57 protein-coding genes and 1 tRNA gene (2 of these 58 only partly in view) are annotated in these 57,307 nt (G+C 47.0%); 44 read left to right on the top strand and 14 right to left on the bottom strand.

Features of this window, described 5'->3' with window-relative positions; genetic code table 11:
* The 15 genes from gyrA to ACXAH1_RS04950 form a co-directional block, all read left to right on the top strand.
* A protein-coding gene (gyrA, locus tag ACXAH1_RS05020; RefSeq protein ID WP_253045008.1) for a DNA topoisomerase (ATP-hydrolyzing) subunit A crosses the window boundary here: on the top strand, positions 1-1,554 show its 3' portion. The gene continues 1,110 nt to the left of window position 1, outside the view; 1,554 of the gene's 2,664 nt are visible here — the last part of the coding sequence; the start codon falls outside the window, past its left edge; it ends in the stop codon at positions 1,552-1,554.
* Between the two features lie 146 nt (positions 1,555-1,700).
* The gene (gene serC, locus ACXAH1_RS05015; RefSeq protein WP_475194402.1) at positions 1,701-2,783 is read left to right on the top strand and encodes a 3-phosphoserine/phosphohydroxythreonine transaminase; all 1,083 of its coding nucleotides are present in this window, start codon (positions 1,701-1,703) and stop codon (positions 2,781-2,783) included.
* Positions 2,783-4,060 (top strand): 3-phosphoshikimate 1-carboxyvinyltransferase, encoded by a 1,278-nt coding sequence (aroA, locus tag ACXAH1_RS05010; RefSeq protein ID WP_475194401.1) that lies wholly within the window; start codon positions 2,783-2,785, stop codon positions 4,058-4,060. The genes serC and aroA overlap by 1 nt, the downstream gene beginning before the upstream one ends.
* A gap of 219 nt (positions 4,061-4,279) precedes the next feature.
* The gene (gene cmk / locus ACXAH1_RS05005) at positions 4,280-4,987 is read left to right on the top strand and encodes a (d)CMP kinase (protein ID WP_475194398.1); all 708 of its coding nucleotides are present in this window, start codon (positions 4,280-4,282) and stop codon (positions 4,985-4,987) included.
* 95 nt (positions 4,988-5,082) lie between these two features.
* On the top strand, positions 5,083-6,750 hold the full coding sequence (gene rpsA, locus ACXAH1_RS05000; RefSeq protein WP_010384522.1) for a 30S ribosomal protein S1: 1,668 nt from the start codon (positions 5,083-5,085) through the stop codon (positions 6,748-6,750).
* Positions 6,751-6,808: 58 nt separating this feature from the next.
* Positions 6,809-7,099, top strand: a complete 291-nt coding sequence (ihfB, locus tag ACXAH1_RS04995; protein WP_046004371.1) for an integration host factor subunit beta — start codon at positions 6,809-6,811, stop codon at positions 7,097-7,099.
* A gap of 15 nt (positions 7,100-7,114) precedes the next feature.
* Positions 7,115-7,378 (top strand): lipopolysaccharide assembly protein LapA domain-containing protein, encoded by a 264-nt coding sequence (locus ACXAH1_RS04990; RefSeq protein ID WP_253045012.1) that lies wholly within the window; start codon positions 7,115-7,117, stop codon positions 7,376-7,378.
* Positions 7,375-8,526: a lipopolysaccharide assembly protein LapB gene (lapB, locus tag ACXAH1_RS04985; protein WP_475194397.1), complete on the top strand. Its 1,152-nt coding sequence runs from the start codon at positions 7,375-7,377 to the stop codon at positions 8,524-8,526. Before ACXAH1_RS04990 ends, lapB begins: the two co-directional genes overlap by 4 nt.
* A gap of 34 nt (positions 8,527-8,560) precedes the next feature.
* A complete protein-coding gene (pyrF, locus tag ACXAH1_RS04980) occupies positions 8,561-9,271 on the top strand; it encodes an orotidine-5'-phosphate decarboxylase (RefSeq protein WP_475194396.1) in 711 nt (236 codons plus the stop codon).
* A 349-nt stretch (positions 9,272-9,620) separates the two neighbouring features.
* Complete coding sequence (locus tag ACXAH1_RS04975) at positions 9,621-10,034, top strand: UBA domain-containing protein (protein WP_253045015.1); 414 nt, start codon at positions 9,621-9,623, stop codon at positions 10,032-10,034.
* Positions 10,035-10,172: 138 nt separating this feature from the next.
* Positions 10,173-10,610, top strand: coding sequence for a nucleoside deaminase (locus ACXAH1_RS04970; protein WP_475194393.1), 438 nt, complete (start codon positions 10,173-10,175; stop codon positions 10,608-10,610).
* Positions 10,611-10,786: 176 nt separating this feature from the next.
* Positions 10,787-11,158, top strand: a complete 372-nt coding sequence (locus ACXAH1_RS04965) for a hypothetical protein (protein ID WP_475194392.1) — start codon at positions 10,787-10,789, stop codon at positions 11,156-11,158.
* Positions 11,159-11,279: 121 nt separating this feature from the next.
* A tRNA-Ser gene (locus tag ACXAH1_RS04960) sits at positions 11,280-11,370 on the top strand.
* Between the two features lie 51 nt (positions 11,371-11,421).
* Entirely contained in the window at positions 11,422-11,787 is a 366-nt protein-coding gene (locus ACXAH1_RS04955) for a hypothetical protein (RefSeq protein ID WP_475194389.1), read from the top strand.
* A gap of 152 nt (positions 11,788-11,939) precedes the next feature.
* Positions 11,940-12,557, top strand: a complete 618-nt coding sequence (locus tag ACXAH1_RS04950; protein WP_054015030.1) for an FKBP-type peptidyl-prolyl cis-trans isomerase — start codon at positions 11,940-11,942, stop codon at positions 12,555-12,557.
* Between the two features lie 64 nt (positions 12,558-12,621).
* On the opposite strand, the gene ACXAH1_RS04945 is transcribed toward ACXAH1_RS04950, so the two are convergent.
* Entirely contained in the window at positions 12,622-15,042 is a 2,421-nt protein-coding gene (locus ACXAH1_RS04945) for a methyl-accepting chemotaxis protein (protein ID WP_475194387.1), read from the bottom strand.
* Positions 15,043-15,212: 170 nt separating this feature from the next.
* Here ACXAH1_RS04945 and ACXAH1_RS04940 point away from each other — a divergent pair, with 170 nt between their 5' ends.
* The 4 genes from ACXAH1_RS04940 to ACXAH1_RS04925 all read left to right on the top strand — a co-directional run bounded on the left by ACXAH1_RS04940 (position 15,213) and on the right by ACXAH1_RS04925 (position 18,775).
* Positions 15,213-16,205, top strand: coding sequence for a cytochrome-c peroxidase (locus tag ACXAH1_RS04940; RefSeq protein ID WP_475194386.1), 993 nt, complete (start codon positions 15,213-15,215; stop codon positions 16,203-16,205).
* 10 nt (positions 16,206-16,215) lie between these two features.
* Complete coding sequence (locus ACXAH1_RS04935; RefSeq protein WP_475194385.1) at positions 16,216-16,824, top strand: cupredoxin domain-containing protein; 609 nt, start codon at positions 16,216-16,218, stop codon at positions 16,822-16,824.
* Positions 16,825-16,834: 10 nt separating this feature from the next.
* Positions 16,835-17,416 (top strand): cytochrome P460 family protein, encoded by a 582-nt coding sequence (locus ACXAH1_RS04930; protein ID WP_475194383.1) that lies wholly within the window; start codon positions 16,835-16,837, stop codon positions 17,414-17,416.
* A gap of 141 nt (positions 17,417-17,557) precedes the next feature.
* Complete coding sequence (locus ACXAH1_RS04925) at positions 17,558-18,775, top strand: glycoside hydrolase family 18 protein (RefSeq protein ID WP_475194380.1); 1,218 nt, start codon at positions 17,558-17,560, stop codon at positions 18,773-18,775.
* A 57-nt stretch (positions 18,776-18,832) separates the two neighbouring features.
* Here ACXAH1_RS04925 and asnS read toward each other — a convergent pair whose 3' ends face one another.
* The gene (gene asnS, locus ACXAH1_RS04920; RefSeq protein WP_475194378.1) at positions 18,833-20,230 is read right to left on the bottom strand and encodes an asparagine--tRNA ligase; all 1,398 of its coding nucleotides are present in this window, start codon (positions 20,228-20,230) and stop codon (positions 18,833-18,835) included.
* A 363-nt stretch (positions 20,231-20,593) separates the two neighbouring features.
* On the opposite strand from asnS, the gene ACXAH1_RS04915 reads away from it, so the two are divergent.
* The gene (locus tag ACXAH1_RS04915; RefSeq protein WP_475194375.1) at positions 20,594-21,028 is read left to right on the top strand and encodes an AAA family ATPase; all 435 of its coding nucleotides are present in this window, start codon (positions 20,594-20,596) and stop codon (positions 21,026-21,028) included.
* Between the two features lie 68 nt (positions 21,029-21,096).
* Here the strand turns inward: ACXAH1_RS04915 and ACXAH1_RS04910 are convergent, their stop codons facing one another.
* Positions 21,097-22,434: a KamA family radical SAM protein gene (locus ACXAH1_RS04910; RefSeq protein WP_054015033.1), complete on the bottom strand. Its 1,338-nt coding sequence runs from the start codon at positions 22,432-22,434 to the stop codon at positions 21,097-21,099.
* A 174-nt stretch (positions 22,435-22,608) separates the two neighbouring features.
* Complete coding sequence (gene bioA / locus ACXAH1_RS04905; protein WP_475194374.1) at positions 22,609-23,898, bottom strand: adenosylmethionine--8-amino-7-oxononanoate transaminase; 1,290 nt, start codon at positions 23,896-23,898, stop codon at positions 22,609-22,611.
* A 114-nt stretch (positions 23,899-24,012) separates the two neighbouring features.
* Between bioA and bioB the strand changes: the two genes are divergently transcribed.
* The 14 genes from bioB to ACXAH1_RS04835 all read left to right on the top strand — a co-directional run bounded on the left by bioB (position 24,013) and on the right by ACXAH1_RS04835 (position 34,855).
* Positions 24,013-25,056: a biotin synthase BioB gene (bioB, locus tag ACXAH1_RS04900; RefSeq protein WP_046004389.1), complete on the top strand. Its 1,044-nt coding sequence runs from the start codon at positions 24,013-24,015 to the stop codon at positions 25,054-25,056.
* Positions 25,057-26,190, top strand: a complete 1,134-nt coding sequence (locus ACXAH1_RS04895; protein ID WP_475194372.1) for an aminotransferase class I/II-fold pyridoxal phosphate-dependent enzyme — start codon at positions 25,057-25,059, stop codon at positions 26,188-26,190.
* Positions 26,187-26,942, top strand: a complete 756-nt coding sequence (locus ACXAH1_RS04890; RefSeq protein WP_475194371.1) for a methyltransferase domain-containing protein — start codon at positions 26,187-26,189, stop codon at positions 26,940-26,942. Before ACXAH1_RS04895 ends, ACXAH1_RS04890 begins: the two co-directional genes overlap by 4 nt.
* Positions 26,939-27,634, top strand: coding sequence for a dethiobiotin synthase (gene bioD, locus ACXAH1_RS04885; RefSeq protein ID WP_475194370.1), 696 nt, complete (start codon positions 26,939-26,941; stop codon positions 27,632-27,634). Before ACXAH1_RS04890 ends, bioD begins: the two co-directional genes overlap by 4 nt.
* Positions 27,635-27,639: 5 nt before the next feature.
* Positions 27,640-28,065: a hypothetical protein gene (locus ACXAH1_RS04880; protein ID WP_475194368.1), complete on the top strand. Its 426-nt coding sequence runs from the start codon at positions 27,640-27,642 to the stop codon at positions 28,063-28,065.
* Between the two features lie 4 nt (positions 28,066-28,069).
* The gene (locus tag ACXAH1_RS04875) at positions 28,070-28,315 is read left to right on the top strand and encodes a Rho-binding antiterminator (protein ID WP_475194367.1); all 246 of its coding nucleotides are present in this window, start codon (positions 28,070-28,072) and stop codon (positions 28,313-28,315) included.
* Positions 28,316-28,385: 70 nt separating this feature from the next.
* Complete coding sequence (locus ACXAH1_RS04870) at positions 28,386-28,604, top strand: DUF7661 family protein (RefSeq protein ID WP_046004394.1); 219 nt, start codon at positions 28,386-28,388, stop codon at positions 28,602-28,604.
* Between the two features lie 175 nt (positions 28,605-28,779).
* The gene (locus tag ACXAH1_RS04865; protein WP_475194365.1) at positions 28,780-30,768 is read left to right on the top strand and encodes a methyl-accepting chemotaxis protein; all 1,989 of its coding nucleotides are present in this window, start codon (positions 28,780-28,782) and stop codon (positions 30,766-30,768) included.
* Positions 30,769-30,820: 52 nt separating this feature from the next.
* Complete coding sequence (locus ACXAH1_RS04860; RefSeq protein ID WP_475194362.1) at positions 30,821-31,168, top strand: 2OG-Fe(II) oxygenase; 348 nt, start codon at positions 30,821-30,823, stop codon at positions 31,166-31,168.
* Between the two features lie 121 nt (positions 31,169-31,289).
* Entirely contained in the window at positions 31,290-32,624 is a 1,335-nt protein-coding gene (locus ACXAH1_RS04855; protein WP_475194360.1) for a hypothetical protein, read from the top strand.
* An 80-nt stretch (positions 32,625-32,704) separates the two neighbouring features.
* The gene (locus ACXAH1_RS04850; protein WP_475194357.1) at positions 32,705-33,109 is read left to right on the top strand and encodes a DUF3574 domain-containing protein; all 405 of its coding nucleotides are present in this window, start codon (positions 32,705-32,707) and stop codon (positions 33,107-33,109) included.
* A gap of 22 nt (positions 33,110-33,131) precedes the next feature.
* Positions 33,132-33,707, top strand: coding sequence for a hypothetical protein (locus ACXAH1_RS04845; protein WP_475194356.1), 576 nt, complete (start codon positions 33,132-33,134; stop codon positions 33,705-33,707).
* A gap of 358 nt (positions 33,708-34,065) precedes the next feature.
* Positions 34,066-34,503, top strand: a complete 438-nt coding sequence (locus tag ACXAH1_RS04840; protein WP_475194354.1) for a hypothetical protein — start codon at positions 34,066-34,068, stop codon at positions 34,501-34,503.
* Entirely contained in the window at positions 34,496-34,855 is a 360-nt protein-coding gene (locus ACXAH1_RS04835) for a hypothetical protein (protein ID WP_475194352.1), read from the top strand. The genes ACXAH1_RS04840 and ACXAH1_RS04835 overlap by 8 nt, the downstream gene beginning before the upstream one ends.
* Before the next feature lie 62 nt (positions 34,856-34,917).
* On the opposite strand, the gene ACXAH1_RS04830 is transcribed toward ACXAH1_RS04835, so the two are convergent.
* Complete coding sequence (locus ACXAH1_RS04830) at positions 34,918-35,121, bottom strand: hypothetical protein (RefSeq protein WP_054015048.1); 204 nt, start codon at positions 35,119-35,121, stop codon at positions 34,918-34,920.
* 100 nt (positions 35,122-35,221) lie between these two features.
* Here ACXAH1_RS04830 and ACXAH1_RS04825 point away from each other — a divergent pair, with 100 nt between their 5' ends.
* The 3 genes from ACXAH1_RS04825 (at position 35,222) to ACXAH1_RS04815 (ending at position 38,481) form a co-directional block, all read left to right on the top strand.
* A complete protein-coding gene (locus tag ACXAH1_RS04825; protein ID WP_475194350.1) occupies positions 35,222-35,755 on the top strand; it encodes a GNAT family N-acetyltransferase in 534 nt (177 codons plus the stop codon).
* Positions 35,756-35,857: 102 nt separating this feature from the next.
* Complete coding sequence (locus ACXAH1_RS04820) at positions 35,858-36,283, top strand: hypothetical protein (RefSeq protein ID WP_475194349.1); 426 nt, start codon at positions 35,858-35,860, stop codon at positions 36,281-36,283.
* Positions 36,284-36,285: 2 nt separating this feature from the next.
* On the top strand, positions 36,286-38,481 hold the full coding sequence (locus ACXAH1_RS04815) for a tetratricopeptide repeat protein (protein ID WP_475194452.1): 2,196 nt from the start codon (positions 36,286-36,288) through the stop codon (positions 38,479-38,481).
* A 56-nt stretch (positions 38,482-38,537) separates the two neighbouring features.
* On the opposite strand, the gene ACXAH1_RS04810 is transcribed toward ACXAH1_RS04815, so the two are convergent.
* From ACXAH1_RS04810 to ACXAH1_RS04780, 7 genes are all read right to left on the bottom strand, one after another.
* A complete protein-coding gene (locus ACXAH1_RS04810; protein ID WP_475194346.1) occupies positions 38,538-38,786 on the bottom strand; it encodes a DUF3862 domain-containing protein in 249 nt (82 codons plus the stop codon).
* An 11-nt stretch (positions 38,787-38,797) separates the two neighbouring features.
* A complete protein-coding gene (locus ACXAH1_RS04805; RefSeq protein ID WP_475194345.1) occupies positions 38,798-39,622 on the bottom strand; it encodes a CsiV family protein in 825 nt (274 codons plus the stop codon).
* 17 nt (positions 39,623-39,639) lie between these two features.
* Positions 39,640-43,113: a transcription-repair coupling factor gene (mfd, locus tag ACXAH1_RS04800; RefSeq protein WP_475194342.1), complete on the bottom strand. Its 3,474-nt coding sequence runs from the start codon at positions 43,111-43,113 to the stop codon at positions 39,640-39,642.
* A 130-nt stretch (positions 43,114-43,243) separates the two neighbouring features.
* A complete protein-coding gene (locus tag ACXAH1_RS04795; protein WP_475194341.1) occupies positions 43,244-44,134 on the bottom strand; it encodes a carbon-nitrogen hydrolase in 891 nt (296 codons plus the stop codon).
* A 6-nt stretch (positions 44,135-44,140) separates the two neighbouring features.
* Complete coding sequence (locus tag ACXAH1_RS04790) at positions 44,141-45,184, bottom strand: agmatine deiminase family protein (protein ID WP_475194339.1); 1,044 nt, start codon at positions 45,182-45,184, stop codon at positions 44,141-44,143.
* A 54-nt stretch (positions 45,185-45,238) separates the two neighbouring features.
* Positions 45,239-45,832 carry a PilZ domain-containing protein gene (locus ACXAH1_RS04785; RefSeq protein WP_475194336.1) on the bottom strand — a complete coding sequence of 198 codons (594 nt, stop codon included), beginning with the start codon at positions 45,830-45,832 and terminating at the stop codon, positions 45,239-45,241.
* 84 nt (positions 45,833-45,916) lie between these two features.
* On the bottom strand, positions 45,917-47,791 hold the full coding sequence (locus ACXAH1_RS04780; protein ID WP_475194334.1) for a methyl-accepting chemotaxis protein: 1,875 nt from the start codon (positions 47,789-47,791) through the stop codon (positions 45,917-45,919).
* A 174-nt stretch (positions 47,792-47,965) separates the two neighbouring features.
* On the opposite strand from ACXAH1_RS04780, the gene ACXAH1_RS04775 reads away from it, so the two are divergent.
* Positions 47,966-48,925, top strand: coding sequence for a DUF4382 domain-containing protein (locus ACXAH1_RS04775; RefSeq protein ID WP_475194331.1), 960 nt, complete (start codon positions 47,966-47,968; stop codon positions 48,923-48,925).
* 53 nt (positions 48,926-48,978) lie between these two features.
* Here ACXAH1_RS04775 and ACXAH1_RS04770 read toward each other — a convergent pair whose 3' ends face one another.
* Both ACXAH1_RS04770 and ald read right to left on the bottom strand, forming a co-directional pair.
* On the bottom strand, positions 48,979-49,806 hold the full coding sequence (locus tag ACXAH1_RS04770) for an HDOD domain-containing protein (RefSeq protein ID WP_475194328.1): 828 nt from the start codon (positions 49,804-49,806) through the stop codon (positions 48,979-48,981).
* A 136-nt stretch (positions 49,807-49,942) separates the two neighbouring features.
* On the bottom strand, positions 49,943-51,064 hold the full coding sequence (ald, locus tag ACXAH1_RS04765) for an alanine dehydrogenase (RefSeq protein ID WP_046004416.1): 1,122 nt from the start codon (positions 51,062-51,064) through the stop codon (positions 49,943-49,945).
* A 139-nt stretch (positions 51,065-51,203) separates the two neighbouring features.
* Between ald and lrp the strand changes: the two genes are divergently transcribed.
* The 6 genes from lrp to serS form a co-directional block, all read left to right on the top strand.
* Positions 51,204-51,683, top strand: a complete 480-nt coding sequence (gene lrp / locus ACXAH1_RS04760) for a leucine-responsive transcriptional regulator Lrp (protein ID WP_046004417.1) — start codon at positions 51,204-51,206, stop codon at positions 51,681-51,683.
* A gap of 68 nt (positions 51,684-51,751) precedes the next feature.
* Positions 51,752-54,391: a DNA translocase FtsK gene (locus ACXAH1_RS04755; RefSeq protein ID WP_475194325.1), complete on the top strand. Its 2,640-nt coding sequence runs from the start codon at positions 51,752-51,754 to the stop codon at positions 54,389-54,391.
* Positions 54,391-55,044 carry an outer membrane lipoprotein periplasmic chaperone LolA gene (gene lolA, locus ACXAH1_RS04750; protein WP_475194324.1) on the top strand — a complete coding sequence of 218 codons (654 nt, stop codon included), beginning with the start codon at positions 54,391-54,393 and terminating at the stop codon, positions 55,042-55,044. The genes ACXAH1_RS04755 and lolA overlap by 1 nt, the downstream gene beginning before the upstream one ends.
* The gene (locus tag ACXAH1_RS04745) at positions 55,037-56,389 is read left to right on the top strand and encodes a replication-associated recombination protein A (protein WP_475194321.1); all 1,353 of its coding nucleotides are present in this window, start codon (positions 55,037-55,039) and stop codon (positions 56,387-56,389) included. The genes lolA and ACXAH1_RS04745 overlap by 8 nt, the downstream gene beginning before the upstream one ends.
* A complete protein-coding gene (gene crcB / locus ACXAH1_RS04740; protein ID WP_475194320.1) occupies positions 56,389-56,775 on the top strand; it encodes a fluoride efflux transporter CrcB in 387 nt (128 codons plus the stop codon). The genes ACXAH1_RS04745 and crcB overlap by 1 nt, the downstream gene beginning before the upstream one ends.
* Before the next feature lie 11 nt (positions 56,776-56,786).
* Positions 56,787-57,307, top strand: the start of a protein-coding gene (gene serS / locus ACXAH1_RS04735) for a serine--tRNA ligase (RefSeq protein ID WP_475194317.1). The gene runs 769 nt beyond the window's last position; the window shows 521 of its 1,290 coding nt (coding positions 1-521); its start codon is at positions 56,787-56,789; its stop codon lies off the right edge, out of view.

Genomic DNA, 57,307 nt, shown 5'->3' with positions numbered 1-57,307 from the left:
CGTAAAGCACGTGATCGTGCGCACACGCTTGAAGGTTTGGCGATTGCGCTGGCGAACATCGACCCTATTATTGAGCTTATCCGTAAGTCGCCTACGCCGGCAGAAGCCAAGGCTGCACTGACCGCTCGTCCATGGGAGTTAGGTTCTGTACGCTCTATGCTGGAGCGTGCTGGCGAAGAAAACGTGGCACGTCCAGATTGGCTTGATGCTGAGCTTGGGATCCGTGATGGTCAGTACTATCTGTCAGAGCAACAAGCTCAGGCTATCCTTGATTTACGCTTACACAAGCTAACAGGCCTTGAGCATGAAAAGATCTTGGGCGAATACCAGGAGCTACTGGACTTAATTGCAGAGCTATTACTGATTTTGTCATCACCAGATCGTCTGATGGAAGTGATCCGTGACGAGCTGGCAGAAATTAAAGAAAACTATGGCGATGATCGCCGTACTGAAATTTCTGCAGCAGCGCACGACATTAGCCTGGAAGATCTGATCAACGAAGAAGATGTGGTCGTGACCCTGTCTCACGAAGGCTATGTGAAATATCAGCCGCTATCTGATTACGAAGCGCAGCGTCGTGGTGGTAAAGGTAAAGCCGCAACTAAGATGAAAGATGAGGACTTCATTGAACGCCTGCTGGTTGCCAATACCCACGATACTATTTTGTGCTTCTCCACGTCAGGGCGCCTGTATTGGCTTAAAGTGTACCAGTTGCCACTGGCATCACGAGCTGCACGTGGTAAGCCAATCGTTAATTTACTGCCGCTGGAAGCCGATGAGCGTATCACCACGATATTGCCGGTTAAACAATATGAAGACGATAAATTTGTCTTGATGGCCACGGCCAATGGTGTGGTGAAGAAGACTCCACTCACTGCCTATAGCCGTCAACGTGCAAGCGGGATTATCGCTATTAACCTGAATGACGGAGATAACCTGATTGGTGCAGATATCACTGATGGCACAAACGACATCATGCTATTCACTGACCATGGTAAAGTCGTTCGCTTCAACGAGAAGCTGCGCGATTCAGAAACCGGTGAAGTGAAGATTGATCCTGAAACAGGTGAAGAAATGATGGCACTGCGTCCTATGGGTCGTACTGCGACAGGTGTTCGCGGTATTAAGATGCCTGATGACGTGAAAGTGGTTTCACTGATTGTACCTAAAAATGACGGCGCCATTCTGACCGTGACTGAAAACGGTTATGGTAAGCGTACGCCACTTGAGGAGTACCCAGCGAAAAGCCGTGCAACCCAGGGGGTTGTGTCAATTAAGGTGACTGAGCGTAACGGTCGTGTGGTTGGGGCCGTACAAGTTCAGGACAATGACGAAATCATGCTGATCTCTAACCGTGGTACCCTGGTACGTACCCGAGTCAATGAGGTATCTACCGTTGGACGTAATACTCAGGGTGTTATCCTGATAAGAACGGTTGACGACGAGCAGGTAGTTGGTTTACAACGTATCGAAGAGATTGAAATCGACGATACCCTGGAAGGGGAAGCTGAGCTTGTTGAAACGCCTGACACTGAAGAGCAGGCACCAGAGTAATCTGGGTGAAGATAAAAAAGCGGCTTAGGCCGCTTTTTTATTATTTCGACAGACATAATGTGAGCGCACAACATCACGTTCTGTGCGTTCACAAAAATAATTAAGTACACTGCCTGGTGCAGTATAAAAACTGGAATGAGGAAATTATGAGCGTTTATAACTTTTGTGCAGGTCCGGCGATGTTACCTCCTGCTGTTATGAAAAAAGCCCAACAAGAATTTATTAACTGGCAGAACCTTGGCGTCTCAGTCATGGAGATCAGTCACCGTTCAGTGCCATTTCTGGAGCTGGCCCGTGAATGTGAAGCAAGTTTGCGCCGTCTGATGAATATTTCAGATGAATTTGAGGTGCTATTTATGCACGGCGGTGGTCGCGGCCACTTTGCGGCAGTGCCTCTTAACTTGCACCAGGACGATGCGCCCGGTGTTTACATTGAAAATGGTATCTGGTCCTGTGGTGCGACCAAAGAAGGTCAGAAATTCACGCAGGTTGAGGCGATTGATATTCGTCGTGATCAGGAGGGGGTTTTTGATGTGCTGCCTGTGTCACAGTGGGATTTGCCTGAAAATGCGGCATATATTCACTATTGTCCTAACGAAACCATTGATGGCATAGAGCTATTTGATGTACCAAAGCATCCAACCGCGCCGATTGTTGCAGATATGTCTTCAAATATTCTGTCGCGTGAAATGAACGTGGACGACTTTGATTTGATTTATGCCGGTGCACAGAAAAATATTGGCCCATCAGGGCTTAGTATTGCAATTGTGCGCAAAACGCTGCTTGAGCGCAAAGGTTTACCGAGACCTGCTATTTTAGATTACGCAATCGAAGCGCAACAGCAAAGCATGTACAACACGCCACCGACGTTTGCCTGGTATCTGGCCGCCGAGGTGTTCAAATACCTTGAGTCCATTGGTGGCGTTAAGGCGATGGAAGCACACAACAGAGAAAAGGCTGCGCTTCTGTACGATTACATCGACAGCTCTTCTTTCTACCTGAACAAGGTTGCCAAACACTGTCGCTCTCTGATGAATGTACCATTCTGGTTGCACGATGAATCGTTGAATGAAAAATTTCTGTCACAGGCGCAGGAAAACGGCCTGATTGCATTGGAAGGCCACCGTTTTGTGGGCGGGATGCGAGCCAGTATCTACAATGCGATGCCCGTTGAAGGGATCAAGGCGTTGATCGCATTTATGGAAAAATTCGCCCGGGAGAACAGCTGATGGAGCAACTCAGACTAAACGCGATTAACAAGGTGAGCGGCAGGGTTACTTTGCCTGGCTCTAAGAGCCTGTCAAATCGGGTTTTATTATTGGCAGCCTTGTGTGATGGTGTTACACAAGTAAACAACCTGCTCGACAGTGATGATATTCGCCATATGCTGTTAGCGCTTGCAGAGATGGGCGTAAACGTTGAGTTAAACGCGGATAAAACGTCTGCGCGAGTTTATGGCCAGGGCGGACGTTTCAAAACACCGTCTGAAGCGTTATTTTTGGGTAACGCGGGAACCGCATTCAGGCCTCTGACTGCCGTGCTGGCGGCATCTCAGGGCCAGTTTACCCTGATCGGTGAACCTCGAATGGAAGAGCGTCCTATTGGTCATCTTGTTGATGCATTACATACTTTAGGCGCTGACATAAAATATTTGAAAAATAAAGACTACCCTCCGTTACAGGTCAACGGGGATGCCATTGAGGGGGGAGACGTTGAAATTGACGGTAGCATTTCAAGTCAGTTTCTTACGGCTCTGCTTATGGCGGCACCACTGTTTGTCAAGGACACCACCATCCGTATCAAAGGTGAGCTGGTTTCAAAACCCTACATAGACATAACGCTGGGTGTGATGGCGCAGTTTGGCGTTACGGTTGAGCATGACAACTATCAGGTATTTCATGTTAAAGGCCAGCAGGGTTATGTTTCTCCAGGTAGCATCATGGTTGAAGGTGACGCATCGTCGGCATCTTACTTTATTGCCGCAGCTGCCATTGCCGGCGGTGAAATCGAAATCAATGGTGTGGGACGTAAGAGTGTTCAGGGAGATATCGGCTTTGCTTCTGTGATGGAGCAAGTAGGTGCGGTGATTGACTGGCATGACGAAAAGTTGGTGGTACGTAAAGGTGAGCTCAACGGGGTTGATATTGACGCCAACGCGATTCCTGATGCTGCAATGACATTGGCGACCGTCGCTTTGTTTGCAAAAGGTAAAACAGCAATTCGCAACATCTATAACTGGCGTGTCAAAGAAACAGATCGTTTGTACGCGATGGCAACGGAGCTTAAAAAGGTTGGTGCTGAGGTGATTGAAGGGCACGATTTCATCGAAATCACACCGCCTGAGGCTTTTCACCTGGCAGAGATCGATACTTATAATGACCACCGTATTGCCATGTGCTTCTCTATGTTGGCCGTAGGTGGGGTGGATGTCATCATTAACGACCCCGGCTGTACAGCGAAAACCTTCCCAACTTACTTTGACGTTTTGTCTTCGGTTAGTCAGTAACATCGAATCGGCTGTCTAGTCGAGTTAGAGAACTGAAATATAGCCGCTCTCAGGCAACTTGTTGCTTATGAACAGGTTGCCTGTCGTACCATCTCACCCCTTATTCTTTGTACAGTAAATTTAAAATCAAACAAAAAGTTACATGTCAATAAGGATCTATTCAGCAAACTTGCGTATAATACTGCCGTTAATTTTTGGTGTGCATTTCGGGAGGTTTAAATGCAGGCTGTAATGCCAGTAATCACCGTAGACGGTCCAAGCGGCTCAGGTAAAGGAACGGTTTGTCGTTTGCTTGCCGAAAAGCTCGATTGGGACGTGTTGGATAGTGGCGCTATTTATCGCGTTTTATCTTTGGCCGCTATTCATCATCATATTGCACTCGATAACGAAGAGGCTTTAGTGCCTCTGGCCGCGAATCTGGATGTTCAGTTTCCAATCGATGGTGTTACGAAAAAAATTAAAGTGATACTTGAAGGTGAGGACGTAACACATACCATTCGTAATGAGGAAGTAGGCGCAGCGGCGTCAAAAATAGCCGCATTACCCCGGGTTCGTGAAGCGCTACTGCGTCGCCAAAGAGCCTTTCGCAGTGAAAGTGGTCTGATTGCCGATGGCAGAGATATGGGCACTATCGTTTTCCCAAAAGCTGAATTGAAAATTTATTTAACAGCCAGTGCACAAGAGCGTGCAAAGCGTCGTTATCTGGAGTTGAAGGATAAAGGCCTGGATGTTACACTAGATGGTCTTTTAAGCGAGATTGAAGCTCGTGATGACCGTGATATGAATCGCAAAGTCGCACCTTTGGTGCCTGCGGATGACGCTATCGTGGTTGATACAACTGAATTAGATGCAGAACAAGTGTTTGCGAAAGTCGCCACTTTGGTTCAAGAGGCGATTGCCGCTGGTAAATTGCCCGCATCGGTCTAGATTTTTTACCGCGTTGGCAGGAAGCCGACGTTATATTAACCACCCCATGCAGCATGGTTGCTAATTGGAATGTTTATTTATGAGACGTATTTAGTATGTCAGAAAATTTTGCGCAGTTATTTGAAGAAAGCCTAAAGGGTTTTGAAGCAGAGCAAGGCTCTATCGTTAAAGGTACAGTTATTTCAATCGAGAACAACATTGTTCTTGTTGATGCTGGCCTTAAGTCTGAAAGTGCAATCCCTGCAGAGCAATTCAAAAATGCTGCTGGTGAACTAGAAGTTGCTGTTGGCGACGAAGTAGATGTTGCACTAGACGCAATCGAAGATGGTTTCGGTGAAACTATCCTTTCTCGTGAGAAAGCGAAGCGTCACGAAGCTTGGATCCGCCTTGAGAAAGCTTGTGAAGAACAAGAAACTGTTGTTGGTATCATCAACGGTAAAGTTAAAGGTGGTTTCACAGTTGAAGTTGATTCAATCCGTGCATTCCTACCTGGTTCACTTGTTGACGTTCGTCCAGTACGTGACACAACACACCTTGAAGGTAAAGAGCTTGAGTTCAAAGTAATCAAGCTTGACCAGAAGCGTAACAACGTAGTTGTTTCTCGTCGTGCTGTTATTGAGTCTGAAAACTCACAAGAGCGTGAAGAGCTGCTGGCTAACCTTGTTGAAGGTCAAGAAGTTAAAGGTATCGTTAAGAACCTGACAGACTACGGTGCGTTCGTAGATCTGGGCGGTGTTGACGGCCTACTTCACATCACTGACATGGCTTGGAAGCGCGTTAAGCACCCAAGTGAGATCGTAAATGTTGGTGACGAGATCGCTGTTAAAGTACTTAAGTTCGACAAAGAGAAAACGCGTGTTTCTCTAGGTCTTAAGCAACTTGGCGAAGATCCATGGGCAGCTATCGCTGGTCGTTACCCAGAAGGCGCTAAGCTAACTGGTCGTGTTACTAACCTGACTGACTACGGTTGTTTCGTTGAAATCGAAGAAGGCGTTGAAGGTCTGGTACACGTATCTGAAATGGACTGGACTAACAAGAACATCCACCCTTCAAAAGTTGTATCACTAGGTGACACAGTTGAAGTGATGGTTCTTGAAATCGACGAAGAGCGTCGTCGTATTTCTCTAGGTCTTAAGCAGTGTAAAGCTAACCCTTGGCAAGAATTTGCTCGTCTACAGAACAAAGGCGACCAAGTTACTGGTAAGATCAAGTCTATCACTGACTTCGGTATCTTCATCGGTCTTGACGGTGGTATCGACGGTCTTGTACACCTGTCTGACATTTCTTGGAACACGCCTGGCGAAGAAGCTGTACGTGAATACAAGAAAGGCGATGAGATTTCTGCAATCGTTCTTCAGGTTGACCCAGAGCGTGAGCGTATCTCACTAGGCGTTAAGCAAATCGAAGCTGATCCTTTCAATAACTACCTAGACGCAAACAAAAAAGGTGCTATTGTTAAAGGTAAAGTGACAGACGTTGACGCGAAAGGCGCAACTGTTGAGCTTATCGAAGGCGTTGAAGGCTACATCCGTGTTGCTGACATCGCACAAGAGCGCATCGAAGACGCAACTAGCGTTGTTTCTGCAGGCGACGAAATTGAAGCTAAATTTGTAGGTGTTGATCGTAAGAACCGTACTATCAGCCTATCTGTTAAAGCTATCTTCGAAGCTGAAGAGAAAGAAGCGCTTGAGAAGCTGAAGAAAGAAGAGCCTGCATTCGAAAATGCAATGGCTGCAGCTTTCAAAAACGCTCAAAAAGACTAATACTCAGTCTTGAATAGAAGGGCACTTTTGCCCTTCTTTTTTATCTAAAGGAAACGCTATGACAAAGTCAGAACTAATCGAAAAACTTGCTGAGCAACATATTCACGTTCCAGTCAAAGACGTTGAAAATGCGGTAAAAGAGATTTTAGAGCAGATGGCAGGTTCGCTTTCAAGCTCGGATCGTATCGAAATCCGCGGCTTTGGTAGCTTTTCACTCCACTATCGTTCACCTCGTACGGGCCGTAACCCTAAAACTGGTGAAACTGTAGAGCTGGATGGAAAGTACGTACCTCACTTTAAACCAGGTAAAGAACTTCGCGACCGCGTAAACGCCAGTCTTGAAAGCTGAATAAAGAGGTAACGCTTGATCCAGGTTGTAAGAAAAGGATTATTTTTGGTACTGGTGATAATCGCTTTTGTACTGGGGACACAAAACCCAGCTTTGGTCAGAGTGGATTATATCATCGCCAGTTCAGAAGTACCGTTGGCCAGTTTAATGAGCCTTTGCGTGGTATTCGGTTTGGTATTAGGGCTGTTGCTGGGCGTTGGCAAAATAACGCAGTTAAAAAGGCAAATTCGCCAACAGCAGAGAGTCAATCATTCGACGCAAGCGCAAAGTAATAAATGATAGAGTTACTTTTCCTATTGCTTCCGGTAGCAGCTGCTTATGGCTACGTTATGGGGAAAAACAGCGCTAAGAATCAAGCTCATGAACAAAACCGAAAAATTACTTCGGAGTACAGCAAAGGATTAAAGTTTCTTTTAGATAGAGAAGAAGATCAGGGCCTTGAACACCTGATAAAATTATTAGAGGTCAGTGCTGACTCAGTGGAGCACTACCTCATACTTGCCACCTTATTCCGCAAAAGGGGTGAGCTCGATCGAGCCATCCGTATTCATGAGCTTTTACTTAAGCAACCCAGTTTGGACAAACAGATTATCCAATCTTGCAAACTCGCCCTTGCTGAAGACTACATCATGGCCGGTTTATTAGACAGTGCTGAAGAGCACTTAGTCGAGTTGGTTAAAGCGGATTATGAAGAAGCATTGACGCCCATTATTCAGCTTTACTCGCAAACGCGAGAATGGCAAAAGGGTGTCAATATGTATGAAAGCCATTCAGACCTGTTTACAGAACAAGTTTATTGTGCCGCAATTGCCAATTTTTATTGCGAAGCTGCACTTGATAGCCAAGGTCAGCAGCAGTGTGAAACAGAGTATTTTGAGCGAGCGCTCAAGTTGCCAAAGATCACAATCAGACCGCTTTTTGAACTAGGTCACGATGCTCTGGGCAAAGAGGATAATGTTAAAGCCATTTATTACTGGCGCAAGTTGGTATCGCAATTCCCCTGTGCCATTCCGCTTGTATTGCAAGACCTACAAACTTGCTACCAACGCCTTAATATTGAGCATGAGTTTTATACGTTGGTGAATGATTTGCTCAATGCCAGCGGCGTGCTGGTAAAAATAAAGCACTGTGAAGGCCTCATGGAATCAGGCCACACAGAGCAGGCGGTTGAATATCTCACAGACACGTTAAAGCGTGAACCATCAATTCGTGGTTTCAGTTTTTTGCTTAAATTACTCGCGCGAAGACAAGATAAGTTTCAATCTGTATTAAATGAAGTAGACAACCTGGTGTCTGCCTATGTAGCTACAAAACCAGACTACCAGTGTCGCAACTGTGGTTTCACCAGCCACACACTCTATTGGTTATGTCCTTCCTGTAAGTCTTGGGAGTCAATACTGCCAAGTCAGGGCGTGGACGGGTATTAAAAATCGACATGTTAAAAGGTGAAATAGGTCAACTATGTCAAACACTGAAATGAAAAAGGTGCTTATTGCACTGGATTACGACAATGAAGCTGCTGCGCTGGCGTTTGTATCTCAGCTTTCTCCGAGTGAATGTCGACTAAAAGTTGGAAAAGAAATGTTTACCTACTTCGGTCCTCAGTTTGTTTCAAAGCTGATTGATAAAGGGTTTGATGTATTTCTGGATTTGAAGTTCCATGATATCCCAAATACTGTCGCTAAAGCTGTAACTGCTGCAGCCGAGCTGGGTGTTTGGATGGTCAACGTGCATGCCAGTGGTGGCACCGAGATGATGAGCAAAGCCAAACAAGCACTCGAAGCTTATGGAGACAAAGCTCCCTTGCTGATTGCAGTAACAGTGCTGACCAGCATGGACCAGGCACAGCTCAGCAAACTGGGCGTAGACAAAACGCCTCAAGAGCAGGTGCTTTACTTAGCAAAACTGGCAAAAGAATCAGGGCTCGATGGTGTTGTGTGCTCAGCTCAGGAAGCGCAATCCCTTAAAGCTGAGTTAGGTAATGATTTTTGTCTGGTCACACCGGGGATCCGCCCTGCAGGGAGTGATGCCGGAGATCAGAAACGTATTATGACACCAGAGCTGGCAATAAAATCGGGCAGTGATTATCTTGTGGTTGGCAGACCTATCACTCAGGCTACCGATCCGGTTCAGGCCCTGAGCGCCATCAACGAGTCAATTAAGGGTCTTTAAACCAAACTGGATACCACTTTCAGACCAGCTAACTTCAGGTAGCTGGTCTTGTTGCGCTAACTCAATGGACTAGGGCGACTATCGCATTTCCTATTACACCAATTTCACTTGATATCTGTTCAATCTATATGTCGATGCCTGTGCGGTAGTATGACGCGTGAGCGATGTTATTTACCATATTTTATCGCCTTTAAAGCGTAAGCTGAATAGGCAAATCGCTATCACCGCGTGCCCATATTAAGTTGGTTACTCAATTAAGATTAGAAAAAACGACCCTATATCTATTAGCCTGCTACACTAATATTGTTACAGGAAGTTTATATAATGTTATCACTATCAAGGAGCTGATATGGACCAGCAACAAGTGGCCAGCATAGTGCATGGCCTGGCTAATGGCATTGATCCCATCACAGGAGAGATCCTGCCTGCACAATCGCCTTATAACCACCCAGACGTGATTAGGGCGCTTTTCCAGTCTTTACAGTGGCAGCCAAAGGCCAGAAAGGTAAAGAGAACCTTGGCTCAAAAGCAGCAGGAAAACCTTGAGAAAGGACTACCGAAAAATTACGGTTTACCCTGGTCAGAAAAAGATATAGCGCAGGTGCTTGAACAATATAAAGGGAATGTGGAGATCGACAGGATTGCAGTTAATTTGGCCAGAAAGCCTGGCTCAATCATTGCGGTACTGAACAAACAAGGTGTAGTTGACGATGTCCGTGCTCAACAGCTCAATCAGCAATACAGGTATCAGGCGCAGCGTTAAAGCGTTAATCTGCTTTTATAACACCGCAACATCCAATTAGGCTATTCTTATTTTGTCCTCAATTACATGCTAGCTTGGATGAAGTTGAGGACGATCCGTCTTCATATTCGAATTAGTAAAAACATCAGGAGTGCAGCGATGGATAAGTTTTTAGCGGCGGCGATTGAAGAAGCGAAAAAGGGCCTTGATGAAGGAGGGATCCCGATTGGTTCTGTTCTGGTCCATAAAGGCCAAATAATTGGGCGTGGGCATAATCAGAGAGTCCAGAAGGGGAGTACGGTGCTACATGGCGAAATGGATGCATTGGAAAATGCCGGCCGTTTGAGCGCTGCGATATATAAAGAGTGTACTTTATATACCACTTTGTCGCCTTGCCCAATGTGCTCAGGAACCGTCATGCTTTACGGTATACCGAAAGTAGTGATAGGAGAAAACAAAAACTTTATGGGCAACGAAGCGTTACTTCGTGAAAATGGTGTAGAGCTGGATGTCCGTCAGGATCCTGAGTGCATCACTATGATGGACGAGTTTATCAAAGCCCGCCCGGATCTATGGAATGAAGACATAGGTGAATGACCTTATCGAAAGTGACTAGCTTATCCAGACAGCTGGCAGGTCTTTGAGACTGTGATGTGCGTCATTAAAAAAGGAACTTAGTCCACTAATTCTTCTTCTTGCGGTTGTTTTGTGACCTGAATGTTTGTTAGGCTAAAGCGTAGCAGTCTCAGAACACAATTATAAGAAGAATAGTAATGGGCAATCTTTTTTTAAAAGAACGGGAGAATTGGTGGACTTGGATTGTCTGGGGTATTTTAGGGTGTGTTTCTACTGGTATCTTACTGCCGCACATCAGTGAGGTGTGGTTAGCATTATTGTCACCAGCTTGCTTTCTGCTCATATTAACAAGTTGGATGAACTATAGTCGACGCTTTGACTTTAGTCGTGCATTTAAGGTACTCAGTTGTGTGACCGTCATGTCCGTCATTCCTATTTTTATTGAACATCTGTTTCCGGTAATTGATCCAACACAGGGCATCGTCGATATGGCGTTTGTGATACTCATATGCGTTGGGGTGAGCGTAATCGGCGCGCTGTTTGCGAGAAGACCAAAGCAGTATTATTAGCCGGCAACGCCGAAAAGTGGGTAAAATGCATAAAAGGTAACCACCTAATCATTGCTTTTGCAAAATATTGAATTAAGACTTTACATTTACGCCGCAGCACAATAGAATGCGCGCCAACAACGGAGAGATGGCTGAGTGGTTGAAAGCACCGGTCTTGAAAACCGGCATACGTTAATAGCGTATCTAGGGTTCAAATCCCTATCTCTCCGCCACCTCATTCCCAAAACCGCCTATACGGCGGTTTTTTTCGTTAGGAGGCAGTGATGACTAAGCAAGTTGTTATTCATAGTTCGTTATGGGTGATTTTCAGTTTCTTCTATTTAAGTGGTCTGCAGGCTGCGTTGGTATTGGCAATTGATGGTCAGGAGTATCCCAGTATCTGGATAACTTTGTTGTATACATTTGCCTTCAACCTGTTGGTGGGTCACATCATCACCAAGTATGAAAAATTATTCCCTATGATTGCTGGTGTGGTTATTTCGGTTTTCGGTGTAGTTGGCTTTGGTTGTTATTTCACCGAGCGATTGGTGGGTTACAGCAACGAGTTGATCATAGGTTTGACACTTAGTTTACCGTTTGCCACTTTCATGGTCAGAGAGTTCAAACTCAAAAACCAAAGCAAAACGTAACTAAGGCAGAACCTTCTTATTTTGGCAGGCAGCCAGGCTGCTTGCAGCGCTTTCCTGCGCTGTTTCTATAAAGTTATCTACCTCCCTGTTAGTCATCTATGCGCTGTGATACACTGCCGCTTCTTTTAAACTGATAAATAAGTGGATCTAATATGTCAGATTTATTCAACACAGATGCTGAAAAGGCAAGTTATGGTATTGGTTTGCAAATGGGTGAGCAACTTAAGTCTAACCCATTTGAAGGTTTGAACCTGAATTCGGTATTCGAAGGTATGAAAGATGCCTACGCCGGTGAAGCATTCCGTGTCGAGATCCCTGAGATCCAGGCTGCATTCGAAAAAATCAATGCAGAAATTCAACAGCGTCGTGAAGAAGAAGCCAAAGTACTGGCTGCTGAAGGCACTGCATTCCTGGAAGAAAATGCCAAGCGCGCTGAAATCACAGTAACTGAGTCTGGTCTGCAGTACGAAGTAATCGAAACAGGTGAAGGCGACAAGCCTGCAGCTGATTCAACTGTTCGTGTGCATTATCACGGTACTCTGATCAACGGTAACGTATTCGACAGCTCTTACGAGCGTGGTCAGCCTGCTGAGTTCCCAGTAAATGGCGTAATCAAAGGCTGGACTGAAGCACTACAGCTAATGCCTGTTGGTTCTAAGTGGCGTCTATACGTACCACATGACCTTGCTTATGGCGAGCGTGGTGCAGGTGCATCAATCGCACCATTCTCAACTCTGATCTTTGATGTTGAGTTGTTAGAAGTGCTATAAGCCAATAGCAAAGGCCGTTTATTGCAAACGGCCTTACCATTTCTTGTCACCTCAACCTTGCAAACTATTCATCAAAAAATGCATATAACTGGTTCAGTACTCGCTCTTGTTCTCTGTTGCTAATGGTAAATTCCAACCCGTAGTAGGCATGCTCGTCTGAACGATCTTCTTTACGAATGACTCTGGCGGCCAGCTCAAGTGGAGTCTGTTGCATGTACTCAGAGTAATTTTTCTTAGGCCTGAATAAAGTCAGAGTAACCGTGCTGTTAATGTCTAGCTCCTGATTCAATTGCTGACTTAGAATCACGCCACAGCCGACACAACTGAGTTCTCTGGTGATGGTAGAATAGATCTGATCACCTGTATCTATGTTCATCTTTATTTTTGCTTCTACTCGGTCAGAGCGCCTTTGTTCATGCTGTTGTTGAATGTATGTGTCTTTGTCTTCATCGAAGAAAAAGCCGTCCATCAGATTGTTCACAAGCTCTGAGGTCTGATATAAGTCGCCTCCAATCATAGAGACCATTTGTGCCTTTTCTGCATTTTGTTGAAGAGAAGCAAATAAGTGCTGGAGTTTAAGCTGCATTTCTACCATCTGATCGCTTTGTCGACTTGAGCGCTCAGCGATTTGTTCATTGGCAGATACTATTCGATCGATGGTATTGGTCATGGCTTTTAGCGCCTGACCGCTCTCTTCAGAGCGCGTTTTACTGACATTGACCTGATCGATGATGTCACTCATAAAGCTGATAACATCAGTGACCTTAGTGAGTAACTGTGTGATAACTTGCCTTATCTCGTCGGTGGAAGCTGCTGTGCGTTTTGCTAGACTCCTGACTTCATCGGCAACCACAGCGAATCCTCTGCCTTGTTCACCCGCCCTAGCTGCCTCTATGGCAGCGTTAAGTGCGATCAGAGCCGTTTGATCTGCGACCGTAGATATCGCGTCTGTTACGGTTTCGATTTGTTCACTTGCGGCTTGCAATTCCTCGACTTCTTTAGAGGCCACTTCAACAACTTCAACGGTTCTGTTCATTTCCTCCAGGTTACTATTTACGGCAGCGATACCTGAATCTGCTTCCAGTCTGGCCTGGTCAAGAATGCCTTTACTCTGTTCAATTGCACCACTAGACTCGTGTAGCAATTCCATGAAGCAATCAATAACCTGCATGACTTCGTTGTAACTGTCATTTTCACTTTTTGCGACGGAACTGATTTCAGTTGCAATGGCTGCCACCTGGTGCGCAGAGTGGCCGACTTGCCGAGATTGTCTTCTTACCGTAGAGATGGTCGAAGATAAAGACAGTGTCATATGGTTGAAGCTTTCTGACAGTTGATTAAGCTCGTCTTTGTGACGCATCGAGAAGTAACTTTCTTTGGTTTGAAAATTACCAACGGAAATATTTTGCGCACGCTCCAACAACAGTTGAACACGCTGTTTGAGTTTGTTGCTGAAAAGCAGGCTGATTGAGCTGGCTATAATCACCGTGATCAGAGAGGCGATTATGATGACGATAAACATATCGCTAAGTGAATTTTCCACCATTGAAATCCCATCAGCAGAAACTTGCGCAACATGCACATTTAACTCACTGAGTAGACTAAAGATTTGTTTGGTCAATGGTGAAATAACTTCCCGCAGATGTTTGGTGGCGAAATTCGCATCCGGACTTGCTTGTTTTTCAAAGGCTAAGATCGTCAGAGGCGCTATTTTCTCCCGCTCTTCACTATATGACGCCCATAGTGTCATTTGCTCATCGCTGAACAGTTCCTCGTAATCATCCAAGATGGCAACAAAGGCATCACTATTAGCAAACCAGGCTTGGTCAAAGCCATCGATGTTCTTTTGCTCTCTCGTCAACAAGTATGCGCGTAGTTCCGAAATTGCTGTTGCAAAACTCATCTTTGAATCTACCAGCAACTTGAACAACTCTATACGCTCTTCATCCGGTTCCTGTTCGAGTTCTGCGTTTATGAGTTCTGACAAAAGTCTGACCATAGACTCGGCTAACGGAATAGCCTGAGTTACAAGTATTTTCACGGCTGGTTCGTTATCAACCGTATTACTGATGTCAGACACCAACTGTTGCTCGGTCTTTAATTGATCTAAGTTTTGTTCAATGGTATTCAAAGTGCGATTATCAAAGCCAGTTTGTTGAGCCAGCTGTTGCAGCTGGGTAAAGTGTGTGTTGATGTCATCCCAGGCCGCTTGCCTGGCGGAGATGGAGTTGCGTCTTTCTTGCGGGTTGTTTCCTGTAATGATTTGTTCTTTTAAAGATATTTGGGTCTCAAGTATGGCCATTCTTAAGTCAGAGTTTGCTTTCACCAGCGGTAAGGAAACAGATGAGTATTGGGTGAAGCTTTGCCCAATAGAACCTGTATTTAGGTAGATAAAAAAATTACTGAAGATACCAAGAAAAGTAATGATACCAAAAGCAATTAACATTTGTATGGCGATACTTGGAACGATGCGTGATATATCCATCTGTTCTCACTTAATAAACTAGCACGAAAGAATCACCTCACAAGGTGAGGTAGCATTTATTTAACAAACGGTGTGTCAACGTGATTTATTTTTTGCATTATCGAAAAATATAGTCAATCCTTGCTGTAGTTCAAAAAATGTTCTGAACTTAGGCGTTGAAAGGGGGTGTAATGAAGGTAACGTGGTTGATGGCGTTTGCAGCATTTTGTGTGGTGAGTATGCCGATAATGGCCACTACCGTGAGTGACTTTGGGAACTTAGGTACGCCTGATGTAGACGATATCGAATATCCTGATGATGAGGAACCAAGTGAAAGAGAATTAAACCTTGGTAAAATCTTGTTCTTTGATACACGCCTTTCAAGACACCAAAATCAGTCATGTGCCACTTGCCACAATCCGGAGCTTGGGTTTAGTGACGGGCTAGCCAAAGGCATTGGTAGTGGCGGGGCTATCTTAGGCCGAAATGCGCCCCATCTGTATAATCTGGCCTGGTCAGTAACTTTTTTCTGGGATGGCCGAGCTGGCTCACTGGAAGAACAAGCTTTAGGGCCGTTAGTCTCTGAATTAGAAATGCAGATGACACCTAAGGATGTGGTTAAACGGTTGGAAGAAGTCAAATTCTATCGAGATGAGTTTGCTCATATATACGGCGAAGTTTCATTCGAAAATGTAGGCAAGGCCATCGCAGCTTTTGAAAGAACACTTGTCAGCGACAACTCTGCATTTGACCAGTATATTGCGGGCAATAAATCTGCTATGTCACCGTCAGCAATACGCGGCTTAAACGTGTTTGTTGGCAAAGGGAGATGCACAAAATGCCACGATGGTGCAAACTTTACAGATGATAGTTTTCACAATATTGGCATTGATAATCAGGATGATGGCCGATTCGAGTTTGATAAAAGTGTACAGTTTAAAGGTGCTTTCAAAACACCTGGATTGAGAAACATCATTATGAGTGCGCCTTATATGCACGATGGCTCACTTGGCACACTTGAAGAGGTGGTAGAGCACTACAACCAGGGCGCTGTCGGTGTTAAAAATGTAAGTCCGCTGATTGTCCCGCTTAATTTATCAATTCAGGAAAAGGCTGATTTGGTTGCCTTCATGGCAGCCCTGACTGACCCCGTTGTTGTTCAACGGCCCAGCATGCCAAAATAGAGGTAATACCATGATTAAACGCACGCTACTCACGTTCGGCCTTTGCATGGTTTTCGATGCACAAGCCGCAACACTAACGGGGGAATTATCCTTCGTGAAAAAGCCCCCCTTTGTCGGTATTCTTTATGCAAAAGGAGGTGAAGGGCCTAAAGCCGCGGAACTAGACCAGGCGAATAAAGTCTTCGATAAAAAAGTGGTTATTGTTGGTCAGAATGGCGAAATTACGTTTAAGAATTCTGATGAATTTCAGCATAATATCTTCGCCAACGACCCGAACTCAGGCGTTAAGTTTGATGTAGGTTTGATGAATCAGGGGCAGACAACGAAAGTAACGGCTAATTGGTCTGAAAATACGCTGACCCGCATTGGGTGCAAAATTCACCCAAAAATGCGCAGCTATATTGCCAATGTAAATTCTGACACCTATCAGGTTTTGCCTTTTACGAAAAAACAAAAAACTTATTCGATCGAACTAGATGCAGGGTCTGCCACCACATTTGTTCTACAAATCCCTAAGTACGATCCCGTCGAAGTAACGCTTTCACCCGGAGAGGCAAAGTCAGTGGAGGTATTGTATAAGGGGAAGCTAAGAGCAAATTTATCTTTGACTCTAAAATAAGGCACAGCGTATGAAACGGGTATTGCTATCGATGGCGGGAAGCCTGATCGCTATTTCGAGCCAAGTTTCAGCAGATCCATTTGGGGTATATCCATTTAAAATCCCAGAGCAGTATCGGGCAGAGCTGAATGGGTATCGCACACAATGGAAACGTGTAACAGGATTTGAACACTCTGGGTTACATTGGCAACAATTTATCGTTGTATTTCTTAATAAGGACGCAAGAATATACGAAAGTAACTATCTGGAGTATTTGCGGCTCTATCAGGATTATGATGAGGATGAAGACGAAGAAGAGCCTGTACCTAATTTTAGGCCATACTCTGAGGGCACGATTGTGCTGAAGGAAAACTTTTCTGCGAAGTCTGGTTCTCCTCACGAGGCCCTGACCATCACTATGATGATTAAGCGCCAGCCAGGTTATTCACCCGCACATGGTGATTGGGAATACGTGCAGTTTGATAAGCAAGGGAAAGTGATACTGGCAGGTAAGGGCTCAGACGGTGCAATCCAAAAAGTCTGTGCCAGCTGTCACGAAAGTATCAAAGAGCGCGATTACATTTTTGCTAATTTCTATTCAAAAAGTAAATAAATATTCGACTCCCATATTTTGGGGCATAAAAAAGAGTGTGCATAACAGGCGGTATGCGACACTATTATAAATCTTCAATTTTAAATTTTTTGTTAACGTGATATTTGTTGTGTTTAATATTTATACAACATGGAGCGCGTTATGTTTAAGAAAACCTGTCTAACTTTGGCGGTGGCTATATCTGGTCTGTCAATGCAGTCGGCCTGGGCACAAGATGCTTTCTGTCCAAGGGTGGAAGGCTTTTACTCTACCTGGGATTACCCGGCGGGCGGTCAGCTGGATGTTCAGGATCTGGCCACTGATAAACTCACCCATATTATAGTGGCATTTGCCTATCCCAATGCCGATGGCACGCTGAATACACTTGAGGCTGATCGCTATATCGACGACATTGTGGCACATGCTCATGCTAACAACACAGGCGTCATGATCTCAGTGGGCGGTGCTGGCGTCGACTTTTTGTCAATGGATGAGCAGGCCCGGACCAACCTGGTAAAAAACCTGGTTGCTTATGCTGAGCTACACAAATTAGACGGTATTGATGTCGACTGGGAAGACTGGAGTACATACAACCAGCCAAACCCAGTGGAAAGTGGTTATCTGCTGGAGCTGGTAAAAGATTTGAGAGCAGCTTTACCTGCGGACCTAGAGGTGAGTGTTGATGTTCAGGCCGGTGGTTGGTCGGGGATTAACTTCCATCCGGACTTAGACGAGTATGCGGATTACATACGCTTCATGGCCTATGACTATACCGGCGGCTGGGGTGGCTCACCGAAAAACCATCATGCTGCCTGGTCTTATATTCACGATGGCTTGGTTAATCCTGCCCAATGGAGCCAGAGCATGATCACTAAGTATGACGTGAGCAAAACCAGCTTAGGTATTCCTTTTTACAATAAGTCCTTCCCGGACGGGGTGAGTGGCCCTGTGATGACTTATACGGCGCGAGACATTGTCGAAACCTTTGTTGACGGACTTGGCGTAGATTACAACGCGGGCTTTTATGAGCTGGATAACTACCTGCATTTTTGGGAGACACCGGAGCTGGTGCGTACCAAGTCACAGTTTGTTGCCGACAATGGCTATCCGGGCATTTTTATCTGGGAGCTTCATCAGGATGCGCGCGGTGAGAATAAGCTCCTGGATGCCATTGGGGAGGTGCTACCTAAATGCCAGCCTTGTGCCGAGTCCTGGCAAGCTTACCCGAGTGTGTATCACACAGGGGACGTCGTGAGCTTTGCAGGAAAAAACTGGCGGGTTAATGGGGGGCCTTTGCATGGGGTTGCACCTATGACTGAAGGGCATGCGCACAGGTACACCGAATTGGGTGCGTGCCAGAACTATGTTGCAGCGCAATAAATAAGTCTAACAGGCATAAAAAAGCCCCAAAACGGGGCTTTTTAAAACTAAATTAGATTAGTAAGTTGCGCTACCTTTGGTGCGCGGGAAGGCGATAACGTCACGGACGTTGCCCATACCTGTTACATAAGCAACGAGGCGCTCAAAGCCCAGACCGAAGCCTGAGTGCGGCACTGTGCCGTATTTACGCAGGTCGCGGTACCAGCTGTAGTCTTCTTTATCCAAACCCATTTCTTCCAGGCGCTGGTCAAGCACATCCAGACGCTCTTCACGCTGAGAGCCACCGATGATCTCACCGATGCCCGGTGCAACAACGTCCATTGCGGCAACGGTTTTGCCGTCTTCGTTCTGGCGCATGTAGAAAGCTTTAATGTCACGCGGGTAGTTTTTGATAACAACCGGCGCATTAAAGTGCTCTTCTGCCAGGTAACGCTCGTGCTCTGACTGTAAGTCGACGCCCCAGTCAACCGGGAATTCAAACTTCTTACCACAGTTTTTCAGGATCTCGATCGCATCGGTGTAATCAACTTGTGCAAAGTCTTTGTCGATAAAGGACTCTAGACGCGTGATTGCCTGTTTTTCGATGCGTTGTGCGAAGAACTCCATGTCGTCACGGCGCTCTTCTAATACAGCTTTAAAGGCATATTTCAGCATGTCTTCGGCAAGGGCCGCAATGTCGTCCAGATCGGCAAAGGCGACTTCCGGCTCAACCATCCAGAATTCCGCCAGGTGACGCGAGGTATTCGAGTTCTCTGCGCGGAATGTTGGGCCAAACGTATAGATTTTTGACATGGCGCTGGCATACGTTTCGCCGTTCAGCTGACCAGATACGGTCAGGAAAGCTTCTTTACCAAAAAAGTCTTCGCTGTAATCAATGTCGCCCTTGTCTGTGCGCGGCAGGTTTTGCATATCCAGTGTAGAAACACGGAACATTTCGCCCGCACCTTCACAGTCACTCGCTGTGATGATAGGGGTGCTGATCCACATGTAGCCTCTTTCGTGGAAGAAACGGTGGATTGCTTGCGACAAACAGTTACGAACGCGAGTAACCGCGCCAATAACGTTGGTGCGTGGACGCAGGTGTGCATGCTCACGCAGATATTCGATGCTGTGACGCTTTGCTGCCATCGGGTAGGTATCCGGGTTCTCAACCCAGCCCAGTACTTCTACTTTGTTAGCCTGAATTTCAAAAGCCTGGCCCTGACCTTCAGAGGCCACCAGAACACCGGTCACGGCCACAGAGCAGCCAGCGGTAAGACGAGTCACTTCTTCATAATTATTAAGCGAATTAGGGACTACGGCTTGAATAGGATCGAAACAAGAACCGTCATGGACGGCTAGGAATGAAATACCCGCTTTTGAATCGCGTCGTGTACGGATCCAGCCTTTTACAGTAACCTGGCTGTCTACCGCAACGGTGCCTGCTAGTAGCTCCGTTATCGCTGTGTGGCTCATCTTTACTCCAAAATGATTATTTATAATTAGTCTGTTGCGTGTGTTGTTTAACTCACTGCCATGACCACGCTTTTTGCGCAGTCAGCTATGTCGTATCTTACCTGCGATAGACGCATAAAAAAACCATCAAATGCGGGTCTGAGCTAATTTCTTAAGGCTTTTTTATCCTCTTCGGGACGCGCAGGCAAGGTAACGATTAATATTTGCTCATATCAGAGCTGTATATTACGAGAAGTTGGCTGCCGTTTGCTGGTTACCGAGTAAAAACTGCGTGCCATTTGCCTGATGAATTACTTAAATGCAAAATTTATGGCATTATATCTGTCTACTACTAAGAAAAACTGGATATAAGTCGTTCAATAGATGAAACAGGCATTTATATTACGGGGATTACCTGGCTCTGGGAAAACACATTACGCTTACGCACTGGCAGACGAGCTGGTGGCAGGCGATGAAACGCAATTCATCATTTGCTCTACCGATGATTACTTTCATAATGAGCAGGGCGAATATCATTTTGAAAAGTTCAGACTACCGGAATACCATAATCTGAACCTGGCACGCTTTATCAATGCACTGGCTGAGGGGATCCCGCTGGTGATTGCCGACAATACCAATATCAAGCGCTGGGAGTTTGTTGCCTATGTCAGCGCTGCGCAGGCGATGGGGTATCAGGTCAAAGAAGTGATAGTCGGCGAAGTGAAAGATAAATCAATGCAGCATTTATATGCCAAACGTAACACGCATGGTGTGGCACTGAGAACCATCAGTAAAATGGCCTATATGTTTGAGTGGTAGTGGCAATAAGCGACTATCCGAAACGAAAAAGCCGACAAAGTTGTCGGCTTTTTTTAGGGCTAGAAATCTTACATGGCTTCGTATTCGTCCTGCCAGAAGAATTTCTCTTCGCCAAATGCCGGTTTAAGGCCATCAAGCCAGGTCGCTTCTTCATCGTATTTTGCAAAGAAAGGTCTCTGCACCCAGTCCGGGTTACGGGCTTGAATAAAGCGTAATACAAACACTTTCTCGCCGTTAATTTCTGTTACACCAGAGACTTCAACTTTACCCGGGCCTGCACTCATAGAAGGTCCGCGCACCGTGCGGCTCACACCCGATACATCTTTATAGGCATCGCGGAAGATTTCCCAGGTCTTGTAAAGCGGCAATTCAAAGTACCGCTTAGCACCAGTATCACGCTCAATGAACATGTAATAGGGGATCATGCCCATTTGTGTCTGCTCTTTCCACATCTCAGACCACATCTTAGGGTCGGTGTTGAGGTGGTTAAGCAAAGGCGCCTGAGTACGGATCTGTACACCAGTCTTACGTAGCAATTTAATCGCTTCTTTGGCAATGTCAGTGCGTAGCTCTTGCTTGTGATTAACGTGAGCCATAATAGACACGTGCTTACCAGCGTCGACCAGCTCTTTAAGCAGGGCTAACAAGTCTTGTGCGTCCGGATCGGTCACATAACGGAATGGCCAGAAAGTCAGAGACTTAGTACCAATACGAATAGTACGAATATGATCAAAGCGCGGCTCTTTCAGCGCTTCCAGGTATTTACGGAGCTTAACGGTGCGCATTACCATAGGGTCACCGCCTGTCATAAGCAGATCGGTCACTTCTGTGTGCTCTTCCAGATAGCTGTGTAGTAGATCTTCGTCGTTGTTGTTAAAGCGGGTTGCTTTACCAACGAACTGTGCCCAGCGGAAACAGAAAGTACAGTAAGAGTGGCAGTACTGGCCCTGTGCCGGGAAGAACAGCACGGTTTCTTTGTATTTGTGCTGAATACCTTCAACGCGCTCACCGTCAAAGGTGGGGACGTTTTTATCCATCTGACCGGCTGGATGCGGATTAAGCTTTTGTCTTAACTTGGTCGATAGCTCAAAAACTTCTTCTGGTGTGTGCTCACGCTTAAGCAGTGCGGCCATTTCTTCGTACGACTCGTCGTCCAGCATACCACGCTGAGGGAAAGTAAGCTGAAAAACGGGATCGTTAGGTACTTTGTCCCAGTCAATCAGTTCATCAATAACATAGTTGTTCACGCGGAAAGGGAAAACGTTTGCAACCACCTTCATCTGGAAGCGCAGGTGCTCAGGCAGTTTTTCAAGTTGCTCAATTTTATCAATCTGACGGTGTTGATAAACAGTAAAGCGCGGTGGCTGATAAGCTTCAGCTGGCTGCAATTTGACGGTTTGTTGCATAGTTACTCGATTCTCAACTCTATTTCGAAATTCACAATCAAAGTCGCCTAGTCTAACAAAGCCATGAAATGATTTCAGGTACAAACGATGAAATATCTTAAATAATTGCAAAATTGGCAAAAAAAGTGCCAATTTTGCTTTTATTGTCGCACTTTTTAGCTGTGCTGAGGAAAGCTAGTACGCGTTCTGTGCGATGGCGTCATAAATCCCATCAGCCAGCTGCGCGATATCTTCATCCGGTGTGATATACGGAGGCATCAGATAAATCAGCCTGCCAAACGGGCGGATCCACAAGCCTTTTTCAATAAAAAAGCGCTGTATCTTTGCCACATCTATGGTGCGGTTTACTTCAACCACCCCGATAGCCCCCAGCACTCTGACATCCTCCACCGCATCGAGGCTTTTACAGCGCTCGAGCAACGTTAAACTATTCGCCAGCCGTTGGACCTGTTGTTGCCAGGCATTCGTTTGCAACAGGGTCAGGCTTGCATTTGCAGCAGCGCAAGCCAACGGATTACCCATAAAAGTGGGGCCGTGCATTAGTACTTTGGCTTCGCCCTGACTGATCCCAATGGCTATCTCATCTGTGGTGAGCGTTGCCGACAGTGTCATGGTGCCACCGGTCAGGGCTTTACCCAGGCACAGAATATCCGGGCTAATGTCGGCGTGCTCGCAGGCAAATAGTTTTCCGGTACGGCCAAAGCCGGTAGCTATCTCATCGAGGATCAGCAAAACATCATATTGGTCGCATAGTGTGCGGAGCTTTTTCAGGTAATCCGGGTGATAGAAGTTCATCCCGCCGGCATTTTGCACTATGGGCTCAATGATAAACGCGGCAACCTCCTGATGATGGGCTGCAAATGACGCTTCAAGTTGTGCAAGCTCTTCTTCACATGCCTGTTCATGGAAGCGCCCGGAGGGTGCTGGCACAAAAATATGCTCCGGCAGAAAGCCCTGGTACATGCTGTGCATAGAATTCACCGGATCGCACACACTCATGGCGGCAAAGGTGTCGCCATGATAGCCTTTTTGCGCTGTCATCAGTTTAGTTTTGCGTGTGTGGCCCTGGCTTAGCCAGTACTGCAGAGCCATTTTAATCGCCACTTCAACGCTAACCGAGCCACTGTCTGCCAAAAACACTTTATTGAGGGGAGCCGGGGTCATGGCAACCAGCTTTTTACACAACTCAACCGCCGGTGCATGGGTCAGCCCGCCAAACATCACATGGCTCATCTTGCCTGCTTGCTCAGTAATTGCAGTTACGATATCGGGGTGGTTATAGCCATGAATGGCGCTCCACCAGGATGCCATACCATCAATTAATTCTTCGCCTGTTTCCAGGTGGATACGGTTGTCCTGGGTATGGCTAGCCGGGTAAACGGGCAGGGGATCCAGCATGGAGGTGTAGGGGTGCCAGATATGCGCTTTATCAAAGGCTAAATCAATTGTGTTATTATTACTCACTTGTAAACCTTGTTTAAGTGGTCCGTGTTGACAATGGTAAAGCAAGAAGTAGACTAAGCCAATCACCGTCATAACAACTGACTAAAAAATGTCAGTCAAAAGAAGAGAATAATTATGGAATTGGGCACAGTACGTCACGATTGGACGCATAAAGAAGTTAAAGCACTATTTGAAATGCCATTCAATGATCTGTTGTTTCATGCTGCGAGCATCCACAGAAAAAACTTTAATCCCAATGAAGTACAGATCTCTACACTCTTATCGATAAAAACCGGTGCGTGTCCTGAAGACTGCAAGTACTGCCCCCAGTCGGGTCATTATAAAACCGACCTGGAGCGTGAACGCCTGATGGAAGTAGAAAAAGTGGTAGCTCAGGCCAAGGTGGCCAAAGAGAAAGGTGCAACGCGTTTTTGTATGGGCGCTGCCTGGTCTGATCCGAAAGATCGCGACATGCCTTATATCGAGAAAATGGTGCGTGAAGTCAGAGAGCTGGGCCTGGAGACCTGTATGACGCTCGGCAAGCTTGATAATGATAAAGCCCACGCACTCAGAGAAGCAGGCTTAGATTATTACAACCACAACCTGGATACATCGCCTGAGTACTACGAGCAGATCATCACTACGCGTACTTATCAGGATCGTCTCGATACACTCGATCATGTGCGTGATGCGGGTATGAAAGTTTGTTCCGGTGGTATTGTTGGTATGGGTGAGCAAGCTTCTGACCGTTATGGTCTGCTGATGCAGCTGGCTAACTTGCCAAAACAACCGGAAAGTGTGCCAATTAACATGCTGGTTAAAGTCGCGGGTACGCCACTTGAAGACGTAGAAGATCTGGACCACTTTGAGTTTATTCGCACCATTGCTGTTGCACGTATTATGATGCCTTACAGTTATGTGCGCTTGTCAGCGGGCCGTACTGCCATGAACGAGCAAATGCAGTCGATGTGTTTCTTTGCCGGTGCAAACTCGATTTTCTACGGCGACAAGCTATTAACCACAGAAAACCCGGAAGCCGATGCAGACATGAATCTGTTGAGAAAACTTGGTATGCAACCGGAGAAGCGTCAGGATTATTCAGACGAAGCCTATGAAGCGTCTCTGAATTCTGCCATTGCAGACAAAGCCACTTCTGAACTGTTTTACGAAGCCAACTAAATGGCCTTTGAGTTCATCGATGCGGCTCTGAATAGCAGAGCTGCTGCCTCTTTGTTGCGCCATCGTCAGTGCATTGATAAGGTCTCTGCCCGTGAAATTGAAGTTGATGGTAAGCGTTACCTCAACTTCGCCAGTAACGATTACCTGGCACTGGCCGACCAAACACTGAACCTGACAGGCCAACCCGGTAGTCGCAGCTCCGCACTGGTGACTGGGTTTCAGTCAGTGCATGCGGCATTTGAATCGCAGCTGTGTGAAGCCTTTGGTTATGACAAAGCATTGCTGTTTGCAAGTGGCTTTGCTGCCAATACCAGTGTGCTTCAGGCGTTATTTAATGACCCGGCTGTTGGGCGCGAGGCAGAGCTGTTTCAGGATAAACTCAACCACGCAAGCCTGCTCGATGGTGCGCTGCATAGTCAGGCCAAGCTGACCCGATTCAACCACAACGATGTGGGGCATTTGCGTGCCCGGCTAGAAAAATCTAAAGCAAAACATAAACTGATTGTGACGGAAGGCGTGTTCTCGATGGACGGCGACTGTGCGCCTTTAGCTGATATTGCTCAGCTTGCAAAAACCCATAACGCCTGGCTGATGGTCGATGACGCCCACGCGCTGGGCGTGGTAGGCGACAACGGGCTGGGCAGTATTGAACGTGGCGTAAAACCAGAACTTTTGGTGATCACCTTTGGCAAAGCCATGGCCTGTCAGGGGGCCGCAGTGTTATGCAGTGAACGGGTTCAGCAGTATTTATTACAGTTTAGCCGCGAATATATTTACTCAACCTCGATGTCGCCCATGCTGACCGACATCGCAAGCAGCCAGTTTGCTCAGTTACGCAATGCCGTTTCACAAAGAGCAGCATTAAAAAATAACATTGCCTATTTTACGCAAACCGCTGCGCAATTAGGCATTGCAGTGATGCCCTCAGATACAGCTATTCAGCCTATTGTGCTGGGCTCAGCAGACAACGCACTGGCGGCACAACAGCAGCTTAAAGAGCGGGGCATTTGGCTCACTGCCATTCGCCCACCCACTGTGCCACAAAACGCTGCCCGGCTGCGTGTGACGTTGACTGCTGCGCATACAACACAAGATATAAATGCGTTACTTAATGCACTTAAGGAGGCGATATGAGTGCGTCTGTTAAAGCGCAGGTCGCTTCACGTTTTTCTCGCGCGTCTCAGGTTTATGTACAGCATGCCAATGTCCAGCAACAAGCCGCGGAGATCCTGCTCAGGAAAATCACCCAACCCAGTACAACCTTGTTAGACCTGGGCGCCGGTCCTATGCAGCACTATGACGCGCTAAGTACACGCTGCGCTCAGCTGGTGGCGCTGGACCTCAGTGCCGGTATGTTAGAGCAGGGGCCTCAGGATGCTTTTAAAGTCTGTGCGGATATGGACAATTTGCCGCTGGCAGATAACTGTGTAGATGCCATTTTCAGCAACTTTGCTATGCAATGGAGTCAGGATCATCCGGCTTTGTTTAAGGCGCTCAATCGAATATTAAAACCCGGCGGCAAAGCCTATCTGAGTGTTGTTGCCGACGGTTCACTGTGCGAAATACAGCAGGCCTGGCAGAATGTTGATGCGCACTGCCATGTTAATCGGTTTACGTCTTTCGACAGTCTGCTTGCCTATGGCGAAGAGGCTGGGTTTGCGCTCGATGATGCCCAGCTGATGTGCCTTAAAGAAACCTTTGCAACTGCGCAGGCTGCTTTTAAATCTGTGAAAGCCATTGGTGCTAACCAGTTGCAACATGAAGGCCAGCGTCGTGGCTTGCTGGGCAAGACACAATATCGTAAATTACTGGCAGGATATCCACTTACCAATGGCCGTGCCCAGTTAAGTTATCAGGTTGCGTTTATGGAGCTGACTAAATTATGAGTGCATTTTTTATCACTGGCACAGACACCGAAGTGGGCAAGACCCATGTCTCTTCTTTGCTGCTAAAACTATTGGCCCAGCGGGGGAAAAAAGCAGTGGGCTTTAAACCATTGGCGGCAGGTGCCGAAGAAGCCTTTGGCCAGCTGGTTAATGAAGATGCACTAAGCCTGATGGAAGCGGCGTCAGTGCACGGTAAATACGAGCAGATCAATCCGTTTTGCTTTGAACCGCCCATTGCACCACATATCGCTGCCCAGCGTGCAGGTGTGACTATTAGCTGTGAAGCCTTAAGTGAAAGGTATCATGAGCTAAGCAGCTTAGGTGCTGAGTATACGCTGGTGGAAGGCGCCGGTGGCTGGGCGTTGCCGATCAACGATACTCAGTTTTTGTATGACTGGATTAAGCAAGAAGAATTGCCCGTGATCCTGGTGGTGGGTATGAAGCTTGGCTGTCTGAACCATGCATTTTTGACCGAGCAGGCAATAGCCGCCGCAGGGCTAAACTGTGTTGGTTGGGTGGCCAATCAGGTAGACCCCGAGATGCAGGAATACGACGCCAATCTGGAGACCTTAAAACAGCGGTTAAAAGCTCCATTGCTTGCTGTCGCACCATACAGCGAAGGCACACCCAAACTACAGATCCACAGTGCATTGCTTGATTTACTGGGTCTTCAGCACAGCGCCAAAGCGTGACCCGAGTGCGTCGTCAGCACCGTAGCGATAACTCAGTATTGTCTGTACTGAGCTATGCTGGCCTGAGTTTGGCATTCTTGCTATTGCTGTTCGTTACTCCGCGACAGGCGTCAACTCAGGCTCTTTCTGTTGTCAAAGGAAAAGCAATCAACCATTGCGACTATGGTTGTGCCCATGACAGAGCGATTAAAGTAAAATTGCTGGCGAGTGGCCATCTATACTTTATGTATGAGAAGGTCAGTTACCCTCTGAATGAGATCCGCGAGCTCGGTAAACTAGTAGATAAGTTGCGCATCGAAAACTCTACGGAAAGTGTTTGGTTGTACATATCACCAGACGCGTCAGTTGAAGATGTCATTACGGCGTCAAACTTGTTCAGACAGCACTCAGTGCACCAGATAGTCATGGGCACACTTGGAGCAGGAGAGTAAGCGTATGATCAGTTGCAGTGATTATGACTACTTTGAAATTGTTTGTATGTTTCGCTATCCGGTGACTCTGAGTCTGCGAAATGGTGAGCAAGTCTCGGGCATTGCCGCTGATCTCTGTCGTGATATGAACAGGGACGAATGTATTCAACTGACTGTTTCAGGCACAACCAGGCAAGTTCTGCTCACGCATATTACTAAGCTGACGGTGACCGTCGCCAACCCTCATTTTTATGAAAAACAATTTATTTAACCCATAGACTTTCTCGTTAAATTAATGAAAACTGTGTCTGAGCGTACCTACTTTGTTTTAAGGAGCATGCATGACACTCAGGTTCAACGTATTTGGCAAGCGCATGTCTGTGAGCCGTATTGGAGCACAATGGCAGTTGTTTATTGACTCAGATACAGGGATCCGAGCACGCGTGTACGATGTGGTGATCCCGCCTGAGCTTGATGACGGGGAGCTGGCGAAGTATCTGGATGATATTTATCATGAACTGTCTTGTGAACGTTACCCCAGAGTGACACAGGTTGATTAGGAGAACACTCAGGCAAAAGCCTGCCGCTCCCGTGCCTGCCACGCTAAGGCCACCCACCTAAGGTCGCAGTACAGTTATTGTTGATTTTGCAGATTTTTGACTATCTTTAGTATCAATAAGGATGGCCAGTCATGGTGTACAAGATTGGCGTCATTAAGTGATCACCGGAGAAATCATGAATCTGCTTAAGCGCTTTTCCATTATTCAATTATCCATTATCAGCTCTACCGCCTTACTTATTTTCATTTTAATCCTGCTTAGCAAAGTGGTTTACCAATATTGGCAGGATATTGAAGCCACCAAAAATGACATTGCCTACATAGGCTTGCTGGATGCGATGGAAAAAGTGGCACATCATCATGCTGTGGAGCGGGGTTTAACGGCTGGTTTTTTGGGTAATCCAAATGCCCAAACCCGACAAGCGGTTGCTGCACAAAGATTGAAAGCCGATGCTGCGGTTAATGCGCTGGCGGGGTTATACAACGGGGCGTTTAAAGAAGACGATAAAGTACAAAAGTGGCTACCGAACTTGTTTTCTTTGTTACGGGAAAAAGATGCGTTGCGTCGCGAGGTGGATCAGCAACAAGGTAAGAATGCCTTCAATTATTACAGTCACGTAAATCAGCTTGCGTTAAGTACTGCGATGCGCATGCAGGCCTATGTAACTAACCGCGAGTTGGCGTCGAATTTATCCATTGCTTTCTTAATGGCACAGAGCAAGGAGCGAAAAGGTCAGTTGCGAGGGAAAGTGAATGGCGTGCTGGCAAGGAAGTCGGTCAATGAAGCTGTGGCGCGGGATCTCGCTTATTACCAGCTACAGCTATCACTTCTGAAAGAGCAGCTAGAGACTGCGCTGTCTGGCGACGTACTGAATACGTATAAACGGATCATGTCTGACAGCCGTGCAAAAACACTGGATAGCGTTATCACGACGGTTTCGACGGCCGATAACGTCGATTTTTCGCGATTGCCCGATAGCAGCCAGTGGTTTGCCCAGGCAACAGGGCAAATTCAGGATGTAAAAGCATTACTCGACAGTCAGTGGGCACATACACGAGAAATCAGCGAGGCGTATAAAGCGGATCTGGTCAATCAAATGATCTGGCTGTTTGTATTATTTCTGATCTTTATGCTCATCATAATAGTGATCAACACGCATCTGTTTACGTCGTTGCGAGACGAGCTGAACGAATTGACCAGCATATTGACCAAAGTGGCGAATAACGGCGATCTCACTTTAGATGTAAGATTAAAAACCAGTGATGAACTGGGCAAAATATCGGAGTCCATTCACAATACGGTGTATGCCTTTAAAGATCTGTTGGTTGGGTTATCTAAGTCTATTAATGTAGGTACTAAACTGGGTAATCAGATGGAAAAAGCGGCCAGTCATGTCACGGAAGACGCTCAGCGCACGCAGAGCTTGGCAACGAATATTGCCGCGGCGATAGAGCAAATGGCCGCAACCAGTGAAGACATCGCCAAAGCGGCCTCAGATACGCTGACAGCCAGTGATCAGCTTAACGACGAATCTAAAAAGTTGCTGGAAGACAATCAGCGCAATCTGGATGCCATGAATGTGCTATCGCAAAACATGGAGCAGGTAAACGAAATGGCACTTAATATGGAGCAGCAGGTGGAGGAGATTAACACCATACTGGACTCTATTCGCAGCGTAGCTGATCAAACCAACTTGCTTGCCCTGAATGCTGCAATTGAAGCGGCCAGAGCGGGCGAACATGGCCGGGGTTTTGCGGTCGTTGCCGATGAAGTCAGAGGGCTTGCCAACAACAGTAAGGGGTCGTCAGAGCAGATCTCTACATTACTCAGCAATCTGAATGACATCAGTCGCAATGTGGTCAATGCCATTAAGGAAAACACCGGCCTGGCGAGCAGCATTATGAGTGAGGTAGAACAAACTCGCCAGGTTTCTATGCAGGTGAGCGATCACAGTAATCACGTAGAGCAACTGACTACCTCAGTGGCCACGGCGGCGCAGCAGCAGTCTGTGGTTGCACAGGATATCTCCAGTAATACCACCGCGGTATTAGATGCGGCAAATGAAGAACTTAAAACCTCTCAGGCACTGAAAAAACTCTTTGATGACATGAAACTAAACAGTGATACACTGCAACGCACTATGGACAATTTTAAAATCGACTAAAGGCGCAGTTTCAACAAGACGATCTCTGCGCAGGCGTTTAGAGAGTGCAGGTATGTTGAATAAGTTATGGCGCTGGGAAGCGGGAAGGCAAGACTCGGGCTACGATAAAATGCTGTTATGCGGCGCAATCTGGCCCATTAAATTCGACTGCTACCTGATCCACTTCCCGGTGGGCAGTGAAATTAAACAACATGTGGATCAGGTCGACTCTGGCAAACATTACCGGCTCAATATTATCCTCAAACACGCTAAACAAGGTGGAGAATTTATCTGCCAAAATACCCTTGTTAACTGGGCAAGGGTTAAACTATTCAGACCCGACATAGAAGCCCATGCCGTGAGTAAAGTTACGCAAGGTAGCCGCTATGTGTTAAGTGTTGGTTGGGTGAGAGCACATTGATATGGCAATAGTTTATTGGTTATGACTCTAAGCTGGACAAGCTCGATTGAAATTACTTCACCATCAAAGTAATTCATGTTGTGATAATAAGAACTAGGTACAAAATCGAAATTGACTCGAAATGATAAATATATTTAGAACTAAGAAAAGTGCCCAAAAAGAGTGGAAAGTAAAAACACTGGATTTTGCTAAAAAGGTAAATCTGTATGTGGAAAAAGGGTTGAAGTATGGCTGGGAAGAGGCAGGTTCAGTACCTGAGGACAACGGACGGGAAAAGTTAGTTTCCTATTTGCTGAAAGAAATAAGGGAAGCAAATACAAACGGTGATATAACTAAGCTAAGAGAAAATTGGCCTTTGGCTCATAGCCCGATGATCCCCGAGCTGGAATCAAATGGGCAAAGTATTCCTGTTGTTGCCATCCTCGATGACGAACGGGTTGTCGCCAGAATTGGTGCCTTTTATGAAGAAGGGTATGTGGTAGAAATCGATGACTTGTCCGTTAAACCCATAGACGGTATCCGTTATTTCGGTAGGAGTCCGAATAAAAAGCTTTTCGCCTACTGCAAGGATAATGGTGTTTCGGTGACCGAAGGTTGGCTGGGACGGGAAGTGTCATTTTTCTCCTACCCAACGGGTCTTGAAAGTGTACCACCACAGTTTGATGTTAAAGCGTTTGAAACGCCACCAAGGCCTTCACAGTTGATTCCGTTTCCAGACGGTAATAAGGTGTTATTTGTAAGCTCGCAAGGAATTTTTGTTTTAAGTCATAATGAGAATATTCGTTTGTTACCAACAAAAGAAGACTTAGTCCGTCATTTTGAATGGATGCAAACAGAGCTACCAGAACGTGAGTTGACCGTGGACTTGAGCATGGCGCATGGAGCTATTTCTCCAGATGGGAGGTTTATTGCGATAGGTGAGCAATACAGTACGCATAGAATTTTGGATGCAAATTACAACCTCATTGGTGATATTGGAAATCTCAGTGAATACGCGCATTATGCAATTTTTAGTAAACACTCTGACATGATCGCGTTGAACTCTTGTCACTTCTACAATGGCATTACGATTGGTTTCTCAACTAGCCATTTGCCCGATTTTAAAACTGAACCATACGAAGATAATGAAGACACGCCTGTTCTCCAAGATGGAGCAAGAGTATACGCAGGCGTTCACAGGCACAATGAATTTATAATTGGCGATGCTTATGGCTACTTGAGGGCGTTTAGTGAAAACGGTGAACTACATTGGCAGCATTACATCGGTGCTAATATTGGTGACATTGATATATCATCAGACGAATCTAAGCTAGTCTGTTCTACCTGTGCCGGGTATATCTCTATTATTGAGTTGGATACGGGCAAGCGAAAAGAATATGAAATAGGTACTGGCGGGCACACAGAGTGCCGACGCTGGTTGTTCTGGAAAAATGAAGATAAGCCTCTTGCGTGGTAGATATAGTTCTCAAATTAGGACTCTGGAAAATCTATCTCATACATTTACCGAATAAGAATCTACAATCAACGGCGTGAATAATGATGAAAGTGCTTTGTTCCTTTTTTATCTTAATAGTCATTCTTTTTGGCACATTCCCTTCCTATGCAGATGAAGTTTATCGGCTCAGGCTGTTCTTTGGCCTGTCATTGCCAGGTGGCGGTGGTGTTTCTCTGGAGCAATGGCAGGCGTTTCAAAACGATGAGATAGTAAAGACGTTTGACGGTTTTAATGTTGTTGATTCGGTTGGTTATTACAAAGGTAAACCAGAGCGCTCTAAAGTGGTGACCGTGATAGTGGACGAGCAGGGCGTTGAAAAGGCCAAGATGCTGGCGTCTTTATATGCCCGCCGTTTTGGCCAGGAGTCGGTAATGCTGGTAAAAGTACCGGTTGCTGAGTGGGATTTTATCGGGCCAGATTATAAAAGCGCTACGAACGGGCAATAGTTTAGGATATGAGTGAAAAGGAATGAAATATTTACGATCTTGCTTTAAGCGCTTTGTTGCTCTGATGAAGCTTACGATGCTTATTAGTTTTGCCCTCTGGTCCGCTCAGTCATACAGCCAAAGAGAAATCAGTATCGAGGCTTCTTTAACAATAGAGCCAACGTATCTTGAGGAAAGTCTGGTACAGGGGCGAGAGGTTGTTAACCAGATGGTTAAATCGGGCGTTTTCTCACCAGAGCCACAAGGAAGGTTTGAATATCTTAATTTCCACTTTCCTGAAAAAGAAACGCGTGTGTTAGGGTATCAGCTTGTTTATTTTAACTTCGAATATGCCGATAAGTATATAGGGTGCTGTATAAACCCTGGTGCTGCGGTTGTTCTCAGGCTCCCTTCAAATGAAGATGATGCCTATTTGCAAAAATTTGCAAAGCTCAACTACTGCAATATCTCAAGAGGCAATCACATTTATATGCCAAGGGAAATACAAAAGATGATCGTCAAGCTCGGAATCCCTACTGTGAAACTGGTAGAGTTATCTTGCAAAGAGCGCGATAGGCATGAGCTTGAGGAAGAAATTATGGCTCACGAGGTACGATAAGCTATGAAGGTTCCTTTAGCGTTAATTTTTTTATCAATATCATCGGCGTCGTATGCTGAAACTTTGGTTACGGCTAAGTATGAAGCAACAGTAACAAGGTTATGTGAAGAGACCGATGTTATGTGTGACAACGTTGTATTAAACTTAATACATAATCTCAAAGGCGAGAAATTGCGGCTCGGCGGTAAAACATTACACAAAAACTGTCTTATCCCAGGTTCTGAATGCAGATTTGTCGGGTATGAATTTGAAGGGAAGCAGCTAGTCTACACACTCTTAACTGATGGTATGTTTCAAATCACCAATCAAAATGGCGAATTAGTATATTCAGAGAAAGGGAATTGGCTATAGGTTTATTATGATTAGCATGAGTATTGAGAGTGCTACTTTATTGATAAAAATTGGCGGCGTACTCTTTTTAGTAATGCCGTTATTTATTCTGTTTTTTAAAGGAGTGAGGCTAAAACCATTGCAAGTACTGACCAAATACCTCCTTTGTGTTGTATTAATGTATCTGGTTATAGCTGTACCTTTATACAATTTAAATTATCAGCTGGATTTAATAGTTGTACAATTAGACAGAGATAGCGATGGTTCAATCAGTCTTATTGAAGAGTCAACCTGGACTGAAGAGGAAATAAAAGCGAGAAAGATGCGAGTTGCCGATGGCGGCAGAAATGTGGTTGGCTACTTGTTAACGCCTTATCTTGCAGCGGCCTATAGCGCGGTCGTGTTTCTGTTTAGCTACGTTTGCATATGGTTCTTCAGGAAGATCAAAGTGCGATTTTATGCCTAGCACATTAATGCATAAAAAATTCTACCTTCTGGCACTTATGTGTGCGCTCTGTCAATCTACATCGGTAGCAGCAAACCCGTGTAAAAATGTATCTGGTACATTATCGGTTTGGAACGGACACCCTCCGAGTTTAAGGATATCGGATACAGCGGATGGCAATATATATGGTGTTGAAGAAGCGGGAGAAGGGCCAAGCCCAGAGGCGTTACCTACAGGGCTTTATGCACGCATTTTATCGGGCGAAAATCACATCACAGCCACTTTCTGCCTGGACATACTGAAAGAAAATCGTCGCGTTGTATACGAAGGGTTGGAAATCAGATTAATGAGAATTACCAGTTATACAGAATGAAGATATTCGGTATGTAGCGGCGTATCTTTCTTAGTTAATATTGTGCGGGTGAGCTGATGAGCTCACCCTTGCTCTTTCTCTCTTGCCTGATAATTTGGCAGCAGTTCTTCGACAATGGTCTTTGCGGGGATGGTGTAGCGGACGCCACTGAACATTACTGAGGTGTTTTCTTCAATACCGGTTATCCCGGTCAGTGTCCAGCCTTCGCCTTTTTCCGGGCACCATACTTTAGTGGTGGGGGGAATGACAATATACTCTTCGCTCATCTTAACGACTCCTGACGGCTGTTACTTAAGGCCCGATAGTTTATACTAATTTAGCGAAAAAGAGAGGGCTTTATTAAAAGCTTTTGGATGATGGAACCCGATGCAAATTAAAACCCCCAGATTACTGCTAAGGCCCGTGAATTATCGTGATGTACCAGCGCTGGCAGCGCTGCTAAACGACCCCTTGGTAAGCCAATACAATGATTATGGCGATAAGCTGACCCAGCCAGAAGTCAGGGCGATGTTGCAGGCTGATCTTGAAGAGCTCTACGAAGGGCGAGGCGGGCGTTTTGCGATACAATACGAAGGAGAACTCATAGGTACGCTCGGGTTGTACGATTACGACGTCAATACAAAGCACATTCATCTTGGAATTGAGCTCGCTCCCCGATTTTGGCGTCAGGGTCTGGCCTCTGAGGCACTCAGAGCGGCTTTGAATGCTTTGGATAAACTGGTGCCTGATTGCGAGGTTTCCCGGGTTGTTGGCAAGGTTTCAGAGGAAAACACCGGCTGTCAGCGTTTATTGCTGGGGTGTGGATTTAAGCAAATAAGTTGCGGGCGACTATGCGTTTTTGAGCTGCACACGAGCCAATTGCCCGTTGCTTTGTATACGGATCAGGTCAGTTTAATCTGATTCCTCTTAGTCTTGTGGTGCGAAAAAACGTTCACATTGAATTATGCTGAGTTTTGCTGGTACTCTTGTAGTACTAACGCTCTAAATCAGCAAGGAAAAAAGATGGAAGTAGGCTCTGTGATCACGGCCGCCCTGGTTGGCAATTTTGCATTTGATATCGTAAAAACCTATGCTCAAGTCACCTCTCAGTTTTTGAAAAAAGCGGCCGAAGGCAGCGCTTATGAATGGCTGTTTGAAGCGAAAACTTCAGACAAAATCGCCGCACGGGTTAACGAGCTCAGTTATATTGATGGTGAAACTAAGGGTGCGTATTGTCAGCGCCTGGCGCAGGATGAAATGTTGCAAAGCTTGTTATCTGGCCAAGCCGCGCAAGTGTCCCATGGTGAGCGGGCAATTAACCAGTCCGGTAAATCTAACATTGCTAACTCCGGGGATATAGATACTCAGGTTAACAGTACAGGCTCCGGAGCCACTTATATTAACTCCACAATACATACCGGCGGAGATACACCGGCAAAAAAAGGTTAAACCTGCCGGAGAAGTTTGACGCTCTGGTAGGTCGTGAAGCCATAGTCGAGCAAATTATCACAAGCCTTTTTGAGCATAATCGCAGTACGCAGATATTGCTGAGCGGGCTGGGTGGTATAGGGAAAACCTACATCTGCCGTGAGGTAGTCCATCGTTGCCTGCAAAGTGAACATTTTCACGATTTGGTCTGGTTGAACGCGCAAAGCGGTCTGGAGCAGGAGTTAAAGAGTGCGGTAGCCAGCTATTTTAATGTTGATGTGTCCGACGGTGCGCAGTGGCTCAGCCAGCTGGTAAACCGGTTTAACCAGAGTACCTCACCTTCGGTGTTGTTTATCGACAACCTGGATAACCAGCAAGACAATCACGCGATTCTGAGTGCGCTGCGTAGAACCAAGTGGCACATAGTTGCAACCTCACGTCACAAGCCAACAGGCTTTGAAGCAATCATTCCGGTTAAGCCGTTGTCTTATGATGAATGCATTGATCTGTTTATCTATCATTATGATCAGGGTGAGTTAGATGATGAGCGCATTCAGATTGGCCGGATTGTGGAATATTGCGGCCGCCATACACTGCTGTTTACCCTGTGGGCTAAGGTTGCTGCCAGTGAGGGCATAGAGCTGGACGAACTAGAAGCCGAGGTAGGTAAGAGTGAGTTTGATTTATCCGGGCTAAGCGATGAGCCAATTGAAGCATTGCACAGCGGCACTGAGTTTGCGGACAGGCGTCAGTTTCAGATACATCAGCACCTGTCCCGACTGTTCGATTTTAGTGATGTTGCTGCGGATGAGCTGGACATACTGCGTATCCTGGCAGTCCTGCCCAGTGAACAATACAAGGGAGACTGGTTACGCCAGTGGTTTAACGTAACACGTAATAAGCCCTTTATTTCACTAGCTAAGCAAGGGTGGTTGGAGCGTGATGGCAATGTGTTTTTTCTGCATCCGGCCATAGCCTATATGGTAAAGGAAAAGGTCCGGCTAAATCACAAGCGGTTTGCAGACTTTGCAACCGCGTTTGATGATTTTGTTACCCCTGAAATGACGGGTCACTGGATAGAGTCCGCCCCCTGGCTGACACATTTAAGCGCCTTACTCAATGAGAAAGCGCTGCCAGAAGTACAACAATGCAAAGTTCAGGCTACTTTGGGCTGCTTACTCGAATCTCAGGGTAATTATAGAAATGCTTTGTCTTTGTATAAAGATACTCTTGCAGTCAGCGAGCGCGTGTTAGGCCTGGAGCACCCGCATACACTGAGTTCAAAAAATAATCTGGCGTATCTGTATAAATCAATGGGCAGCTATGAGCAAGCTTTACCTTTATACGAAGAGACGCTAGCAGTCAGCGAGCGGGTACTTGGCCCGGAGCACCTGGATGCGTTGAGTTTGAAGAACAATCTGGCGTGTCTGTATGAATCAATGGGGCGTTATGACCAAGCCTTGCCCTTGTATGAAGAGACTTTGGCAGTTAGCAAGCGCGTATTGGGCCCGGAGCATCCGGATACACTAGGGTCGAAAAATAATCTAGCGACCCTGTTTAAATCAATGGGGGATTATGGCCAAGCCCTGCCCTTATACGAAGAGACACTGATCGTCAGTGAGCGGGTGTTGGGTCCGGAGCACCCGAGTACGCTGAGATTGAAAAACAATTTAGCGGGGCTGTCTGAATCAATGGGAGATTATGACCAAGCCCAGCCCCTATACGAAGAGACTCTGGTAGTCAGAGCGCGTGTTTTCGGACTTGAGCATCCGGATACGCTCACTTCGAAAAATAATCTGGCGAGCCTGTTTGAATCGATGGGGGATTATGAGCAAGCACAGCCCTTATACGAAGAGACATTGGCAGTCAGAGAGCGTGTTTTCGGACTTGAGCATCCGGATACGCTCACTTCGAAAAATAATCTGGCGAGCTTGTATGAATCAATGGGGAAGTATGGCCAAGCCTTGCCTTTGTACGAAGAAACGCTGGCTGTCAGAGAGCGCGTGTTGGGCCCGGAACACCCGGATACACTGAAGTCGAAAAATAATCTGGCTTACCTCTATACATCACAGGGTAAGTATAAAGAGGCATTGTCGTTATTAGAGGAAGCATTTGTTGGTAGTAAAAAGACCTTGGGTGAGGATCACCCGATCACGCAAGCATTTGAGGACAATCTGAACACGTTGAAAGCCATGCTAAACAACCCATCCCAAAAATAAAAATACCCGGCTATGCAGCCGGGTATCTCAAATGTGCATTAGCAAACGAGCAGCGCTTACTCCAGCCCTTTTTTGCTGTACAGCGTAACCTTATCCGACACCAGCGTTACTTTAATATGTTTGCTGTCGTTGCCCCAGGTGCAGTTGGTGTGCAGGGTTTTTTCTTCACACTGATCTGCTGAGCCTAAGAGTTGTTCTAGTTCAGTTTTGTCCATACCCACTTCGATTTTGTCGTAGTTTTCCATACTTACTTTGGAGCAGGCGGCCAGGCCGAGGAACAGAGTCAGAGTTAAAATTTTTTTCATAGTAGTTTCCGTCAGTGTCTGTATTTTCTGATTTGGAAGATAATCCCCATTTTGGGATGATCTAAATAATGGATGTCACCGCTGTATACCCGAGTAAACTGAGACATTCTGGCGCTTTCTAAGTCGCCTTCATCACTTTTATAATGATAGTCAAAGTTACTGGTGACGTATAAGTAATGCCGTATATGGATTTTCATCCAGCCCTGTAGTTGCCATAGCGCAGGGTCTTGCTCTCTTAGTGCACGCTCTTTGGGCTCACCCAGCAGGCTGATAAAGCCATTATCGGGCGTATCTAAGCGAGCCACATAGCTGGCGGGCTGCTCGAACTTTTGTCCGCCATAAACGAGTATGTTCGGCGCGCGCTTTTTACTTTGGTCGGGAAAGCGCCAGCCGGTGTGCAGAATGGGTTCAAGTCCTTTCTTTTTTAGCTGATTGAGCACGCTGTCGAATTTAAGTTGCTCTTCGCTTAGCAAGTAGATGCTTTGTTTATGTTCCTGTGGCTCGGCATAGGGCGTCAACGGCAGCTGCTGATATTTTTCCATATAATCTATGCCATCGGCGCAGTGCCAAGAGGCTTCCTGCTGCACAAAGCGACTGGTTACCGTGCGAGGGTCAAAACGGCTGTCACCATTCAGACAAGCCTGCTGGCCTGCGCCGTTATAGCCCTTTGTCAGCAAGTCCAGAGTCCGGTTTAAATCCAGCTCAGGGTTTTCAATCGTAAAGTCCTCATTGAGCTGATCGTTTTTTTGCTGGGCAAAGGCGATCAGCTCAACTTCATACCAGCGTTTTGCACTGGCCGGCACAGAGGCCAGCAGCGCTGTGCTTAGTATCGCCATTGAAAGGGCTGTCCTTATCATGCCACCGCCTTTTTCTGAAAGTCGTCTATCATTGCATTTACCAGTTTTAAGCGTTCCTGACCATTTTTCTCTTCGATATTAAAGCGTAACTTACTGGCACCTTCCATGCGGTACACAGCCGGATTGCTTTGTATCAGAGCAATGATGAATGTCGGGTTAACCGTGGTACTGGCACTGAATTCAAAGTAGCCGCCTTTTTGGTTGGCTTCTACTTTGGTGATCCCCAGTTTAGCCGCTTTTGATTTCAAAAGTTGGATACTAAAGAGGTTTTTCGCTGCATCCGGCAACAGGCCAAAGCGGTCGATCAGCTCAACCTTTAGCTCGTCCAGTGCCTCTTCATTATTGGCGCTGGCAATGCGCTTGTACATGCTCAGGCGCATATTGACGTCATGGATATAGTCATCAGGCAGCAGGGCGGGGATCTTCAGGTCTACATCGCTTTGTTGTTGTAACAGGTTTTCAAGTGTCGGCTCTTTGCCCTCTTTGAGTGCCTGAACGGCCTGTTCCAGCATTTCCATATACAGAGTAAAGCCCACCGTCTGGATCTGACCACTTTGCTCATCACCCAGTAGTTCACCCGCGCCCCGGATCTCTAAGTCATGGGTGGCCAGAGCAAAGCCGGCGCCAAGATCTTCGAGCGACTCAATGGCCTGCAGGCGTTTCACCGCATCTTTGGTGAGCGTCTGGCTGTTACGGGTTAGCAGGTAAGCATAGGCCTGATGGTGGCTACGACCAACCCGGCCACGTAACTGGTGCATCTGCGCCAGGCCCAGCTTGTCTGCGCGGTCCATGATGATGGTGTTGGCTGACGGGATATCAATCCCGGTTTCGATGATGGTGGTACACACCAGCACATTGTGTTTCTGGTGATAAAAGTCACTCATCAGTTGCTCAAGCTCTTTTTCACGCATCTGGCCGTGAGCAATGGCAATGCTGGCTTCGGGCACCAATGCGGCAATGTCAGCCGCGGTTTTATCTATGGTCTCTACATTGTTGTGCAGGAAGTACACCTGACCACCGCGTTTAATTTCCCGCAGAATCGCTTCGCGAATAACCTCATCATTGCGCTCCTGCACAAAGGTTTTAACCGCCAGGCGTTTTGCTGGTGGCGTGGCAATGATAGACAAGTCGCGCATGCCACTCATGGCCATATTCAGGGTTCTGGGAATAGGCGTTGCGGTGAGCGTGAGTATATCTACATCCGCACGCAGCTGTTTGATTTTCTCTTTTTGCCTTACTCCAAAGCGGTGCTCTTCGTCGACAATCAGCAGGCCTAAGTCTTTATACTTGATGCTCTGTTGCAGCAGCTTGTGCGTACCTATCACAATATCGAGTTGGCCATTTTCGAGCTTATCAAGAGTGTCTTTTTGTTCTTTGGTGCTGTTAAAGCGAGACAATACGCCCACCTCAACAGGTAAAGACGCAAAACGGTCGCGGAAGTTTTCATAGTGTTGCTGCGCCAGCAAGGTGGTGGGTACCAGCACGGCCACTTGTTTGTTGTCGTTAATGGCCACAAATGCGGCGCGCATTGCCACTTCGGTTTTACCAAAGCCAACGTCACCACATACCAGCCGGTCCATTGCCAGCGGGGTTTGCATATCACCCAGTACGGCATCAATGGCGTTGCGTTGGTCGTCGGTTTCTTCAAACGGGAAGGTGTCGCTGAATTCGCGATAAGCCTGACCGTCGAGTTTGAATAAGTGTCCAGGCTTACTCTGACGCTTTGCGTAAATGTCCAAAAGCTCAGCGGCAACGTCACGGACCTTTTCGGCCGCACGGCGCTTGGCTTTCTCCCATACATCCGAGCCGAGCTTATGCAACGGGGCTGAAGCTTCTTCACCGCCGGAGTAACGACTCAGCATGTGCAGCGCCGATACGGGCACATATAATTTGGCGTCGTTGGCATAGATGATGGTTACAAATTCAGTGGCCACTCCCGCTGCGTCAATGGTTTGCAGGCCAAGGTAACGCCCAACACCATGGTCCAGGTGCACAATTGGCTGGCCTTCTTTAAGTTCGGCCAGGTTGCGAATAAGTGCATCCTGACCCTGATCGTATTTATGCTTGCGACGGCGGCGCTGCGACACCTTAATACCCAGCAGCTCTTGTTCCGTCAGTATGCTCAGAGGTTTGGTACCATCAAGCAGCACCGAACGCTCCAGCGGACTGACGATCAGGCCCACATCGTTACGTGCACCAACAAAGTCGCTAAAGCTGTCGAACTCTTTGAGTTTCAGGCCACTTGGCTTGAGCAAGGTCATCAGGGATTCACGACGACCATCCGACTCAACACTGAACAGCACACGGCCTTTGTTCTTCTTCTGAGAGGTAATGTAATCAAGCAGAGGCTTGTATGGGTCGCTCTGTTTATGGTCGACACGTACATCGGTCACTAAACTGGCACCGAGGTTAGTATGGCCCGCCTTAGTGCCTAAGCTTGCTTCACACAGGCGAATTCTGGGGTAACGTGCAAAGCCTTCAAACAGGGTTTCGACATTTTGATACAAGCGCGCCGGCTCCAGCAGAGGGCGTAGTGGGTCAACCCGACGGCTTTCATAGCGTTTGTTAACATCCAGCCAGAACTCCGAGGCGGCTTGCTCAATATCACCCTGATGCATAAACACTGCTTGCTCGGGCAGATAGTCAAAAATCGTCGCAACTTGCTCATAAAACAACGGCAAATAATATTCGATACCCGCCGGCCAGTTGCCCCGGGTAACCTGCATGTAAATGGAGTCCTGTTCGCTGCTCGCACCAAAGGTTTCACGATAAGCAATCCGAAAACGTTCTATGTCTTCGTCATTGGTGGGGAATTCATGGGCCGGTAACAGGTCTATTGACTTGATCTGCTCACTGGAGCGCTGGGTTTCAATATCAAACAGCCGAATGCTGTCGAGCTCATCATCAAAAAAGTCGAGTCTGAATGGCGTGGTACTGCCCATGGGGAACAAATCTATGATAGAACCGCGCACAGCAAATTCACCATGTTCCATCACCTGTTGTACATTGCGATAACCGGCCTGCGTCAATGTTTCTTTCAGCTTTTGTGCATCCAGCGAGTCACCGACTTTAAATTGCAGGGCGTTGCCGTAAATAAACTCTGGCGGTGCGGTGCGCAACATTAAGGTCGACACGGGCAGCAGTAATACGCCCTGATGTTGATGGCGTAAAGAGTTCAGGCTGGCAAGACGCTGTGAGATTATGTCCTGGTGCGGCGAAAAGTGATCGTAAGGTAAGGTTTCCCAGTCCGGAAACACATGGACTTTGTCTTCGCCCAGCAAGTAACCCAGCTCAGTTTCAAGTCGCAGCGCGCTTGGTGTGTCAGGGGTTACGACCACAACTAATGCATCATGTTGTCTGACGCCTTCACTGATGGCAATGGACATACTGCTACCGACCAGCTGGCCCCAATGGATTTTATCCTTTTGTGATTTGACCCAGGGAAGTTGGTTCCACTGCGCTGTTGCCATTCATATACTCCTGTTACTGCATGTTGTTTTTATTGCACGTAGTTCTAATTTGCACGTAGTTTTAATCGATTCGCTTTCGCGATGATAAAACAACGGCCTGATAATGTGCTCAGGCCGTAAGAGGGATGCTTTAATCCCGGTAGATTTTGCAAAGATCCTGATAATGGTCGATGCGACGATCTCTTAGGTAAGGCCAGATGCGTCGTACCGATTCACTGCGGCTCTGGTCCAGCTCAACGACCAATAGTTGCTCTTCAGTCTCACTGGCGTGTGCCAGCAGTTCACCCTGAGGTCCGGCGACAAAGGAGTTACCCCAGAACTCGATCCCTTCGCTTTGGGCGCTGGGGTCGGTTTCGTGACCAACACGGTTGACACTCAACACTGGCAGACCATTAGATACGGCGTGGGCGCGCTGTGCGATCATCCAGGCGTCGCGCTGACGAATTTGCTCGTCCTTATCATCGCGCGGATCCCAGCCAATGGCGGTGGGGTAGATTAACATGTCAGCACCGGCCATCGCCATTAAGCGTGCGCCTTCGGGGAACCATTGATCCCAGCATACCAGCACACCCAGTTTACCGACTGAGGTTTGAATTGGGGTAAAGCCCATGTCGCCTGGTGTAAAGTAGAACTTTTCATAAAAACCCGGATCGTCAGGAATGTGCATTTTACGATATTTACCGGCAATGCTGCCGTCGGCTTCGAATACTACCGCCGTGTTGTGATACAAGCCGGTTGCGCGCTTTTCAAAAAGCGAGGCAACGATCACTAGGTTCAGCTCTTTGGCAAGCTGGCAAAATAGGTCTGTACTTGGGCCTGGAATGGTTTCTGCCAGGTCAAACAAATCGGTATCTTCGGTTTGGCAAAAATACAGGCTGCGATGCAGCTCCTGTAATACCACGAGTTTTGCACCCTGAGCTGCGGCATCACGGATCCCGGCAATGGACTTATCCAGGTTGTTTTGTAAATCAGCACTATTGCTGTGCTGAACCAGTGCGACTTTTAACGTGTTGTTACTCATTAAAATTTAGTCCTGTTTTAAAAATCCGGCGGGTAGCTGCATTGTAATACAGTGCAGGCTGCCAAACTGATGAATAATAGGCAGGCAGTCAATGCCAATCACGGTACGTTCCGGGTGAGCGCTTTGCAATTGAGTCAGCGCTTGGGCATCTTTGTCATCGCCATATAGCGGCATCAAAACGGTGTCATTGATGATCAGATAATTTGCATAGGTGGCAGGTAAACGGTCGCCTTCATCGTTAAAGACCGCTTTGGGCCAGGGTAGAGCAACCAGGTTGTATGGCTGACCCTGGGGTGTGCGGAACGACTTAAGTTGTGTTTCCATGGCGCTCAGGGCCGCATAATGCTCATCCTGCGGGTCATCACAGCTGACATACACCAAAGTATCATTGGGGGCAAAGCGCACCAGCGTATCAATATGGCTGTCGGTATCGTCACCTGCTAAAAAACCATGGTCGACCCACAGGAACTGTTTTGCGCCCAGTGTGTTACTTAACTCCTGTTCAAGCTCGGTTTTGCTCAGGTGCGGATTACGGTTTGGATTGAGCAAACACTCAGAGGTGGTTAACAGGGTACCTGCTTCGTCAATTTCAATACCGCCGCCTTCAAGTACCAGCTCGATGCGCTCATAGTGGTTTGCAGGGTTGGCGACTTGAGCCTGAAGCTGCGCGTTAATCTGATTATCCAGCTCGGCGGCAAACTTATTACCCCAGCCATTAAAGGTGAAGTCTTTCACAGACAGCTGACCCGATGTGTCACGCGTGGTGAGTGGACCATGATCGCGGGCCCAGGTGTCATTGCAGGGCGCATCCACGAACACAATTTGCGTTATGTCGACGTCTGCGGCGATAAGTTTACGGTTAATGTGTGCTTTTAGCTCAGTACTGTGTGCCACAATAACCACTTTCTCAACTTGAGAGATCTGCTGACACAAAGCGATATAAACGGGTTCAACCTGGGGTAAAATATCCGCCCAGTCGGTATCGGGATGTGGCCAGGTGAGCATCACCGCATCTTGCGGAGCCCACTCGGGTAAAAGTGTAAAACTCATGGTGTTATCAATCAAAATTAGTAGACGACTAGTTTAGCACTGACAGCTTGGCTGTCAGCTATTTTGTTCGTTTTCGTCAGGCGACTGACGTTTTTTTAGCTGCCGGGTTTGAGCATGTAAACTGGCACGGACCAGTAGCTCTTGATCATTATCGCGGATCTGGGTAAAAGCCAGGGTATAGCGAAAGCCCGAGTCCACAGCTTCTTTGTCTATGACCTGCGCATAACAAAAGATGGCGCTGGCTTCGTGTTGCAGAAATACCTTGGTCCTGAAGTTCTGGCCAATGTCATAGTCCTGCTCAAGCGTTGCCGTAATGCCGCCACCACCGTAACTGTCGCACCTCAGCAATTCGTCTTCGGGTTGTTCCGTGGCCAGGATATGGCTCATGATTAAGTCGATTTTTCGTGACTGGGCCTGCAGATAGGCGGCCAGGTCGCTTGCCACATCGCCAAGGTTGCGCAATGGTCTTAGCGCATTTAAATCCAGCTCATTGATTTCATTTGCCAGCCTGAACAGAGGCGGAATGGCAGCTTCAAGCTGTGCCTGGCTCTTTGGTACCATGTTGGCATCTACCGGGTACAGATTGATTTGGTTTGATTCGGCAATCTGGAAATATTGCTCGAAAGTCTCTTTTAGGTCGCTATGCATATGCCAAAATGATATTGATACTGTCTTTATATCCATATACTAGCGAGTTTTAACCGCACTCGCTAGTATTATGCTGTTTCAGAATTAGACTCTGAATTGTTCTAACATGTTTTCCTGCTTGGCAATTTTCTCTACCTGAGACTGCATGGTGTGATCAACGGCTTTGGCTTCATCAAAGACAGTGTCTGACAAGTTGCGAATTTGCGAGGCGTTATTATTCACCTCTTCTACCACATGCTTTTGTTCACTGATCATATCCGCAATGCTGACGTTTAAATCAACAATGCTTGCTATAGACTGGCGGATCGACTCAAGGGCTTCACGGGTGTCATTGGCTTTATTGACCGACTTTTCCACAATACTCTGGCTCTGATTCATCACCCCAACGGCGCTTTGTGCGCCGCTTTGTAATTGGTCAATCATGGCTTTGATTTCTGTAGTGGCTTCCTGAGTGCGTTGTGCCAGGGTCCTGACCTCATCGGCAACAACGGCAAACCCGCGACCCGACTCACCAGCTCGGGCTGCTTCTATCGCAGCATTGAGCGCCAGTAGGTTGGTTTGTTCGGCAATGCCATTGATCACAGACAAGATCTGTTCAATGCCCGACGAAGAGACTTCCAGCTCGGCTACCACATCGACCGCACGTTTTATCTGTACAGACAGCTCGGTGATGGCATCAGTGGACTCAGCGACTATGGTTTCGCCGTTACTGGCAAGGTTGTCGGTGTTCTGTATGGCATCTGCAGCCTGTTGAGCGGTATCCGCTACTTGCTGCTCTGTATTTGACATATTACCTGTCGCGGTGGCCAGCGTATTCAGCGCATTAAGCTGCTCTTCGATAGCCATAGTTGCCTGGTTTGCACCTGTTGAAGTCTGGCGGGCATCTTCTAGTACTTCGTGGCCAAGTTGTTGTATATCCGCAATCAGATTTTGCAGACGAGAGGTAAAGCGATTGAAATTCTCTGCCAGTGAGGCGAATTCTGGCTCATTAGAAGCCTGTAAACGCACGGTCAGGTCTGCGTGACCTTGCGCAATATTCGCCATGGCGACATTGATGTCTTCAAGCGGTTTTAGTAGCAAGTTTATGACCAAAGAAAGTACGACTACAGCGGCTATCACGGCGATAAATGAGAATAAAATGGCGTCTTGTGCCATGGTATCAACTGCACTAAATACTTTGTCTTTCTCAAGTGCCACACCAACGTACCAGTCCAGCCCTTCCACATCTTTAAAGGTGACCAGATAGGTGCGGTTGTTCATTTCAACTTCCTGCACTATTTGTGATACCTGAGTACGGCCCAAAAACTCGCTAGCTTGTTGGCCATTAAGCTCTGTATTGGGGTGAGAGATAATAGTGCCATCTTTACTGACCATAAAGGCAAAGCCTGAGTCGAATAATTCGAAAGAATTGATCATGTTACCGAGCTTGGCCAGACTGACGTCAAAAAAGATAGCGCCATGGAAACGTCCCCCTTTTTCGACAGGCGTACCCACGGATACCACAATTTCTTTGGTGACCGAATCGGCGTATGGGGCTGTGACTATCAGCTGGTTTGCTTGTTTTGCGCCGGCAAACCAGGGTCGCACCCGCGGATCCCAGGTAGGGCCTGGATCCCAACCCGGATCACTGGCTACATAGTTGCCGGTTGCGTCTTCGCCATAGCCTATCAGTAAAAAGGTCTCTTTCAGCTTTGGCTGTGAAATCAGTGGCAGAGCATCTTGTAGCGTGTCGCTTTGCTCTACCAGGCCGGTGGTCAGAACTGCCAAATCAATGGCACCCTGCATTTGCGAGGTCACCGTATTGCTGATCCCCTGAATGATTTCTCCCACACTATCATTGACTTGTTGTTGTAAATTATCTTTCAGCAAAAAATACTGTTTAAGTGATAGTAGTAACAAGGCCAGAAAGAGCACTGAGGCTGAAACGGCAATTACCTTAAATTTGAACTTCACAGGCATATCTCCTAACTGCTTCCCTCTATAAAGGTAAATCATTGACGGAAACTTTCAATTATTTAGGTATTTAAATCCAATGATGGGCTTTGACTTCAAAACAGGACCGGACTATTAAAGTTACGTTCATCACAAGTTGATTACATTAAGTTGTGAATATGGCAATAAAGGGGTTTGGATATGTTACGCAAAGTATGTGGTCTGGCTTTGGCTTCAACATTTTTGGTTGCCTGCGGTGGTAGCGATAGCAATAGCGGCTCTGGCACTCAAACGGATGTGCAGTCGGAACAAAAAGCCAGGTTTACTTTGGGGGTGTCGGATGCGGCCGTTAACAATGTGGCTGCAGTAAACTTAGTATTTAAAGAGGTTGTTCTGCAAAGCTCTGGCGGTACGACGACACGTTTTGAAACGCTGGATGAATCAGGTAATCCACAAAAAGTGAACTTACTGGCTTATCAGGGTAGCAGCACATTCGAGCTGATCGCTGATAAGGAAATTGACGCCGGTGACTATGAATGGATGCGTGTCACTGTCGTCAATGGTGTTGAGGGCGAAGTTAGCGAGATGCACTCTCATGTTGTGTATGAAGATGAAAGTCGGGCCGCACTGGTTGTAAAGCGCAAAGGCAATGATGGTGAGGGTGAAATCCAAGTCAATTCTGTGCTGGTTAACCAGGGGGAAAATGACTATGTCCTGGAGTTTGACTTGGGTAAAGCGCTGGTCAAAACAGGTAACAGTAGCACGGTCTACCTGAAGCCAACCGCCGTCAGGCTTGAAAATCAGGCGCTGGTATTTGATATTTCAGGCGCCGTAACGGCTGATCTGCAAACAGCCTGTATCGCCGATAATTCTACTCTGGCACCGACAATAGGTGGGTTTAAGCAGGTTATCTATCTGTATACCCAGACTGAAGGCGAGCTTGGAGATGTGCAGGAAGAGGGTAACGGACCTATGGCAACGGCAGTACTCAATCAGGAGGGTCAGTTCGAGATAGGCTTTGTACCCGCAGGGGACTATCAGATAGCGTATTCGTGTCTGGGACATCTTGATGACCCTGAGTCAGTAGATACGACATTTGCATTGTACTCGACGCAATCAGTTTCTGTGAGTCAGGATACGGAAGTGACGTTCTCAGAATAACCGTCCATTATTTTGTCAATAGTTGCGCTCCTGCCTTTTTGGCTGGAGCGTGACTATTCACCCCAGAGTTCATCCAGCTCTTCATCGGATATTTCCAGATAATCCATCACATCATCTTTGATCACTTGCCACTCAGGGTTTTGTTCGCTTACGGGGTTGGTAGACAAATACGTTTTGTGACGCGCAATCTTTAAAATAGACAGCAAGTCGTTGCCAAGACTATCCAGCTCTCCCGAAGTGAGAATGCCATCGACATCGTGTTGATAATAAATCACATTAATGACTATCTTTGGCAGTCGCCATTGCTGCGCCAGTAACGCACCTATGGTGCCATGGCTGGTATGATATTGTTCGAATTCAAACTGACTTGCTTCGGTCCAGCCATCGGTTTGCGCTTTGTCTAATACACTCTGATAGTCATCAAAGTGCTGACATAAAATTGGAATGCCAACACCGTGAAACAAACCGAGCATGTAGGCATGATTGGCCAGTGCGGAGCGGTTTAGTCGGTTGCAGATTAATGAAGCATGTTGTCCTATCTCTGACTGGGTTTCCCAAAAGTCACTGAGCGCTGGTGGCAAGTCAACGGATGACTTTAAAGCGACGGCTTTCACCAGGGGAATAAGCCGTTTCAGACCCAGCATCATAACGGCTTGTTCGATGGAGTCGATCTCGCGAGAGCGCCGAAAGGCGGCAGAGTTCACTACTTGCAAAATGGCCGCACTGATCGCCACATCGCCTTGTAAAATTTCAGAAATTTTGGTGATGTTGGGCTCGGGAAGTTTCGCTTCTTCTGAAAACTGCAACAGTGCCTGAGGGCGCGGAGGAATATTGACCGTTTTTAAAATGAGTTTTTCTTGCTGTGTAAGGGAAATGGCCATGCAACACTACCTGTACGACTGACTATTATAAAAAGATAGTCAATAATCTGTGGTGCAGGCAACTCTCTGTTTCAGGGCGCTGTAAAAAGCAAAAAGCCCCGCTAGAGCGAGGCTTTTTAAACGTTATACGTCTCTATTACACGTTAGCAAGCGCTGCACGTGCGTCAACATATTCCATGTTGAAACCCTCAGCCACTTCTTTACACGTGATCTGACCTTTCATTACATTCAGACCATTCAGGAAGTGCTGATCAGCAAGCAAGGCTTCTTTGTAACCCAGGTTTGCAAGCTTGATGATGTAAGGCAGAGTCGCATTGTTCAGTGCGAATGTAGAAGTACGTGGCACAGCACCTGGCATGTTAGCAACACAGTAGTGAACTACGTCGTCAACAATGTAAGTTGGCTCTGCGTGTGTAGTTGCTTTAGAAGTGGCAATACAACCACCCTGGTCGATAGCAACGTCAACAATGGCAGCACCTGGCTTCATCGCTTTGATGTGATCCGCAGTAACCAGCTTAGGTGCAGCGGCACCCGGGATAAGTACACCACCGATAACCAGGTCTGCTTCCAGTACGTGCTTCTCAAGTGCATCAGCAGTTGAGTAGATCACTTTTGCCTGGCTGCCGAACTGAGCGTTCAGGCTGCGAAGTACATCGATGTTACGATCAAGGATAGTAACGTCAGCACCCAGACCGACCGCCATTTGTGCAGCGTTACGGCCAACCATACCGCCACCGATAACAACCACTTTAGCAGGTTCTACGCCTGGTACGCCGCCTAGCAGCATGCCACGACCTTCGCGAGACTTTTCAAGCGCCTGAGCACCAGCCTGAATAGACATACGGCCAGCCACTTCTGACATAGGCGCAAGCAGAGGTAGACCGCCACGTGCGTCAGTCACTGTTTCATATGCAATACAGATTGCGCCGCTCTTAACCAGGTCTTCTGTCTGAGGCAGGTCAGGTGCAAGGTGCAGGTAAGTGAACAGGATTTGATCTTCACGAAGCATCGCACGCTCAACAGCCTGAGGCTCTTTTACTTTCACGATCATGTCTGCTTCTTCAAATACCTGCGCTGCCGTATCACGGATCTCAGCGCCTACCTGAATGTAGTCTTCGTCAGTGAAACCGATACCGATACCAGCATTTGTTTCTACTATTACCTGGTGGCCGTGATTAATCAGTTCACGAACACTTGCTGGAACCATACCAACACGGTACTCGTGGTTTTTTATTTCTTTAGGTACACCAATAATCATAACAATTCGCCTCAATTAAGAACGGGGTAAAAATTTTCGACCATTATAGATATGGTTTGCTAGTATGTCCTACCTTTTTTGATATACTTGATAGTCATTAACACTGCATTAAGTAAATATTCAGGATAAAAAACTGATCATGCATACTCAGTTAGATAGAACCGATAGAAAGATTTTAGTTGAACTGCAAAAAGACGGACGAATTTCTAATGTAGAATTGGCCAGAAGGATTGGGCTAAGCGCAACACCTTGCCTGGAGCGGGTCAAAAAGCTTGAACGTGAAGGTTATATAAAAGGCTACAAGGCGGTTGTGGACCCGGTCAAACTGGGTCAGGGTTTGTTGGTCTTTGTAGAAGTGACAGTCAATAAAAATTCGCCTGACGTATTCGACCGGTTCAATCAAGCGGTAAAGCAACATGACGAGATTATTGAATGTCATCTGGTATCCGGTAACTTTGATTATCTGTTAAAAACCCGGGTAACAGATATGTCTGAATACCGAGGTGTTCTGGGTGAAATACTATTGAAACTGCCTAGTATTAGCGAAAGCCGTACTTATGTTGTTATGGAAGAAGTCAAAGGGGAGCAAGGTGAAGTGATAAAACCTTGTGCACCCTAAGGAAATTCTTGCTAAGGTGTGCAAAAAGTCATGTTAGAATTAACTAAACAGTATTTAGGTATTACACAATGCGCTTAAATGGTATTCAGCGCCTGCTGGAGACTGGCCTGATCATCAGTACGGCGGCGGCAATTTTTACGCTGTGCGCACTCTTCAGCTTTGATCCGGCCGATCCCGCCTGGACGCAAACGGGCGAATTTATTAAGGTCAATAACATCACTGGCGCTGCCGGTGCCTGGGTTGCCGATATTCTGCTGCTCAGTTTTGGTTGGTTGGCCTTTCTGGTGCCGGCTTTTATTCAGTTATTCGGCTACCTGTTATTTAAAAAACCACACAAATTATTGCAGCTCGATTACACCACGTTGGGATTAAGGCTCATTGGCGGTACCTTGTTTATCACCTCTGCCAGCGCTATCTGCAGTATCAACTTTGACGATATTTATAACTTTTCTTCCGGTGGGGTAGTGGGGGACGTGGTCGCCAGTGCCATGATGCCTGCGTTCAACTTTACCGGTACCACCATCTTATTACTGTGTTTTTTCTTTGCCGGTTTAACCTTACTCACGGGTGTCTCCTGGGTTGAGTGCGTTGACTACATTGGCGAAAAGGTAGTGGCATTTTGTAAGTGGTGTTTTGCAAAGATTAAACATCGTGCAGAACACACGCCTGTTACAACACCTACACCAGACAATGTAAATTTAGATAGTGAGGCACCGAGGCCAGAATCTGCCCTGATAAACACCATGGATAGAGAGGCCGGGCCTGATAATGGACTCAATGTTGATGTATATGCAGAAAATGAGTTGGATACGTCGACTGAAGCAGAGCAGCCAGAATCAGAAGAAACTAAACCGAAGAAGCTTAAAGACAGATTATTCGGCCCCAAAGCCGAGCCAGTCACAGAAGAGCCAGTTCCGGACAGGGTGCCGGAAACAGATAAACGCTCTGGAGACGACATCGCTGTAGCACCAAGTGTGTTTGATGAACTCGATGATATTCTTGAGCAGGAAATTAATTTTTCAGCAGTAGACGACGAAGCATTTGATACAGTCGCTGCACTTAATGCGCTAGACGACACACCTGCGCCTGTAGAGACCAAGGTCGTTTCGCCAGCCAGACCATTGAAGCCCAAGGAAAAGCCGACTTCTGGTTATCAGCCGCCGCCAAGTGCTAAAGAGCAGTTTGAGGCTTTATTAGAAGCTGAGCCGCCGAAAGATCCGTTGCCCTCGCTTGATCTGCTGGACAGACCCGATAAGGCGAAGAACCCGATATCCGAAGAGGAATTGGAAGCCGTATCTCGTCTGGTAGAGGCAAAATTACTGGATTTCAATATTCAGGCCAAGGTCATGGGGGTTTATCCTGGCCCTGTTGTTACTCGTTTTGAGCTGGACCTGGCACCCGGGATAAAAGTAGCGAAAATTACGGGTCTGGCAAAAGATTTGGCACGTTCGTTGTCTGCGGTTAGCGTTCGAGTCGTCGAAGTGATCCCGGGTAAGACTTATGTGGGCTTGGAGCTACCTAATAAAAACCGTGAAATAGTACGTCTTTCTGAGGTTATAAACGCGCCTAAATTCGAGCAAAATCCCTCGCCACTGACTATGGTACTGGGTAAAGACATTGCAGGTCAGCCTGTGGTGGCCGATTTGGCCAAAATGCCGCACCTGCTGGTGGCAGGTACAACCGGTTCAGGTAAGTCAGTGGGCGTTAATGTCATGATATTAAGCTTGCTATACAAGTCGCCACCAGAAGATGTGCGCATGATCATGATTGACCCGAAAATGCTCGAATTGTCGGTGTATGAAGGCATTCCCCACCTGTTATGTGAGGTGGTCACCGACATGAAAGAAGCTGCCAATGCGTTGCGCTGGTGTGTGGGTGAAATGGAGCGTCGTTATAAGCTGATGTCGGCACTGGGAGTGCGTAATCTCAAAGGCTATAACCAAAAAATATTGGATGCCAAAGAAGCCGGACACCCCATTATGGATCCGCTGTTTAAAGATACCGATGGCATGGCGGATGAGCCCCAGGAACTCGATAAGCTGCCGAGTATTGTGGTGGTGATTGACGAATTTGCTGACATGATGATGATTGTGGGCAAAAAGGTGGAAGAGTTAATAGCCCGGATCGCTCAAAAGGCTCGTGCAGCGGGTATTCATCTGGTACTGGCAACCCAGCGACCTTCTGTCGATGTGATCACTGGTTTGATCAAAGCCAATATCCCAACGCGGATGGCATTCCAGGTATCGAGTAAAATAGACTCACGTACAATTTTGGATCAGCAAGGCGCTGAAAACCTGCTGGGTATGGGTGATATGCTGTATCTGCCACCTGGTACCAGTGTACCAATCCGCGTACATGGCGCGTTTGTAGACGACCATGAAGTGCATGCGGTTGTGAGCGACTGGAAAGCACGTGGTAAACCTAACTATATCGACGACATCTTGTGTGGTGAGGCCACAGAAGATATTTTACTGCCAGGCGAGACAAGCGAAGGTGAAGATGAAGAATCGGATCCGCTATACGACGAAGCGGTGGGATTTGTGATTGAAACAGGCAAGGTATCAGTCTCGAGTGTTCAACGTAAGTTACGTGTAGGCTACAACCGCGCAGCTCGTCTGGTCGAACAAATGGAAATGTCCGGCGTCGTTAGTGCGCCAGGACACAATGGTGCCAGAGAAGTTCTGGTACCTAAAGGTGGAGCGAATTAATGAAGTTAAAACCACTTATTCTGGCCCTGAGTGTTATTGGGGTCATCCCTGTTGCAAGTGCAGCACAAACGAGCGACGCCCAGACCGTCAGCGTCGCGGCGCAGTCGTTAAAACAAAAGCTAAAGGCACTTGAGAGCTTCCGGGCAAAGTTTGAGCAAAGCGTTATCGATCAGGATGGTCACCTGATCCAGTCAGGTAAAGGTGAAATCGCCTTGCAATATCCAGCAAAAATACGTTGGCAGCAGGATGAACCTGATGAAACGCTGCTGGTCTCTGATGGGTTAAGAACAGTCTACTTCGACAGCTTTGCAGAGCAGGCTACCATACTCAATACGCTTGGTCTGATTGATACCACGCCTTTTGTGTTGCTAACAACACAAGACCCCAAACAGTGGCAAAAATACAGTGTGTCGGAGATTTCAGGCGGGTATCGCATCGAGCCCGTTCAAACGGGTGCCCAGGTGGAGCGTCTGGATGTTTTGTTTGCAGACAACAGTCTTAAGATAGGCCAACTTAACGTGACAGATTCATCTGGCCAGATCTCTAGCTTTAAGTTCAGTGATGCGCAAATTAATGTACCAATAGATGCCGGGCAGTTTAAGTTTGTGATCCCAGAAGGGGTGGTCGTCGACGACCAGACTCAAAGTGACTAATCTGGGATTTGATTTTGCGCCAGACGTTCGGCCTTTGGCGGCGCGAATGCGCCCAACGGACCTGAATGGTTATATTGGTCAAAGCCACATTCTGGCGCCTGACAGCCCGCTGCGCAGAGCGATTTCTCAGGGGCGGTGTCATAGCCTGATCTTATGGGGACCACCCGGTGTGGGCAAAACCACGCTCGCTGAAATCATTGCCCACCACGCCAAGGCACAACTATGTAAGCTATCTGCGGTGACTGCCGGCGTGAAAGAAATTCGTGAGCAAGTCCTTGAAGCAAAAAACCGCCTGGCTCAGGGCGGGATGCGCACGATACTCTTTGTCGACGAGGTGCATCGCTTCAACAAGTCGCAACAAGATGCATTCTTGCCGCACATTGAGGACGGTACCTTTATCTTTATCGGTGCGACCACAGAGAATCCGTCATTTGCATTGAATAATGCGATTTTATCCCGGGCCAGAGTTTATACCCTTAAACCATTGAGCCTGGATGAGCTTGGCTTGGTATTACGCCAGGCACTGTCCCTAGATAATGAGCTCAGCCGCCAGCAAATCACCCTGGATGATACTGTGATAGACGCATTGTCACACGCCGCAGACGGTGACGCCAGAAAAGCATTAAACCTGCTCGAACAGGCCACTGATCTGGGTGCCAATGGTGAAGGGCAAATAGTGATTGATGAAGCTGTGCTAAGGCAGGTTTTGCCCTCGCACCTTGCAAAATACGACAAGGGTGGCGACATCTATTATGACTTGATCTCTGCGTTTCATAAATCCGTGCGCGGTAGTGATCCGGATGCTGCGCTTTACTGGTATTGTCGGATTCTGGCTGGAGGAGGAGATCCTTTGTACGTTGCCAGGAGATTGCTGGCTATAGCCACTGAAGATATTGGCAATGCCGATCCTCGTGCCATGCAGGTGGCGCTCAACGCCTGGGATATTTATCACAGAGTGGGGCCCAGCGAAGGCGAGCGAGCCATTGCGCAGGCAACGATTTATCTGGCCAGTGCTGCAAAAAGCAATGCGGTTTATATGGCATTTAATCAGGCGCAACAAGATGCAGCGAGTGACCCGGATTATCCTGTGCCCGAGCATTTACGTAATGCACCCACCAAGCTTATGAAGGAGCTTGGCTATGGAGAAGAGTATCGCTATGCGCACAACGAACCCGGTGCATTTGCTGCGGGTGAATGCTATTTCCCCAGGGAGATTCAGCAACGTCGATACTATGACCCCAGTGACAGAGGGCTTGAGAAACAAATTTCGGAAAAGCTCCGTTACTTGCGTGCCCAAAACCAGCAAAGTCCACAGCAGCGCTATAAAGATGAAGATGACTTCTGATGGATCCACTTAAAACCTACTTAATGATTGCCTCGGGCGGTGCCTTTGGCGCTTGCTTGCGCTTTTTTATTAGCGATCTCACCCTAAAACTCTTGGGTAAGGGATTCCCTTTTGGCACGTTGACCGTTAATATTCTGGGTTCACTGTTGATGGGCATTCTCTACGGATTAATTGATAAGCAGATCATTGAAGTATCGCCGGCTAAAAGTCTGGTCGGAATTGGCTTCTTGGGTGCTTTAACGACATTCTCTACCTTTTCAATGGATTCTTTGCTGTTACTCCAGCAAGGCCAGGTTGTGAAAATGGTACTGAATATAGTGTTGAATGTCGTGATGTGTATTTTCATGGCCTGGATAGGCCTGTGCTTAGTCATGCAAAAAGGTTAAAAGAACAAACTATGTTAGATGCAAAGTATTTACGCCAGGACATTGAGGAAGCAGCAGAGCGTTTGAAAAAACGTGGCTTTGAACTTGATGTGGCAGCTATTAATGCGCTGGAAGAAAAACGAAAAACACTGCAGACCAAAACTCAGGAGCTGCAAAGTGAGCGTAACAGCCGTTCCAAGGCGATAGGCCAGGCCAAAGCAAAAGGGGAAGATGTTCAGCCGCTACTTGATGCAGTTGCAGATCTGGGCGATCAGCTCAGCGCGGCAAAAACTGAGCAGGATGAAGTGCTGGCTCAGTTGCAAGATATTGCAGCAACTTTACCTAATCTGCCGGCCGAAGATGTGCCTGTGGGTGCTGATGAAAGCGAAAATGTTGAAATCAGTAAATGGGGCGAGCCTAAAACATTCGACTTTGAAGTAAAAGACCACGTTGACCTGGGTGAAGCGCTGGGCAAGGGCTTGGATTTCGAAACCGGTGTTAAGTTAAGTGGCTCACGCTTTACCGTGATGCGTGGCGGTATTGCTCGTCTGAA

This window comes from Pseudoalteromonas sp. AWH4_217, from assembly GCF_056161105.1.
Note: the sequence above shows the minus strand (reverse complement) of the source record. Positions and strands in the feature narration are given on the sequence as shown.

What these genes read in the sequence shown, in the direction of transcription:
- ACXAH1_RS04785 (WP_475194336.1), bottom strand. Translation starts at nt 45,832, where the DNA reads ATGCATAGCGACCTAAAAGAGACTTTCGAGCAATATTTCCAGATTGCC.
- ACXAH1_RS04950 (WP_054015030.1), top strand. Translation starts at nt 11,940, where the DNA reads ATGTCAGATTTATTCAACACAGATGCTGAAAAGGCAAGTTATGGTATT.
- ACXAH1_RS04755 (WP_475194325.1), top strand. Translation starts at nt 51,752, where the DNA reads ATGCGCTTAAATGGTATTCAGCGCCTGCTGGAGACTGGCCTGATCATC.
- ACXAH1_RS04775 (WP_475194331.1), top strand. Translation starts at nt 47,966, where the DNA reads ATGTTACGCAAAGTATGTGGTCTGGCTTTGGCTTCAACATTTTTGGTT.
- asnS (WP_475194378.1), bottom strand. Translation starts at nt 20,230, where the DNA reads ATGAGCCACACAGCGATAACGGAGCTACTAGCAGGCACCGTTGCGGTA.
- ACXAH1_RS04870 (WP_046004394.1), top strand. Translation starts at nt 28,386, where the DNA reads ATGACACTCAGGTTCAACGTATTTGGCAAGCGCATGTCTGTGAGCCGT.
- ACXAH1_RS04890 (WP_475194371.1), top strand. Translation starts at nt 26,187, where the DNA reads ATGAGTGCGTCTGTTAAAGCGCAGGTCGCTTCACGTTTTTCTCGCGCG.
- ACXAH1_RS04810 (WP_475194346.1), bottom strand. Translation starts at nt 38,786, where the DNA reads ATGAAAAAAATTTTAACTCTGACTCTGTTCCTCGGCCTGGCCGCCTGC.
- ACXAH1_RS04780 (WP_475194334.1), bottom strand. Translation starts at nt 47,791, where the DNA reads ATGCCTGTGAAGTTCAAATTTAAGGTAATTGCCGTTTCAGCCTCAGTG.
- ACXAH1_RS04795 (WP_475194341.1), bottom strand. Translation starts at nt 44,134, where the DNA reads ATGAGTAACAACACGTTAAAAGTCGCACTGGTTCAGCACAGCAATAGT.
- ACXAH1_RS04770 (WP_475194328.1), bottom strand. Translation starts at nt 49,806, where the DNA reads ATGGCCATTTCCCTTACACAGCAAGAAAAACTCATTTTAAAAACGGTC.
- ACXAH1_RS04825 (WP_475194350.1), top strand. Translation starts at nt 35,222, where the DNA reads ATGCAAATTAAAACCCCCAGATTACTGCTAAGGCCCGTGAATTATCGT.
- bioD (WP_475194370.1), top strand. Translation starts at nt 26,939, where the DNA reads ATGAGTGCATTTTTTATCACTGGCACAGACACCGAAGTGGGCAAGACC.
- ACXAH1_RS04965 (WP_475194392.1), top strand. Translation starts at nt 10,787, where the DNA reads ATGGGCAATCTTTTTTTAAAAGAACGGGAGAATTGGTGGACTTGGATT.
- ACXAH1_RS04840 (WP_475194354.1), top strand. Translation starts at nt 34,066, where the DNA reads ATGATTAGCATGAGTATTGAGAGTGCTACTTTATTGATAAAAATTGGC.
- rpsA (WP_010384522.1), top strand. Translation starts at nt 5,083, where the DNA reads ATGTCAGAAAATTTTGCGCAGTTATTTGAAGAAAGCCTAAAGGGTTTT.
- ACXAH1_RS04855 (WP_475194360.1), top strand. Translation starts at nt 31,290, where the DNA reads ATGATAAATATATTTAGAACTAAGAAAAGTGCCCAAAAAGAGTGGAAA.
- ACXAH1_RS04865 (WP_475194365.1), top strand. Translation starts at nt 28,780, where the DNA reads ATGAATCTGCTTAAGCGCTTTTCCATTATTCAATTATCCATTATCAGC.
- ACXAH1_RS04850 (WP_475194357.1), top strand. Translation starts at nt 32,705, where the DNA reads ATGATGAAAGTGCTTTGTTCCTTTTTTATCTTAATAGTCATTCTTTTT.
- ACXAH1_RS04820 (WP_475194349.1), top strand. Translation starts at nt 35,858, where the DNA reads ATGGAAGTAGGCTCTGTGATCACGGCCGCCCTGGTTGGCAATTTTGCA.
- ACXAH1_RS04915 (WP_475194375.1), top strand. Translation starts at nt 20,594, where the DNA reads ATGAAACAGGCATTTATATTACGGGGATTACCTGGCTCTGGGAAAACA.
- ACXAH1_RS04970 (WP_475194393.1), top strand. Translation starts at nt 10,173, where the DNA reads ATGGATAAGTTTTTAGCGGCGGCGATTGAAGAAGCGAAAAAGGGCCTT.
- ACXAH1_RS04910 (WP_054015033.1), bottom strand. Translation starts at nt 22,434, where the DNA reads ATGCAACAAACCGTCAAATTGCAGCCAGCTGAAGCTTATCAGCCACCG.
- lolA (WP_475194324.1), top strand. Translation starts at nt 54,391, where the DNA reads ATGAAGTTAAAACCACTTATTCTGGCCCTGAGTGTTATTGGGGTCATC.
- pyrF (WP_475194396.1), top strand. Translation starts at nt 8,561, where the DNA reads ATGTCAAACACTGAAATGAAAAAGGTGCTTATTGCACTGGATTACGAC.
- ACXAH1_RS04930 (WP_475194383.1), top strand. Translation starts at nt 16,835, where the DNA reads ATGAAACGGGTATTGCTATCGATGGCGGGAAGCCTGATCGCTATTTCG.
- ACXAH1_RS04940 (WP_475194386.1), top strand. Translation starts at nt 15,213, where the DNA reads ATGAAGGTAACGTGGTTGATGGCGTTTGCAGCATTTTGTGTGGTGAGT.
- ACXAH1_RS04925 (WP_475194380.1), top strand. Translation starts at nt 17,558, where the DNA reads ATGTTTAAGAAAACCTGTCTAACTTTGGCGGTGGCTATATCTGGTCTG.
- ACXAH1_RS04805 (WP_475194345.1), bottom strand. Translation starts at nt 39,622, where the DNA reads ATGGCGATACTAAGCACAGCGCTGCTGGCCTCTGTGCCGGCCAGTGCA.
- ACXAH1_RS04895 (WP_475194372.1), top strand. Translation starts at nt 25,057, where the DNA reads ATGGCCTTTGAGTTCATCGATGCGGCTCTGAATAGCAGAGCTGCTGCC.
- mfd (WP_475194342.1), bottom strand. Translation starts at nt 43,113, where the DNA reads ATGGCAACAGCGCAGTGGAACCAACTTCCCTGGGTCAAATCACAAAAG.
- ACXAH1_RS04860 (WP_475194362.1), top strand. Translation starts at nt 30,821, where the DNA reads ATGTTGAATAAGTTATGGCGCTGGGAAGCGGGAAGGCAAGACTCGGGC.
- ACXAH1_RS04845 (WP_475194356.1), top strand. Translation starts at nt 33,132, where the DNA reads ATGAAATATTTACGATCTTGCTTTAAGCGCTTTGTTGCTCTGATGAAG.
- ACXAH1_RS04945 (WP_475194387.1), bottom strand. Translation starts at nt 15,042, where the DNA reads ATGGATATATCACGCATCGTTCCAAGTATCGCCATACAAATGTTAATT.
- ACXAH1_RS04835 (WP_475194352.1), top strand. Translation starts at nt 34,496, where the DNA reads ATGCCTAGCACATTAATGCATAAAAAATTCTACCTTCTGGCACTTATG.
- lrp (WP_046004417.1), top strand. Translation starts at nt 51,204, where the DNA reads ATGCATACTCAGTTAGATAGAACCGATAGAAAGATTTTAGTTGAACTG.
- ACXAH1_RS04935 (WP_475194385.1), top strand. Translation starts at nt 16,216, where the DNA reads ATGATTAAACGCACGCTACTCACGTTCGGCCTTTGCATGGTTTTCGAT.
- cmk (WP_475194398.1), top strand. Translation starts at nt 4,280, where the DNA reads ATGCAGGCTGTAATGCCAGTAATCACCGTAGACGGTCCAAGCGGCTCA.
- ACXAH1_RS04790 (WP_475194339.1), bottom strand. Translation starts at nt 45,184, where the DNA reads ATGAGTTTTACACTTTTACCCGAGTGGGCTCCGCAAGATGCGGTGATG.
- lapB (WP_475194397.1), top strand. Translation starts at nt 7,375, where the DNA reads ATGATAGAGTTACTTTTCCTATTGCTTCCGGTAGCAGCTGCTTATGGC.
- ACXAH1_RS04875 (WP_475194367.1), top strand. Translation starts at nt 28,070, where the DNA reads ATGATCAGTTGCAGTGATTATGACTACTTTGAAATTGTTTGTATGTTT.
- ACXAH1_RS04955 (WP_475194389.1), top strand. Translation starts at nt 11,422, where the DNA reads ATGACTAAGCAAGTTGTTATTCATAGTTCGTTATGGGTGATTTTCAGT.
- ald (WP_046004416.1), bottom strand. Translation starts at nt 51,064, where the DNA reads ATGATTATTGGTGTACCTAAAGAAATAAAAAACCACGAGTACCGTGTT.
- aroA (WP_475194401.1), top strand. Translation starts at nt 2,783, where the DNA reads ATGGAGCAACTCAGACTAAACGCGATTAACAAGGTGAGCGGCAGGGTT.
- crcB (WP_475194320.1), top strand. Translation starts at nt 56,389, where the DNA reads ATGGATCCACTTAAAACCTACTTAATGATTGCCTCGGGCGGTGCCTTT.
- bioB (WP_046004389.1), top strand. Translation starts at nt 24,013, where the DNA reads ATGGAATTGGGCACAGTACGTCACGATTGGACGCATAAAGAAGTTAAA.
- serC (WP_475194402.1), top strand. Translation starts at nt 1,701, where the DNA reads ATGAGCGTTTATAACTTTTGTGCAGGTCCGGCGATGTTACCTCCTGCT.
- ACXAH1_RS04975 (WP_253045015.1), top strand. Translation starts at nt 9,621, where the DNA reads ATGGACCAGCAACAAGTGGCCAGCATAGTGCATGGCCTGGCTAATGGC.
- ihfB (WP_046004371.1), top strand. Translation starts at nt 6,809, where the DNA reads ATGACAAAGTCAGAACTAATCGAAAAACTTGCTGAGCAACATATTCAC.
- ACXAH1_RS04830 (WP_054015048.1), bottom strand. Translation starts at nt 35,121, where the DNA reads ATGAGCGAAGAGTATATTGTCATTCCCCCCACCACTAAAGTATGGTGC.